The sequence below is a fragment of the Kocuria sp. CH-021 genome (assembly GCF_049716185.1).
Lineage (GTDB): Bacteria > Actinomycetota > Actinomycetes > Actinomycetales > Micrococcaceae > Kocuria > Kocuria cellulosilytica.
Genome location: NZ_JBNAFK010000009.1, coordinates 112,413 through 167,985, shown reverse-complemented (window position 1 = coordinate 167,985; position 55,573 = coordinate 112,413). Strand labels below are relative to the sequence as shown.

General features: G+C 74.2%; 50 protein-coding genes and 1 tRNA gene (2 of these 51 only partly in view). 18 read left to right on the top strand and 33 right to left on the bottom strand.

All coding sequences use genetic code 11. From position 1 onward, the window contains the following. Positions 1 to 270, top strand: partial view of a DUF3618 domain-containing protein gene (locus tag ACPYN7_RS09180; protein WP_368827857.1) — the 3' portion only. Its footprint begins 378 nt before the window's first position; the window shows 270 of its 648 coding nt (coding positions 379-648); its start codon lies beyond the left edge, outside the window; it ends in the stop codon at positions 268 to 270. Positions 271 to 356: 86 nt separating this feature from the next. Here ACPYN7_RS09180 and ACPYN7_RS09175 read toward each other — a convergent pair whose 3' ends face one another. Further along, complete coding sequence (locus tag ACPYN7_RS09175; RefSeq protein ID WP_424347439.1) at positions 357 to 1,193, bottom strand: SGNH/GDSL hydrolase family protein; 837 nt, start codon at positions 1,191 to 1,193, stop codon at positions 357 to 359. Positions 1,194 to 1,268: 75 nt separating this feature from the next. Next, positions 1,269 to 2,288: an LLM class flavin-dependent oxidoreductase gene (locus ACPYN7_RS09170; RefSeq protein WP_424347438.1), complete on the bottom strand. Its 1,020-nt coding sequence runs from the start codon at positions 2,286 to 2,288 to the stop codon at positions 1,269 to 1,271. Between the two features lie 221 nt (positions 2,289 to 2,509). On the opposite strand from ACPYN7_RS09170, the gene ACPYN7_RS09165 reads away from it, so the two are divergent. The 4 genes from ACPYN7_RS09165 (at position 2,510) to ACPYN7_RS09150 (ending at position 5,364) form a co-directional block, all read left to right on the top strand. After that, complete coding sequence (locus tag ACPYN7_RS09165; protein WP_058874055.1) at positions 2,510 to 3,205, top strand: alpha-ketoglutarate-dependent dioxygenase AlkB family protein; 696 nt, start codon at positions 2,510 to 2,512, stop codon at positions 3,203 to 3,205. A 20-nt stretch (positions 3,206 to 3,225) separates the two neighbouring features. Beyond that, positions 3,226 to 3,777: a flavin reductase family protein gene (locus ACPYN7_RS09160; protein WP_058874039.1), complete on the top strand. Its 552-nt coding sequence runs from the start codon at positions 3,226 to 3,228 to the stop codon at positions 3,775 to 3,777. Between the two features lie 178 nt (positions 3,778 to 3,955). Continuing rightward, positions 3,956 to 4,648: a flavin reductase family protein gene (locus tag ACPYN7_RS09155; RefSeq protein WP_424347437.1), complete on the top strand. Its 693-nt coding sequence runs from the start codon at positions 3,956 to 3,958 to the stop codon at positions 4,646 to 4,648. A 119-nt stretch (positions 4,649 to 4,767) separates the two neighbouring features. Then, on the top strand, positions 4,768 to 5,364 hold the full coding sequence (locus ACPYN7_RS09150; protein WP_424347436.1) for a YceI family protein: 597 nt from the start codon (positions 4,768 to 4,770) through the stop codon (positions 5,362 to 5,364). 81 nt (positions 5,365 to 5,445) lie between these two features. Here ACPYN7_RS09150 and ACPYN7_RS09145 read toward each other — a convergent pair whose 3' ends face one another. Then, positions 5,446 to 5,658 (bottom strand): hypothetical protein, encoded by a 213-nt coding sequence (locus ACPYN7_RS09145; protein ID WP_058874042.1) that lies wholly within the window; start codon positions 5,656 to 5,658, stop codon positions 5,446 to 5,448. Continuing rightward, positions 5,649 to 6,047, bottom strand: a complete 399-nt coding sequence (locus ACPYN7_RS09140; protein ID WP_424347435.1) for a cell division protein CrgA — start codon at positions 6,045 to 6,047, stop codon at positions 5,649 to 5,651. Before ACPYN7_RS09140 ends, ACPYN7_RS09145 begins: the two co-directional genes overlap by 10 nt. A gap of 141 nt (positions 6,048 to 6,188) precedes the next feature. Between ACPYN7_RS09140 and ACPYN7_RS09135 the strand changes: the two genes are divergently transcribed. Further along, the gene (locus ACPYN7_RS09135; protein WP_058874044.1) at positions 6,189 to 6,827 is read left to right on the top strand and encodes an anthranilate synthase component II; all 639 of its coding nucleotides are present in this window, start codon (positions 6,189 to 6,191) and stop codon (positions 6,825 to 6,827) included. 40 nt (positions 6,828 to 6,867) lie between these two features. Here ACPYN7_RS09135 and pknB read toward each other — a convergent pair whose 3' ends face one another. Genes pknB through ACPYN7_RS09100 form a run of 7 tightly spaced genes read right to left on the bottom strand, consistent with a single transcriptional unit; the run spans position 6,868 to position 16,698 of the window. Then, positions 6,868 to 8,904 (bottom strand): Stk1 family PASTA domain-containing Ser/Thr kinase, encoded by a 2,037-nt coding sequence (gene pknB, locus ACPYN7_RS09130; protein WP_424347434.1) that lies wholly within the window; start codon positions 8,902 to 8,904, stop codon positions 6,868 to 6,870. Between the two features lie 3 nt (positions 8,905 to 8,907). Then, positions 8,908 to 10,656, bottom strand: a complete 1,749-nt coding sequence (locus ACPYN7_RS09125; RefSeq protein WP_424347433.1) for a protein kinase domain-containing protein — start codon at positions 10,654 to 10,656, stop codon at positions 8,908 to 8,910. Further along, positions 10,653 to 12,098: a peptidoglycan D,D-transpeptidase FtsI family protein gene (locus ACPYN7_RS09120; RefSeq protein ID WP_058874047.1), complete on the bottom strand. Its 1,446-nt coding sequence runs from the start codon at positions 12,096 to 12,098 to the stop codon at positions 10,653 to 10,655. Before ACPYN7_RS09120 ends, ACPYN7_RS09125 begins: the two co-directional genes overlap by 4 nt. After that, positions 12,095 to 13,906 (bottom strand): FtsW/RodA/SpoVE family cell cycle protein, encoded by a 1,812-nt coding sequence (locus tag ACPYN7_RS09115; RefSeq protein WP_424347432.1) that lies wholly within the window; start codon positions 13,904 to 13,906, stop codon positions 12,095 to 12,097. Before ACPYN7_RS09115 ends, ACPYN7_RS09120 begins: the two co-directional genes overlap by 4 nt. Beyond that, complete coding sequence (locus tag ACPYN7_RS09110) at positions 13,903 to 15,417, bottom strand: PP2C family protein-serine/threonine phosphatase (protein WP_424347431.1); 1,515 nt, start codon at positions 15,415 to 15,417, stop codon at positions 13,903 to 13,905. Before ACPYN7_RS09110 ends, ACPYN7_RS09115 begins: the two co-directional genes overlap by 4 nt. Before the next feature lie 3 nt (positions 15,418 to 15,420). After that, complete coding sequence (locus ACPYN7_RS09105; protein WP_058874050.1) at positions 15,421 to 15,918, bottom strand: FHA domain-containing protein FhaB/FipA; 498 nt, start codon at positions 15,916 to 15,918, stop codon at positions 15,421 to 15,423. Next, positions 15,919 to 16,698, bottom strand: coding sequence for an FhaA domain-containing protein (locus tag ACPYN7_RS09100; protein ID WP_424347430.1), 780 nt, complete (start codon positions 16,696 to 16,698; stop codon positions 15,919 to 15,921). A 172-nt stretch (positions 16,699 to 16,870) separates the two neighbouring features. Here ACPYN7_RS09100 and ACPYN7_RS09095 point away from each other — a divergent pair, with 172 nt between their 5' ends. Genes ACPYN7_RS09095 through rraA form a run of 3 tightly spaced genes read left to right on the top strand, consistent with a single transcriptional unit; the run spans position 16,871 to position 19,675 of the window. After that, on the top strand, positions 16,871 to 17,587 hold the full coding sequence (locus ACPYN7_RS09095) for a PepSY domain-containing protein (protein ID WP_424347429.1): 717 nt from the start codon (positions 16,871 to 16,873) through the stop codon (positions 17,585 to 17,587). 4 nt (positions 17,588 to 17,591) lie between these two features. Then, positions 17,592 to 19,154, top strand: a complete 1,563-nt coding sequence (locus ACPYN7_RS09090; protein WP_424347428.1) for an MDR family MFS transporter — start codon at positions 17,592 to 17,594, stop codon at positions 19,152 to 19,154. 41 nt (positions 19,155 to 19,195) lie between these two features. Further along, positions 19,196 to 19,675, top strand: coding sequence for a ribonuclease E activity regulator RraA (gene rraA, locus ACPYN7_RS09085; RefSeq protein WP_058874053.1), 480 nt, complete (start codon positions 19,196 to 19,198; stop codon positions 19,673 to 19,675). Positions 19,676 to 19,712: 37 nt separating this feature from the next. Here rraA and ACPYN7_RS09080 read toward each other — a convergent pair whose 3' ends face one another. The 4 genes from ACPYN7_RS09080 to ACPYN7_RS09065 form a co-directional block, all read right to left on the bottom strand. Next, positions 19,713 to 21,341: an amidohydrolase gene (locus tag ACPYN7_RS09080; RefSeq protein ID WP_424347427.1), complete on the bottom strand. Its 1,629-nt coding sequence runs from the start codon at positions 21,339 to 21,341 to the stop codon at positions 19,713 to 19,715. A 146-nt stretch (positions 21,342 to 21,487) separates the two neighbouring features. Continuing rightward, positions 21,488 to 23,524, bottom strand: a complete 2,037-nt coding sequence (locus tag ACPYN7_RS09075) for an FAD-dependent oxidoreductase (protein WP_424347426.1) — start codon at positions 23,522 to 23,524, stop codon at positions 21,488 to 21,490. 73 nt (positions 23,525 to 23,597) lie between these two features. Then, positions 23,598 to 24,146, bottom strand: coding sequence for a hypothetical protein (locus ACPYN7_RS09070; protein ID WP_424347425.1), 549 nt, complete (start codon positions 24,144 to 24,146; stop codon positions 23,598 to 23,600). 25 nt (positions 24,147 to 24,171) lie between these two features. Then, positions 24,172 to 24,396: a hypothetical protein gene (locus ACPYN7_RS09065; protein ID WP_058875168.1), complete on the bottom strand. Its 225-nt coding sequence runs from the start codon at positions 24,394 to 24,396 to the stop codon at positions 24,172 to 24,174. Between the two features lie 245 nt (positions 24,397 to 24,641). Between ACPYN7_RS09065 and ACPYN7_RS09060 the strand changes: the two genes are divergently transcribed. Next, positions 24,642 to 25,205, top strand: coding sequence for a Dps family protein (locus tag ACPYN7_RS09060; RefSeq protein WP_424347424.1), 564 nt, complete (start codon positions 24,642 to 24,644; stop codon positions 25,203 to 25,205). 83 nt (positions 25,206 to 25,288) lie between these two features. Then, entirely contained in the window at positions 25,289 to 26,056 is a 768-nt protein-coding gene (locus ACPYN7_RS09055; RefSeq protein WP_058875170.1) for an endonuclease/exonuclease/phosphatase family protein, read from the top strand. A 27-nt stretch (positions 26,057 to 26,083) separates the two neighbouring features. Here ACPYN7_RS09055 and ACPYN7_RS09050 read toward each other — a convergent pair whose 3' ends face one another. From ACPYN7_RS09050 to ACPYN7_RS09025, 6 genes are read right to left on the bottom strand one after another with little or no spacing between them, the layout of a single operon-like run. Continuing rightward, positions 26,084 to 27,712, bottom strand: coding sequence for an SLC13 family permease (locus ACPYN7_RS09050; RefSeq protein WP_424347423.1), 1,629 nt, complete (start codon positions 27,710 to 27,712; stop codon positions 26,084 to 26,086). Positions 27,713 to 27,750: 38 nt separating this feature from the next. Beyond that, positions 27,751 to 28,863 carry an ABC transporter ATP-binding protein gene (locus ACPYN7_RS09045; RefSeq protein ID WP_058875172.1) on the bottom strand — a complete coding sequence of 371 codons (1,113 nt, stop codon included), beginning with the start codon at positions 28,861 to 28,863 and terminating at the stop codon, positions 27,751 to 27,753. Then, the gene (locus tag ACPYN7_RS09040; protein WP_424347422.1) at positions 28,860 to 29,897 is read right to left on the bottom strand and encodes an ABC transporter ATP-binding protein; all 1,038 of its coding nucleotides are present in this window, start codon (positions 29,895 to 29,897) and stop codon (positions 28,860 to 28,862) included. The genes ACPYN7_RS09045 and ACPYN7_RS09040 overlap by 4 nt, the downstream gene beginning before the upstream one ends. Beyond that, positions 29,897 to 30,865: an ABC transporter permease gene (locus ACPYN7_RS09035; protein WP_082697221.1), complete on the bottom strand. Its 969-nt coding sequence runs from the start codon at positions 30,863 to 30,865 to the stop codon at positions 29,897 to 29,899. The genes ACPYN7_RS09040 and ACPYN7_RS09035 overlap by 1 nt, the downstream gene beginning before the upstream one ends. After that, entirely contained in the window at positions 30,862 to 31,818 is a 957-nt protein-coding gene (locus tag ACPYN7_RS09030; RefSeq protein ID WP_058875174.1) for an ABC transporter permease, read from the bottom strand. Before ACPYN7_RS09030 ends, ACPYN7_RS09035 begins: the two co-directional genes overlap by 4 nt. Further along, complete coding sequence (locus ACPYN7_RS09025; protein ID WP_424347421.1) at positions 31,815 to 33,353, bottom strand: ABC transporter substrate-binding protein; 1,539 nt, start codon at positions 33,351 to 33,353, stop codon at positions 31,815 to 31,817. The genes ACPYN7_RS09030 and ACPYN7_RS09025 overlap by 4 nt, the downstream gene beginning before the upstream one ends. A gap of 241 nt (positions 33,354 to 33,594) precedes the next feature. Between ACPYN7_RS09025 and ACPYN7_RS09020 the strand changes: the two genes are divergently transcribed. After that, the gene (locus ACPYN7_RS09020; protein WP_082697242.1) at positions 33,595 to 34,320 is read left to right on the top strand and encodes a DUF1028 domain-containing protein; all 726 of its coding nucleotides are present in this window, start codon (positions 33,595 to 33,597) and stop codon (positions 34,318 to 34,320) included. Between the two features lie 46 nt (positions 34,321 to 34,366). Next, positions 34,367 to 35,632 (top strand): CapA family protein, encoded by a 1,266-nt coding sequence (locus ACPYN7_RS09015; RefSeq protein WP_424347420.1) that lies wholly within the window; start codon positions 34,367 to 34,369, stop codon positions 35,630 to 35,632. Between the two features lie 93 nt (positions 35,633 to 35,725). Here ACPYN7_RS09015 and ACPYN7_RS09010 read toward each other — a convergent pair whose 3' ends face one another. The 3 genes from ACPYN7_RS09010 to serA form a co-directional block, all read right to left on the bottom strand. Continuing rightward, the gene (locus tag ACPYN7_RS09010) at positions 35,726 to 36,613 is read right to left on the bottom strand and encodes an endonuclease/exonuclease/phosphatase family protein (RefSeq protein WP_058875179.1); all 888 of its coding nucleotides are present in this window, start codon (positions 36,611 to 36,613) and stop codon (positions 35,726 to 35,728) included. Between the two features lie 157 nt (positions 36,614 to 36,770). Then, a complete protein-coding gene (locus ACPYN7_RS09005; RefSeq protein ID WP_424347419.1) occupies positions 36,771 to 39,779 on the bottom strand; it encodes a glycosyl hydrolase family 65 protein in 3,009 nt (1,002 codons plus the stop codon). Between the two features lie 54 nt (positions 39,780 to 39,833). After that, positions 39,834 to 41,030, bottom strand: coding sequence for a phosphoglycerate dehydrogenase (serA, locus tag ACPYN7_RS09000; protein ID WP_424347418.1), 1,197 nt, complete (start codon positions 41,028 to 41,030; stop codon positions 39,834 to 39,836). A gap of 302 nt (positions 41,031 to 41,332) precedes the next feature. Between serA and ACPYN7_RS08995 the strand changes: the two genes are divergently transcribed. Beyond that, positions 41,333 to 42,523 (top strand): M14 family zinc carboxypeptidase, encoded by a 1,191-nt coding sequence (locus ACPYN7_RS08995; RefSeq protein ID WP_424347417.1) that lies wholly within the window; start codon positions 41,333 to 41,335, stop codon positions 42,521 to 42,523. A 140-nt stretch (positions 42,524 to 42,663) separates the two neighbouring features. After that, a complete protein-coding gene (locus ACPYN7_RS08990) occupies positions 42,664 to 44,481 on the top strand; it encodes a choline/carnitine O-acyltransferase (protein WP_424347416.1) in 1,818 nt (605 codons plus the stop codon). 13 nt (positions 44,482 to 44,494) lie between these two features. Here the strand turns inward: ACPYN7_RS08990 and ACPYN7_RS08985 are convergent, their stop codons facing one another. From ACPYN7_RS08985 to ACPYN7_RS08965, 5 genes are all read right to left on the bottom strand, one after another. Next, positions 44,495 to 46,219, bottom strand: a complete 1,725-nt coding sequence (locus ACPYN7_RS08985; protein WP_424347415.1) for a dipeptide ABC transporter ATP-binding protein — start codon at positions 46,217 to 46,219, stop codon at positions 44,495 to 44,497. Then, the gene (locus ACPYN7_RS08980) at positions 46,216 to 47,106 is read right to left on the bottom strand and encodes an ABC transporter permease (protein ID WP_424347414.1); all 891 of its coding nucleotides are present in this window, start codon (positions 47,104 to 47,106) and stop codon (positions 46,216 to 46,218) included. Before ACPYN7_RS08980 ends, ACPYN7_RS08985 begins: the two co-directional genes overlap by 4 nt. Beyond that, a complete protein-coding gene (locus ACPYN7_RS08975) occupies positions 47,103 to 48,059 on the bottom strand; it encodes an ABC transporter permease (RefSeq protein ID WP_424347413.1) in 957 nt (318 codons plus the stop codon). The genes ACPYN7_RS08980 and ACPYN7_RS08975 overlap by 4 nt, the downstream gene beginning before the upstream one ends. Continuing rightward, entirely contained in the window at positions 48,059 to 49,525 is a 1,467-nt protein-coding gene (locus ACPYN7_RS08970; RefSeq protein WP_424347443.1) for an ABC transporter substrate-binding protein, read from the bottom strand. Before ACPYN7_RS08970 ends, ACPYN7_RS08975 begins: the two co-directional genes overlap by 1 nt. A 334-nt stretch (positions 49,526 to 49,859) precedes the next feature. Further along, positions 49,860 to 49,946: transfer RNA gene (locus ACPYN7_RS08965), tRNA-Leu, on the bottom strand. Positions 49,947 to 50,094: 148 nt separating this feature from the next. On the opposite strand from ACPYN7_RS08965, the gene ACPYN7_RS08960 reads away from it, so the two are divergent. Then, the gene (locus ACPYN7_RS08960) at positions 50,095 to 50,952 is read left to right on the top strand and encodes a formate/nitrite transporter family protein (RefSeq protein ID WP_424347412.1); all 858 of its coding nucleotides are present in this window, start codon (positions 50,095 to 50,097) and stop codon (positions 50,950 to 50,952) included. 4 nt (positions 50,953 to 50,956) lie between these two features. Here ACPYN7_RS08960 and ACPYN7_RS08955 read toward each other — a convergent pair whose 3' ends face one another. Then, positions 50,957 to 51,739 (bottom strand): metal-dependent hydrolase, encoded by a 783-nt coding sequence (locus ACPYN7_RS08955; RefSeq protein WP_058875184.1) that lies wholly within the window; start codon positions 51,737 to 51,739, stop codon positions 50,957 to 50,959. 164 nt (positions 51,740 to 51,903) lie between these two features. Then, on the bottom strand, positions 51,904 to 52,191 hold the full coding sequence (locus ACPYN7_RS08950) for a hypothetical protein (protein WP_058875185.1): 288 nt from the start codon (positions 52,189 to 52,191) through the stop codon (positions 51,904 to 51,906). Positions 52,192 to 52,236: 45 nt separating this feature from the next. On the opposite strand from ACPYN7_RS08950, the gene ACPYN7_RS08945 reads away from it, so the two are divergent. After that, a complete protein-coding gene (locus ACPYN7_RS08945) occupies positions 52,237 to 52,488 on the top strand; it encodes a hypothetical protein (protein WP_058875186.1) in 252 nt (83 codons plus the stop codon). Positions 52,489 to 52,503: 15 nt separating this feature from the next. Here ACPYN7_RS08945 and ACPYN7_RS08940 read toward each other — a convergent pair whose 3' ends face one another. After that, positions 52,504 to 53,139 carry a YdcF family protein gene (locus ACPYN7_RS08940; RefSeq protein ID WP_424347411.1) on the bottom strand — a complete coding sequence of 212 codons (636 nt, stop codon included), beginning with the start codon at positions 53,137 to 53,139 and terminating at the stop codon, positions 52,504 to 52,506. 180 nt (positions 53,140 to 53,319) lie between these two features. Between ACPYN7_RS08940 and ACPYN7_RS08935 the strand changes: the two genes are divergently transcribed. Continuing rightward, the gene (locus tag ACPYN7_RS08935) at positions 53,320 to 53,793 is read left to right on the top strand and encodes an acyl-CoA thioesterase (protein WP_058875188.1); all 474 of its coding nucleotides are present in this window, start codon (positions 53,320 to 53,322) and stop codon (positions 53,791 to 53,793) included. Between the two features lie 27 nt (positions 53,794 to 53,820). Here the strand turns inward: ACPYN7_RS08935 and ACPYN7_RS08930 are convergent, their stop codons facing one another. After that, positions 53,821 to 55,573, bottom strand: partial view of a bifunctional sugar phosphate isomerase/epimerase/4-hydroxyphenylpyruvate dioxygenase family protein gene (locus tag ACPYN7_RS08930; RefSeq protein ID WP_424347410.1) — the 3' portion only. It continues 113 nt past the right edge of the window; only the last 1,753 of its 1,866 coding nucleotides appear in the window; its start codon lies beyond the right edge, outside the window; the stop codon is at positions 53,821 to 53,823.

Below are 55,573 nucleotides of genomic sequence, written 5' to 3'. Positions count from 1 at the left end.
TCCACGCAGAAGGAGCAGGAGCTGGTCTCCGACGCGGCGGACCGGGTTCAGCCCCACGCCCAGCACGCGGTCGAGTCCGCGAAGGGCATGGCCCAGGAGGTCGCCCAGGACCTGAAGGAGCCGGCCCAGGAGGCGGCGCAGTCCGTCAAGGAGACCGCGCAGTCCGGGGCCCAGGAGGTCAGGTCCCAGGGCCAGGGCGAGGCCCAGCAGCTGAAGTCCTCCGCCCAGGGCTCGGCGCAGTCCGTCAAGGACGAGACGAAGAACGCCTGACGCCTGGCCGGGGCGCTCAGTGGGCGCCCGGGCAAGACACGGGCCCCGGATCGACGATCCGGGGCCCGTGTCGTGCCCGGCACCGGTCAGCGCGCGCGGGCGACCTGGCTCAGGAGTCCCGGGAAGTAGCCGGAGAGGTAGCCGCGCTCAGTGGGGTGCAGGTTGTGCTCGCTCTCCGGGTCGAAGAGGATCCACGGGTCCGCCGAGCCGACGCCGTGGCCGCGGAAACGGTCGGTGACGTCCACGAAGACGGCGCACTCCTGCTCCACGGCCGCCGCGAGAGCGGCGTTGAGCTCGTCCGTCCAGTCGTTGAGCTGGGCGGCCCGCCCGGCGGAGAGCAGCGGGGTGTCCTGCCGGTCGTCGAACAGCTGCGGATAGCCCAGCACCACGACGCGCGCGTCGGACACCGCGCCGACGGCGGCCACGGTCTCGGCCGCGGAAGCCGCGGCGGACGCGATGAGCGCCGGTGCCTGCGCGAGCATGGCATCGCACTCCGCCGGCCCGCGGGCGGCCTCGAACGGGGCGCTGCACACCTGGATGAAGGTGCCCCATCCGATGTCGTTGCCGCCCATGGTCAGCGTCACCACGTCGGCGTCCGCGAGGGCGTCGGTCACGGGCTGCTCGTCGAGGAGCCCCCGTACCTCGTGCGTCTCGAAACCGGCGCAGGCCGCGTCCAGGGTCACCTCGACGCGCGGGTGCGAGGCCAGCGCGTCGACGTGGTCCCGTCCGGTCCCCTGGAAGCACCCGTCGAGGCCTGTGACCTGCTGGATCCCGCCCGTGCCGAAGGCCGCGGAGTAGGAGTCACCGAGGTTGACGACCTCGACGGTGCGCGGTGCCGCGGCGGCAGGGGCGGCGGCCGTGCCGGCGAGGGCGAGGGCCGAGGCCAGGGCGGTGACGGCGCGGCGGGCGGGGACGGAGCGCATGGAGGGGACCTTTCGGGAGCGGTGGCGCCTCCCGGGGGCGGCGCCGTGGCGGCGGACGCCGTCGACTCCCTGAATTTACAGTCGGGACGCCCGGGACGGAAGGTCCGGGGCGGCGCCGGCTGCCCAGGCTTCGGCCAGGAGGTCGAGGGAGCGCAGCACCTGGTCCTGGGTGGGGGACGCGGGGGCGATCATGAGCTCGTCGGCGTCCGCCGTGGTCGCGAAGTCCTCCAGGTAGGACCGGACCTCGGGGCCCGTGCCCGCCGTCGACCAGTGCAGCATGTGCAGGATCTGCTGCCCGGCGGGACTGTCCATCACCATGTCCAGCTCGGCCTCGCTCAGCTCGCGGCCGCGGCCCACCATGGCGCGCACCCGGTCGCGGCGGGCGGTCCTCTGCTGCTCGGCGGCGTCCTCGGCGCTGTCCGCGGCGATGACGTTGACGGCCGCGATGACGTACGGCTCCGCGAGCTGCTCGGAGGGCCGGAACCCGGCCCGGTAGGCGGCCACGGCGTCCACCAGGGCGTCGGGGGCGAAGTGGGACGCGAAGGCGTAGGGCAGCCCGTAGGCCGCGGCGAGCTGCGCGCCGAACAGGGAGGAGCCCAGGACCGTGAGGGGCACGTCCGTGCCGGCGCCCGGCACGGCGCTGACCCCCGGGACGATCGAGCGGCCGCTGAGATAGCCCTGCAGCTCGCGGACGTCCTGCGGGAACTGCTCGGCGGCGGAGGGGTCGCGGCGCATGGCCCGCACCGTCCGCAGGTCCGTGCCGGGGGCGCGGCCCAGACCCAGGTCGATGCGGCCGGGGTGCAGCTCGGCGAGCGTGCCGAACTGCTCCGCGATCACCAGGGGGGAGTGGTTGGGGAGCATGACCCCGCCCGCGCCCAGGCGGATCGTGGAGGTGTGCGCCGCGACGTGGGCGATCAGCACGGCCGGGGCGGAGGAGGCGATCGTGGGCATGTTGTGGTGCTCGGAGTACCAGACCCTCAGGTAGCCCAGCCGCTCCGCGTGCTGGGCGAGTCGGACGGAGTCGGCGAAGCTCTCGCCCACGGACGCGCCCTTGCGGACGGTGGCGAAGTCGATGACGGACAGGGGCAGCGGCACGGCGGACCTTTCCTGGGGGATCGGGAGACCCTCCACGCTACTCCTCTCGGCCGTAGGCCGCCGTGGCGGGCCCCACACCGGCGCCCCACACCGGCGCCCCGCACCGGCGCCCCGCACCGGCGCCCGACGCCGGTGCCGTGCGCCGGGCCCGTGCGCCGGGCCCGGCCGGGGCGTGCGGCACGGGGGACGCGGTGTCGGCGGTCGCGGCTACGCTCGGCAGCATGACCGAGCCCTCGATCCCGTTCCCGGCGCCCGAGCTGTTCGAGCTCCCGCGGGAGCGCGCCGAGATCGCGCCCGGCGCCGTGCACGTCCCGGCGTGGCTCGGGCCCGAGGAGCAGCGCGAGCTCGTGCTCCGCTGCCGGGAGTGGGCCGCGGGCCCGGCGCCCCTGCGCCACGCGGTGCTGCCGGGAGGCGGCCGGATGTCGGTGCGCTCCACCACGCTGGGCCGCGACTGGGTGCCCTACCGCTACCTGCGCACCGGCGAGCACCGGCGCGCACCGGACATGCCCCCGTGGCTGGCGGAGCTGGGCCGCCGTGCCGTGCTGGAGGCCTACGGGCCCGGCGGCCCGCACGTGCAGGACTACCGGCCCGACACCGCCCTGGTGAACTTCTACGACGCCGACGCCCGGATGGGCATGCACCAGGACAAGGACGAGGCGTCCGCCGCGCCGATCGTCTCCCTCTCCCTGGGGGACGCCTGTGTCTTCCGCTTCGGGAACACGCAGACCCGCTCGGCGCCGTACCGGGACGTGGAGCTGCGCAGCGGCGACCTCTTCGTCTTCGGCGGCCTCTCCCGCTACGCGTTCCACGGGGTGCCGCGGGTCCGTCCCGGCACCGGGGCGGCCGAGCTGGGCATGAAGGGCGGGCGGCTGAACCTCACCCTCCGGATGACGGGGCTGCCCGGCACGGTTCGCTGAGCCCGTGCCAGACTGGCGGCATGGAGCTCCCCGACCCCGCACCGGCCCACCTGATCGACCCGGCGGCGCCGGACGCCGAGGACGTCGGCGCCTACCGCCTGCTCGCCGCGGACATCGCCTCCGGCGTGGCGGTCGTGGCCGCCCGGCACCGGCGGCGTGACGTCGCCGCGACCGTGACCGGTTTCCTCGACGTCTCCTACGACCCGCCCACCATGCTCGTGAGCCTCTTCGAGGAGGGGCGGATCTGTGACGCCGTGGAGTCCTCCGGCGCGTGGACGCTCTCCGTGCTGCGCCGGGACCAGGAGGGGACCGCCAACTGGCTCGCGAGCCCGGGCAATCCCGTCGAGGGCCTGCTGGACGGCGTGGCCTTCCGGCGCGCGCCGCACTCGGGGGCGCCGGTGCTGGACGGGGCGCTGGCGTGGTTCGAGCTCTCCACCGTGGCCGTGCACACCGCCGCGACGCACCGGATCGTCGTGGGCGAGGTGACCGCGATGGGCCGCGGGGTCGCCGAGGCGCAGGCGGACGACCCGCTGGTGCACTACGCCCGCGGCTACCGCGGTCTGACCCGGTGACCCGGTGACCCGCGGGCACCGTACACGGGAACGGTGTCCGTGCAAGACTGTGACGTCGGGTGTCCCCAGCCCCGTCAGCGGCGGAATCGATTGTCTCCCGCACCGGTTCTGGTCTTAGCGTGGGCAGGTGGGGCCGTCCCGGCGGCATCCCCCCACGGCTCTCCACGGAAGGACTCTCATGGCGGCCCAGCAGCACGAACGCCGACCTGGCCGAGGGCACGACGACGGCGCGCCCGCCGGCGGCACGCCCGAGCAGGGGGCGGAGGAGCCCCGGCTGACCGCGGTCCCGCGGCCCGGTGCGCCGGCCGAGCACGCGGCCGCGGAGGTCGCCGACCTCGAGGTCCCGGCCGACCACCTCCAGGACCTCGAGCACGTCGGCGAGGCGTTCAAGGCGGCGTTCGCCCACCACCCGGCGGGGGTCGCGATCATCACCGCGCGCGGGCCCGAGGGGCCGGTGGGCCTGACGGCGTCCTCGGTGTCCTCGGTGTCGGTCCTCCCGCCGATCCTCGGCTTCTCGCTGCAGGCCCGCCAGGGCTCGGCCGCGCTGCTGGCCGAGGCCGACTCCTTCCTGGTGCACCTCCTCGACGCCGAGAACCTGGAGCTCGCCCGGTCCTTCGCGGTCTCCGGGGCCCCGCGCTTCGGGGCCGACATGCCCTGGGAGTACCTGGAGACGGGGGAGCCCCGGCTGCTGAGCGTCGCCCGGGTCCTGCGCGCGGTCCCGCTGGCCCGGATCAAGGCCGGACCCGCCCTCGTGTTCAACGCCGCCGTGGTCGACGTCCTCGGCCACGAGGGCACGGGCGTCCCGCTCGTCTACCACCGCCGCCGGTTCCACGAGCTCAACGACCGCTCCGCCCTGGACCCCGAGGCCTGAGCGGCAGGGCCCCGCGTCCCCCCGGAATTCCCTGAACCTTGTTGTTGACACATCACCAAGCTGCTCCTAGAGTTGTTGACGAAGCAACCAATTGTTCGTCGCTCACCAAGGAGAACACCATGTCCCAGCTCAGCGCTCTCGTCCCCGGTTCCTGGACCTTCGACCCCGCCCACTCCGAGGTCGGCTTCGCCGTCCGCCACGCCGGCATCTCCAAGGTGCGCGGCACCTTCGGCGAGGTCGACGCCCAGCTCGAGGTCACCGACCCGGTCGAGGACTCGACCCTGCGCGCCACCGTCCGGATGGCGTCCATCGACACCAAGAACGCGGACCGCGACGCCCACGTGCGCAGCGCCGACTTCTTCGCGGTCGAGGAGCACCCCACCATGACCTTCACCTCGACCGCGGTGGCGTTCGACGGCGAGGAGGGCACGATCACGGGCGAGCTGACCATCAAGGGCGTGACCCGCACCGTCGAGCTCGCCACCGAGTTCAGCGGTGTGGTCGTCGACGCCTTCGGCGTGACCCGTGCCGGGTTCTCCGCCGAGACCACGATCTCCCGCAAGGACTTCGGCATCACCTGGAACGCCGCGATGGAGGCCGGTGGGGTCCTCGTCTCCGACAAGGTGCTCATCAGCCTCGACGTCGCCTTCACCGCGCCCCAGGACGACCCCGAGCAGACCGTCGAGGGCCAGGAGGCCGTCTCGGCCGAGGCCTGATCCCGCGGGACCGCGCCGCGTCCACGACTGTGGCCCGCACCCCTTCCGGGGTGCGGGCCACAGTCGTGGACGCGGCAGCGGCTAGCGGAGCTGCTGCACCAGGAACCAGATCACGGGCCCCGCGACCAGCAGCAGCAGCGCCCACCGGCGCAGCCGCACCTCGAACGTCGCGGGGTTGAGCCGACGCCCGTCCTTGGGCCGGGAGTCGGCGATCTCGTCCTTCAGCGGCCTGGGGGAGGGCTCGTCCGGGTCCTCGGGGCCGGTGCCGGCAGGGGCCACCGAGGTCACCGCCACTTCGTGGTCATGATCAGGCCCGCCATCATGAGGGCCAGGCCGACCCCGATGTTCCACGTGCCGATCCCGGGCACGGGGTAGGCGCCCTGGAAGAGGTAGTAGAGGATGAGCCACAGCAGCCCCACCACCAGCAGGCCCAGCATGATGGCCTTGTACCAGGTGGGCGTCGGCGCATGGGTCTCCGGGGAGCCGTGCCGGGAGCGCTCGGTGAGCTCCTGCGCGACCGCGTTGGCCGCGGCCTCCGGGTCGAAGGCGGTGGATCCGCCGGGCAGTCCCTCGGCCGCCAGCCGCGCCAGCTCCGTGTCTACGGTCGGGGCGGCCGGCGCGGTCCGTCCGGATCCGCTCGGACGGCGGGCGAGCTTCTTGCGGCGGTTCTTGGACTCGGGCACTGATCCTCCTGATCACCAAGCGGGCCGTCTGCACGGCGGGGGTCCGGTGCCCCAGTCTAGCCGCCCGGTGCGGGCCTCCCCGCGGACGCGTAAGCTGGACGGGCGCACGCGCCGAGAGGCACCCCACTCCCAGGAGACCCTGTGACCGTCAAGATCCTCGTCGTGGACAACTACGACAGCTTCGTCTACACCCTCGTCGGCTACCTCGAGCAGCTCGGTGCCGAGACCACGGTCATCCGCAACGACGACCTCGACGAGGCCGCCGCGTGCGCGCTCGCCGACGAGCACCAGGGCGTCCTCCTCTCGCCCGGTCCGGGCGCCCCTGCCGACGCTGGCGTGTGCACCGCCCTGATCCGCCACGCCGAGCAGACGCAGCAGCCGCTGCTCGGCGTCTGCCTCGGCCACCAGGCCCTCGCGGAGGCGTACGGGGGGACCGTCACCCACGCCGAGGAGCTCATGCACGGGAAGACCTCCCGGGTGGAGCACAACGGCACGAGCGTGTTCGGCGCGGTGCCCAGCCCGTTCACGGCGACCCGCTACCACTCGCTCGCCGTGGTGGACCAGTCCGTGCCCGACGTCCTCGAGGTCACCGCCCGCACCCCGAACGGGGTGATCATGGGGCTGCGGCACAAGAGCGCTCCGCTGCACGGACTGCAGTTCCACCCCGAGTCCGTCCTCACGGAGGGCGGCTACCTCATGCTCGGCAACTGGCTCGAGCTCGTGGGGCTCAAGGGCGCGGCGCGGGCCGCCGCACCGCTGTCCCCGCTGATCACGGTCTGACCGGACGCCGTCCGCTCACGGCCACCGCCCGTCCCGGCCGCTACTCGTCCCGGGCCCGCCGGTCCTCGGCCCGCTCGAGCGCCTCCCGGGCGCGCGCGGCCGCACGCTCCGCGACCCCGCCCTGCTCGCCGCCGCGCGCCTCGGCGTCCGGAGAGGCGTCCGGCGACGGCTCCGGGGAGGCGGCGGGCTCGGACCCGTCCCCCTCGTCCGGTGCGGGACTCTCCTCCGGCTCCTCCTCGGGCTCCTCCGTCTCCTCGGGGGACGGGGACGGGGTGGGCGAGGGGGTCGGCTCCGGGGCCGGCTCGGGCGCGGGGGCGACCGCCACGGTGAGCGTGATCGTCGAGCCCTGCGGCACGGACCCGCCGGCGTCGACGCTCTGGTCCAGGACCTGTCCGGCCGGCACCCCGGCCCGGGGCGCGGTGACGACCTCGGCCGTCAGGCGGGCCGCGTCCGCGCCGAGGACGGCGACGGCCTCCTGCCGGCTCAGGCCCACGACCTGGGGCACGGTCACCTGCCCGGTGGACAGCACGAGCTGCACCTCGGAGCCGCTGCGGACGGTGGTCCCACCGGCCGGGTCGGTGGCGACCAGCATCCCCCGGGGCACCCACGAGCTGTTCACCGAGCGGGTGTCCTCGGCGGGCTCGAGCCCGGCGGACTCCAGCGCCTCCCGCGCGTCCTCCTCGGACCGGCCCACGAGGTCGCCGGGGACCTCCACCTCGGAAGGTCCCCTCGAGACGCCGAGGACCACGGTGGTTCCCTCCTCGACCTGGGTGTCGGCGGCAGGGTCGGTGCCGACGACGTCGCCCTCGGGCACCTCGTCGTCGAAGACCTCCTCGCGCTGCGGCACGAGGTCCGCGTTGCGGAGCACCGTCTCGGCCACCGACGCGTCCATCCCCGCGACGTAGGGGACGGCGACGAGGACGGGCCCGCTGCGCTGGTCCTGGATCCACTGGAGCGCCACGACCCCGAGGACGGCGAGGACCGCGAGGACGAGCAGGCCGAGCAGCGCCGCGCGCAGGGGCCGCCGGCGGCGCCGGGCAGGGGTCGACCCGCTGTCCGGGGGGTCCTCGGCCGCCGGCGCCGCGGCAACGGCCGTGCCCACCGCGGTGGGCGGGCCCGTCACCGCAGCGGCCGGCACCGGGACGGGCGGGAGGGTCTTCGTGTCCTCGTCCCGCCCCTGGACCGCGTGCATCGGCTGGGTGGCGTCCAGGTCCCCCGGCGCCGCGGGGCGCAGCTCGCGCAGCGCCCGGCGCATCTGCCCGGCGTCCTGGAAGCGGGCGGAGCGGTCCTTGGCGAGCGCCCGGGCCAGGAAGTCGTCCACGCGCCCGCCGAGCCGCGGATCCAGCTCGGAGGGCGCGGGGGGACGGTCCCGGACGTGCTGGGCGGCGATGTCCACCGAGGACCCGCCCACGAACGGCGCCCGCCCCGTGAGCATCTCGAAGAGCACGCAGGCGGTGGAGTAGAGGTCGGAGCGGGCGTCCACGGACTCGCCCCGGGCCTGCTCCGGGGACAGGTACTGCGCGGTGCCGAGGACGGCCTGGGCCTGGGTGAGCGCCGGTGAGGTGTCCTCGACGGCCCGGGCGATGCCGAAGTCCATGACCTTGACCTGCCGCTCCGGGGTCACGATCACGTTGGCGGGCTTGATGTCCCGGTGGACGATGCCCGCCCGGTGGCTGTACTCCAGGGCGCCGAGGATGCCGAGCGTGATGTCCACGGCCTCCCGGGGCGTGACGGCGTTGTCGTGGATGAGCTCGCGCAGGGTCCGGCCGGGCACGTACTCCATCACGATGAACGGCCGGTCCACGCCCTCGTCCGTCTCCGCGAGGATCTCGCCCGTGTCGTAGACCGAGACGATCGAGTGGTGGTTCAGGGCCGCCACGGACTGCGCCTCGCGCTTGAACCGCTCGTGGAAGGTGCCGTCCCGGGCGAGCTCCGGGCGCAGCACCTTGATGGCCACCCGCCGGCCCAGCCGCCGGTCCCGTCCGAGGTGCACGGTGGCCATCCCGCCGCGGCCGATGGTCTCCCCCACCTCGTAGCGGTCGTTGATCAGGGGAGGAACGGGGTTCCGGCCCGGCATGGCTCAGCCCTCCTGGCCGGGTCCGGTCGGTGTCGCGGGGGACGCGGGCGATCCGGTGGCGGGGGCGGGGGAGGTGTCCGGCGCCGCGGCGACCCACATCTCGATGGTGTCGCCGGGGCGCACGGTGGACCCGCCCAGGGGCTGGGTGCGCAGCACGGTCCCGGGCTCGGCGTCCTCGGTCGTCTCGTCGTAGCGGATGATGTTCACGCCCAGGAGCCTGATCTCGTCGATCAGCGGGTCGGCGGGCCGGCCGACCATCCCCGAGGGGAGCTCCACGGTGTCCGGGCCCGTCGAGTAGGCCACCGTGATGGTGGTGCTCCGCGCCACCTGCCCCACGGGGTTCAGGGACAGGACGGTGCCCTCCTCCTCGTCCGAGGTCCGGCCCTCCCGCTCCACGGGGAAGCCCAGGTCGGAGAGCTCCTGCACCACCTCGTCCACCGGACGCCCCTCGTACCGGGCGGCGAGGACCTCCACGGTGTCCGCCGCGCCGGGCGTCGCCGCGGGGGAGGACGGTTCGCCGGGCACCGGCGAGGTGGAGACGGTGCCCGTGGGGGACGGCTCCGGGCCCACGGGCGCCGGATCGCGCAGCAGGAAGAACCACAGCAGCCCCGCCAGGACGAGCAGGACCAGGAGCACCGGCAGCAGCCAGGCCCAGACCGAGCGGCGGTCCGCGCGCTCCTCGGCCGGGGCCGAGCCGCCGCCGCGGCCGTCGTCCCCGGAGCCCCGGGGGTCCTCGACGACGTCCAGCTCGGCGGTGATGGGGCGGGCGGTCCCGGCCGCGGCGGCTCCGGCCGCCGCGGGGGCGGCCGTGCCCCCGCGGTCCAGCAGCCGGGTCGGCTCGTCGGGCACCGGGTCGAACGCCTGGGTGGCGTCGTCGTCCGGCAGGTCGAGGAACGGGCGCATCCCGGGCACGGCCGCGACCGCGGCGTCCTCGTCGCCGCGGCGGATGGCGTCCACGGCGGTGCCCAGCGCGCCGGCCGTGGCCGGGCGGTCCTTGGGGTCCTTCGCCAGCATCGACATCAGCAGCGCCCGGACGGGCTCGGGCACGCTCTCGGCCAGCGGCGGCGGCGGGTCGTTGACCTGTGCCAGGGCGATCGCGATCTGCGACTCCCCGGTGAACGGGCGGCGCCCGGCGAGGCACTCGTAGCCGATGATGCCCAGCGAGTAGATGTCCGAGGACCCCGTGGCCGTCTGGCCCGTGGCCTGCTCGGGCGCGAGGTACTGGGCGGTGCCCATGACCTGCCCCGTGGCCGTGAGCGGCACCTGGTCCGCGAGGCGGGCGATCCCGAAGTCCGTGACCTTCACCCGGTTGTCCGGGGTGATGATGAGGTTGCCGGGCTTCACGTCGCGGTGCACCAGGCCCTGGGCGTGCGCGGCCGCCAGCGCCCGGGCGGTCTGCCCGATGTAGTTCAGCACCGTGTCCGGCGGGAGCGTCTTCTGCCGCTCGATGATGTTGGACAGGGGCTCGCCGGGGACCAGTTCCATCACGAGGAACGCGGAGCCCTCCTCCTCGCCGTAGTCGAAGACGTTGGCGACCCCGGGGTGGTTCAGCAGGGCGGTGTGCCGGGCCTCCGCGCGGAAGCGCTGCAGGAAGTTCGGGTCCCCGTTGTACTCCTCCTTGAGGATCTTCACGGCCACGATGCGGCCCAGGACGCGGTCCTTGGCCTTCCACACCTCTCCCATGCCGCCGATCGCGATCCGGTCGGTCAGTGCGTAGCGCCCGCCCAGGACGGTGCTCGACGATGGTCTCACTTGTTCAACACCGCCTCGAAGAGTTGCTTGGCGCTCGTGGTGGTCAGGGTGGAGCCGGTCGCCACGTCCACGTCCTCGAAGACGACGGCGACGGCGACCTGCGGGTCGTCGGCCGGGGCGAAGCCGGTGAACCAGGAGTCGTTGAGGCCCTCCTCCGAGCCGATCTCGGCGGTGCCCGTCTTGCCGGCCACCTCCACCCCGGGCACGGCCGCACCCCGGGCGATCCCGTCGTCGACGACCTCGACCATGAGCTCCGTGACGGTCTCGGCCACGTCCGCGCTCGTGGCGCGGCGCAGCTGCTCCGGGGTGAACTCGTCGATCACGGACAGGTCGGCGGAGCGCACGGTCTCCACGAGCTGGGGCTTCATCAGCACGCCGTCGTTGGCGATGGCGGCGCTCGTCATGGCCACCTGCAGGGGCGTGGTGCGCACGTCGTACTGGCCGATCGAGGACAGCGCGAGCTGGGCGTCGTTGAGCTCCTCGGGGAAGATCGACGGGGTCACCTTGAGCGGGACCGAGAGGGGCTCCCCGTAGCCGAAGGCCTGCGCCGTCTGCCGGATCCTGTCCTCCCCGAGGTCGAGGGCGATCTGGGCGAACGGCGTGTTGCAGGACTGCTCGAGCGCGAACTCGAGGTCCGCCTGGGCCCGCGCCGTGCACCCGCCGCCCACGAAGTTGGGCAGGGTCACGTCGGTGCCGGGCAAGGGCAGCTCCTGGGGGTTCGGGATCAGGGTCTCCGTGGTGTAGTCCCCGGACTCGAGGGCGGCCACGGTGTCGATGATCTTGAACGTCGAGGCGGGGGCGTAGAGGTCGCCGGCGACGGCCCGGTTGACGAGGGGCTCCTCGGGGTCCGCGTTGAGCCGCTCCGCGGCGGCGATCACGGAGCCCGAGTCGTGCGAGGCCAGCTCGTTGGGGTCGTAGCCGGGGCTCGAGACCATGGCGAGGACCGCGCCCGTCTCCGGGTCGAGCGCCACGACCGAGCCCTTCCGGCCCTCGAGCACCCGGGCGGCGGTCTGCTGCAGCTCCGCGTCGACGGTGAGCTCGACCGACGCGCCCGTGGGCTGGTTGCCGGAGAACATCGAGACCACGCGGTCGTAGAACTGCTCGTCGGAGGCGCCGGAGAGCTCCTCGCCGAGGGCCGCCTCCAGCCCGGTGGCGCCGTAGACCAGGGAGAAGTAGCCCGTCAGGTGCCCGTACGTCAGCGGGTCCGTGTAGACGCGCTGGTACTCGAAGTCGTCCTCCGAGGGCACGGAGGACGCCTTCGGGTCACCGTCCACGAGGATCGCGCCGCGGTCCGCGCCGAACTGGTCGTAGAGGCTGCGGTTGTTCCACGGGTGCGCCTCGAGGGTGCGCGCCGCGAAGAACTGCACGTAGGTCAGCGCGAGGAGCAGCACGGTGAAGATCGCCACGCCGGCCACCCAGGTGTGTCGGATCGCCCGGTTCACGATGCTCCTCCGTTCTCGGTGCTCCGGGACCCTCCGGGGTCCCTGCGGTCCTGGTCGGTGAGGCGGGACATCGCCTCGGTGGGGGTGCCGCCGTGGTGGTCCGCGCCCTCGGCGTCGCGGCGCCCGCCCGGCCCCGCGGCGGCGATCGGCTCGGTGGCGGCGGTGTCGGCGGGCACCGCAGGACGGCGGACGGTGTCGGACCGGGCACTGCCCTGCGCGGTGTCGGCGTCCTGCCCGCCGGCCCGGGCTGCGCCGGCCGGTTCCGCGTCCGCCGGCGCGCCGGTCTCCCCGGCCGCGCCGGCCTCCTCGCCGGTCCTCCCGGTCTCCTTGCGGGGGCGGCGGTCCCGGCGGCGCTCGAGGCGCTCGGCGCGCTCCTCGTCGTCCCGCCGGGCGGCCTCCCGGAGGGCGGCCTCGTAGGCGGCGACCTCCGCGAGGTCGGCCTCGGTGGCCGGACCGGTGACCACGGGACGGCGGGCCGTGTGGGAGATCGCCAGGACGATCGCCGCGATGATCCAGTTGGACAGCAGCGAGGAGCCGCCGGCGGACATGAACGGGGTGGTGAGCCCGGTCAGGGGGATCAGGCGGGTGACCCCGCCCACCACCACGAACAGCTGCAGCACGATGACCGCGGAGAGCCCCGCCGCCAGCAGCTTGCCGAACGCGTCACGGGTGCCCAGGGCCGCCCGGAACCCCCGGGTGACGAACAGGAAGAACAGCACGAGCACGGCGCTGAGGCCGATCAGCCCCAGCTCCTCGCCGAACGCCGTCATGATCATGTCCGAGTTGGCGTAGGAGACGAGGTCCGGCCGGCCCTGGCCCAGCCCCTGCCCGAAGAGCCCGCCCGAGGAGAGCCCGAACAGGCCCTGGACGATCTGGCCGGAGCCGCCCGGGGCACGGTTGTACACCTCGGGGTCGAAGGCGTTGAGCCAGGAGTCCAGGCGCGCCGCCACGTGGCCGAAGACCTGGCTCGCGAAGAACCCTCCGACGGCCACGAGCAGCAGCCCGATCACGATCCAGCTCAGCCGGCTCGTGGCGAGGTAGATCATGGCCACGAACAGGCCGAAGAACAGGATCGCGGAGCCGAGGTCCCGCTGGAACACCAGCACGCCGATCGCGATGATCCAGGCCGCGAACATCGGGGCCAGGTCCCGGAACCGCGGCAGCCGCACGGGGCCGACCTTCTTGCCGGCCAGCAGGATGAGGTCGCGATTGGTCGAGAGGTAGCCCGCGAAGAAGACGGCCAGGGTGATCTTGGCGACCTCGCCGGGCTGGAAGGTGCGCCCGCCCACGGAGATCCAGATCCGGGCGCCGTTGAGCTCCAGGCCGAGACCGGGCAGGAGGGGCAGGAGCAGCAGCAGGCCGCTGAGCAGCAGGCAGATGTAGGTGATCCGCCGCAGCACCCGGTGGTCCTTGAGGAACCAGAGCACCAGGCCCGCGGCCGTCATGGCGAAGGCCGTCCAGACCACCTGCGAGCTCGCCGCCGTCTGGTCCGTGGTGAGGTCGATCCGGTGGATCATGGCGATGCCCAGGCCGTTGAGGGCCACCACGATCGGCAGGACGTAGGGGTCCGCGTACTTGGCCCGCAGCCGCAGCACCACGTGCAGGACGAGGGCGCCGATGCCGAGGACCAGCCCGGAGAGGAGGATGTGCGGGTCCCCCGAGCCGAGCTGCTCGGGGTCCACGAGGACGTTCGCGCCCACGCCGATGCCCACGGCGACGACCAGCAGGAGCAGCTCGGTGAGCCGCCGCGGCTTCTGGCGGGGCTCCACGTCCTCCTCGCGGGGGAGGGTCCCGGCGGGGGCGCTCATCCGGCACCACCGGGGGAGGCGGCGGGCGATGCCGTGGGCGAGGCGGTCGGTGAGGCGGTCGGTGAGGCGGTGGCCCGCTGGACGGTCCCGGTCGGGCGGGGCTCGGAGCCGGTGGCCTCCTCGGGCACGGACTCGCGCAGCTCGCGCACGATCCGCTCCGCCTCCTCGAGGCTGTCCGCGGGGATGGCGTTGCGCACCCGGTCCTGGGCGAAGCCCGGGAGGTCCTCGACCCGCAGGTCCGTGGCGCGCTCGAGGTCGCTGAGGCTCACGGGCCCGAGCGACTGGGAGACGCCGTTGTAGATCGCCACGTTGCCCTGCTGCTCGCCGACGTAGTACTGGGAGCTGATCCAGCCGCTCGTGAGCCACGCCCCGGCGACCAGCATCAGCCCGGCCGTGGCCAGCGCGAGCACGACGACGGCGCGCCGGTGGCGGCGCCGGCGCGGGGACGGGACGGTGGCGTCCGCCCGGTGCAGCGCGGACTCGACGTCCTGCGGGTCGGCCAGCGTGTCGGGGGCGGAGGTCCGGAGCAGGGTCGCGCGGCGCTCGAGGACGCTGTCGCTCACGGTGGGGATGCGCCCGGTCTGGGTGGCGTTGGCGGCGGCGCCCACCAGCAGGTGGGGGCGGGCGGCGAGGTCGCGGCGCAGCGCGGCGGCCGAGGACTCGGACGGGCTCCGGTCGGCGCTCGGGCCCGCCGCGTCCGCGGTGATCTCGTCCGAGGTGCGGGCGAAGTCGGGGTCCGGGACCGCGCCGCGCACCTCCCCGGCCTGCGGCACCGGGGCGGTGTCGTCGGTCCGGAAGACCTGGACGACCACCACGGTCACGTTGTCGGGCGCCCCGCGGTCCAGCGTCAGCTCCACGAGCGTGTCCACGATCTGGTTGAGGTCGTCGGTGGAGCCCAGCACGGACTGGATGGTCTCCGGGCGGACCACGGCGTTGAGCCCGTCCGAGCACAGCAGCCACCGCTCGCCGCTCTCGGGGCGGAGGGTCTCCACGTCGATCTCGGGGGAGGCGTCGACGTCCCCGAGCACGCGCATCAGCACGTTCTTGTGCGGGTGGGACTCCGCCTCGTCCGGGCGCAGCCGGCCCTCGTCGATGAGCCGCTGGACGAAGGTGTGGTCCTTGGTGACCTGCCGGAACTCGTCGCCCCGGAGCCGGTACGCGCGGGAGTCGCCGATGTGGGCCACGACGAGCTCGTCCCGGTCCGCCAGCAGCGCCGTGACGGTGGTGCCCATGCCGCCCAGGCGGGCGTTGCCCAGGACCAGCCTGGCGAGGTTCTGGTTGGCGTTCTGGATCTCGTCCGTGAGCACGGTGGCGCCGTCGCCGTGGTGGTCGGGCCGGTCGAGGCTCGTGAGGTCCATGACCGCGGAGGCCGACGCGACGTCACCGCCCACGTGCCCGCCCATGCCGTCGGCGACCACGGCGAGGTGCCGGCCCGCGTAGGCGGAGTCGTCGTTCTTGGAACGGACCCGGCCCACGTCCGAGCGCGCGGCGTAGCGGAAGGCGATCGCCATGCGTCAGGACCTCAGTTCCAGGACGGTCTTGCCCACCCGGAACGGGGTGCCGGGGTCGAGCGGCACGGCCCGGGAGAGGCGCTGCTGCCCGACGAAGGTGCCGTTGGTGGAGCCGAGGTCCTCGAGGAACCAGCGGGAGCCCTGCGGGAACAGCCGGGCGTGGCGCCCCGAGGCGTAGTCGTCGCCGAGCGGCACGGTGGCCTCGGGGGAGCGGCCCAGCAGCACGGGGGCGTTGCCCAGGGGGTAGCTGCGGCCGCGGAGGGGGCCGTCGACGACGACGAGGGTCTGGGGGCGGGAGCGCTGCCCGCCGGCGGGGCCCGCGGCGGGCGGGGCCGGCTCCGCGGCGGTCTCCCGGCGGCCCCCGCGGGAGCGCGTGAGCACCGCGGGGAGCTTCCCCCCGACCGCCAGGTCACGCCCCTGGCTGGCGACGATGCTGAAGATGAAGATCCAGAGGAGGGCCAGGAACCCGAAGCGGAGCAGGGTGACGGTCAGTTCGGACATTCAGCGGTTCCCCTTCGGGGTCAGGAGGCGGAACGTGATCCTGGTGCGACCCATGGTGATCACGGAACCGTTGACCAGCTCGGTGCGGCCGATCACCCGCTCCCCGTCCACGTAGGAACCGTTGGTCGAGCCGAGGTCCACGGCCACGAAGTGCTCGCCCTGCCGGCGGATCTCGAGGTGCTTGCGCGACACCCCGGTGTCCTCCACGGTGATGTCCGCCTCGGCGGAGCGGCCCAGCACGATCGAGTCCGCGTTGATGGAGAACCGCGCGCCCTCGACGTCGAGCACCGGGATCCAGTGCTGCACGGGCACGGCCCGCGTCGGCTGGTCCTCCTCCTGCTCCTCCTGCCGGTGGCCGCGGGCGATCCGCTGCCCGCTCGGGGTGGAGGGGGTGTTGGGCGACTCCGCGGTGCGCTGCGCCGAGGAGTGGACGCGGAACTCGCCCGCCTCCACCTCGGGGTTGCGCGTGAAGGAGACCTTCACCGCCCCCTGGAGGGTGTAGGCCTGGCTGCGGGCGTGCTTGATGACCACGTCGCACAGCTCCTCCGCGAGCGGCGTGCCCCAGTCCTGGGCGCGGGGGAAGTCCTCGTCGGAGAACTCCACGACGAAGACGTTGGGGGCCATGGTGCGGCCGGCGGAGATCGTGAACGCCTCGTGGTCGAGCTCCCGCCGCAGGGCGCTGGCGATCTCGACCGCCTCCACCCGCTTCCGGGAGCCGGTGGAGAAGGCGGTGCGGACGGCCTTCTCGATGTTCTTCTCGAGGCTCTCGAGGAATCCCATGCCGCCTCCTTCCTGGCGTCGATCGCGGTGCGCATGCCCCCGGTCCCGGGTCAGGCGTTCTCCAGGATAGTAGACGTGACGCCTGTGAGCCCGGTGGGGGGTGCGCGCCGGGCGGGTCCGTGCCCCGGTCACGTCCTTGCCAGCGGGCCCGCCGGGGAGAACAATCCAGGGCATGAAGCACACTGACAGAAGGCCCCTGTCCCTGGCCGCGCTCGCCCTCGCCGCCCTGCTCCTCGCGGGCTGCGGCGGCGACGGGGGCGGCGGTGACGCCGGGGAGGGCGGCACCACCGCCCCGGCGCAGGGCACCGCCACCCCGGACGGCACCGGCACCCCGGACGACAGCGCGAGCCCGGACGACACCGCCACCCCGGACGACAGTGCGAGCCCCGGGGAGGACGCCACCGGCGGCAGCGCCTCGCCGTCCGGCAGCGCCTCGCCCTCGGGCAGCCCCGGCGCGGACTCCACGGCCGGCGGCGAGGCGGCCGTGGTGTCCTCGGCCGTGGCCGCCGCGGAGGACGCGGTGGGCGGGGACGCCCAGGCGTTCGAGATCGGGCGGGAGGACAGCCCGGCCAGCTGGCAGGTCGCCGTCGCCGCCGGCGACCGCGAGCACGAGCTCTACGTCTCGCAGGACGGCGAGGACGTGATCAGCCAGGAGGAGGAGGGGAGCCTCGACAGCGACGACCGCGAGAAGCTCGCCCGGGTCCAGGTGCCCCTCGAGGACGGGCTGAGCACGGCGCTGGACACGGTCAACGGCACGCTCGACGAGGCGCAGCTCGAGACGGAGGACGGCACGACCGTGTGGGAGGTCGAGCTCGACGAGCCGGACGGCAACTCGGTGGACGTGTTCGTCGACGTCGCGAACGGCTCCGTGCTGAAGATCGACCGCTGACCCGGTGGCCGCCGATCCCGGCCGCACGGAGCGCCGGCGGCTGCTGCTGACCTTCCTGGGCCTGCTCATGGCGGTGCTGCTGGCCGCCCTCGACCAGACGATCGTGGCCACCGCGCTGCCCTCGATCGTCGGGGACCTCAACGGGCTCGACCGGATCTCCTGGGTGGTCACCGCGTACGTGCTCGCCGCCACGGTGGGCCTGCCGGTCTACGGGAAGCTGGGCGACCTCTACGGGCGCAAGCGGATCTTCCTGGTGGCCGTCGTCGTGTTCCTGCTGGGCTCGGTGCTCTCCGGTGCCGCCCAGGACATGACGCAGCTCATCGCCTTCCGCGCCCTGCAGGGCCTCGGCGGCGGCGGCCTGCTGATCGGGGCGCAGGCGATCATCGCGGACCTCGTCTCCCCCCGCGAGCGCGGCAAGTACATGGGCGTGATCGGGGCGGCCTTCGGTCTGGCCTCGGTGAGCGGACCGCTGATCGGCGGGTTCCTCACGGACCTGGTCAGCTGGCGGTGGGTGTTCTACATCAACCTGCCGCTGGGGCTGGTGACGCTGCTGTTCATCCCGCGCTTCCTGCACCTGCCGCACGTCCCCCGGGGGCGGGTGCGGCTCGACCTGCTCGGCACGGCGCTGCTCGCGCTGGGCAGCACGGCCCTCGTGCTCCTCACCACGTGGGCCGGCACGGCCTACGCGTGGTCGAGCCCGCGGATCCTCGGCCTCGCCGGAGCGTCCCTGGTGCTCGGCGTGCTGTTCGTGCTCGTCGAGCGCCGCGCCCCGGAGCCGATCATCCCCCTGCACCTGTTCCGCGTGCGCAACTTCGTGGTCCCCACCGCGGCGGCCGTCGGCATGGGCGTGATCATGTTCGCGACCATCACGTACCTGCCCACCTACCTGCAGATGGTCGACGGCGCGTCGGCCACCCGGGCGGGCCTGATGATGATCCCCGTGACGGCCGGGATGCTCGTCGGCACGATCGGCACCGGGCGCCGCATCGCGCGGACGGGGCGCTACAAGCACTGGCCCGTGCTGGGCTCCGTCGTGATGGCCGCCGGGCTCGTGCTGCTCTCGCTGGTCGACGAGACCACCCCGTACTCCCTGACCGCCGCGGGAATGGCCGTCACCGGCCTGGGCATCGGCTGCCTCATGCAGAACCTCGTGCTGATCGTGCAGAACGCGGTGCCGCCCGCGGAGGTGGGGGCCGCGACGTCGTCGTCGAACTTCTTCCGCCAGATCGGCGCGTCCTTCGGGATCGCCGTGTTCGGCTCGGTCTTCGTGGCCCGGCTCGACGGCGCGCTCGCGGGCCGCGGCCTGCCCTCCCTCGACGTCAACGCGCTGAGCCCGCAGGTGCTGGCGTCCCTGCCCGCCCCGGTGCAGGAGGCCGTCGCGCAGTCCTTCGCCCAGTCGCTGCCCCCGATCTTCCTGTGGGGCCTGCCCGTCGCGGCGGGGTGCCTCGTGCTGTCCCTGCTCATCGACGAGATCCCGCTGGGCACGACCGTCGGCGACCCGCGGGCGGAGACCCCGGGTCCGCCCGCGGAGCACGCCGGGACCGAGCGGGGCGGCGCCGGTCGCTAGGCTGGTGCCGGAACCGCCCCCGGATGCCTCAGGAGCAGCTCATGACCGATCCGCGCCCGTTCACCACCGCCGACCTCTACGACGAGCGCGGGGAGCAGCTGATGTCCTGCCCGCGCCAGTTCCTCGACCTGGGCGGGAGGGCCGCGTTCAGCGGGCCGGTGCGCACGGTCCGCTGCTTCCAGGACAACGGCCTGGTGAAGGCCGTGCTCAACTCCCCGGGCGAGGGCGCGGTCCTCGTGGTGGACGGCCACGGCTCCATGGGGACCGCGCTCATGGGGGACATGATCGCGGAGTCCGCGGTGCGCAACGGGTGGGCCGGGGTCATCATCAACGGCCCCGTCCGGGACCGGGTGGCCCTGGCCGGGCTGCCCCTCGGGGTCAAGGCCCTGGGCTCCAACCCGCGCAAGTCCGCCAAGGACGGCGTCGGGGAGCAGGACGTGCCGGTCGTCATCGAGGGCGTCACGTTCCGCCCGGGCCGGACGGTGTGGGCCGACGAGGACGGGATCCTCGTCGAGGGCTGAGCGGCGGCCGGGGCGGGCCCGCCCCGGCCGGGACCGTTCAGGCCGGGCCGTGCGTGCGCAGGCCGCCGCGGTAGGTCGCGCGCACCCCGATGTGCTCCACCGACCCGCCCCGCCGGTGCACCTCGAGGGGGTTCTCCTCCAGCACCACCAGGTCCGCGAGCTTGCCGGGGGCGAGCGAGCCGATCCGGTCGAACATCCCGAGGGCCTTCGCCGCCTCGGACGTGTAGGCGGCGAGGGCCTCCAGCACGTCGAGCCGCTCCCCGGCGGGGCCGAACCGCCGTCCGTCGCCGTCGAGGCGGTCCGTCCAGGCCTGGACCGAGCGCAGCACGTCGCCGTCGGCGACCGGGCGGTCGGAGCTGCCGGCGATCCGCACCCCGGCGTCCAGGAAGCTGCGGCCCCGGTAGGTCCAGTCCGTGCGCTCGGCGCCCAGCAGCCGGCGGAACTGGGTGGCCATGGGGCGCAGGAAGCCGATCTGCGGGGTCACCACGATCCCCGCGGCCGCGAGCCGCGGCAGCTGGTCGGGCCGCGTGATGCTCGCGTGCTCGATCCGGTTGGGCACCGGGCGGCGCCCGTGCTCGTCCTGGCACCGGGTGATCACGTCGATCGCGAAGTCGATCGCCCGGTCCCCGATCGCGTGGGCGGCCACCGACCAGCCCGCGCGGTACGCGGCGTGGATCGCCTCGGCCATCTGCTCCGGGTTCTCCTGGAAGTAGCCGGTGGAGTGGCCGCCGCAGAAGGCCTCGGTCACCGCGGCGGTCTCCCCGAGCAGCGAGCCGTCCACGAACACCTTGACCGGTCCGAGCCGCAGCTCGTCGTCGCCGAAGCCGGTGCGCAGGCCGAGGTCGAGCCCGCGCACGGAGCCGTCCCCGAGCCCGCCGATGTCGTGCAGGACGTCCAGCACCGGCATCACCTGGGCCCGCGCGTGCAGGGCCCCGGCGTCCCTGGCCTGCTGGTAGGCCAGCAGCTCGGAGGGATTGTGCCCGATCCACCCGGCGCCGACCCCGGCCTCCGCGAACGTGGTGATCCCCTCGGCGGCGTAGCGGGCGGTGGCGCGGTCGAGCGCCGCCACGATCCGGTCCACCGGATGGGGGCGGAACAGCTCCTGCACCACCGCCTGGGCGGTCTCCTCGACCAGGCCCGTGGCGCGTCCGGTGCCGTCCCGCACCACCCGCCCGCCCACCGGGTCCGGGGTGCCCGGGGTGAGGATCCCCGCCCGGCGCAGCGCCTCGGAGTTCACCACCGCCGCGTGGCCGGACGTGTGCCGCACGAACAGCGGGGTGCGGCCGGTGATGCGGTCCAGGACGTCGATGTCGGGCAGCGACCCGCCCACGGTGGCCGGGTAGAAGCCGGTGGCCATGAGCCACTCCTCGTCCCGCGGCTTCGCGGCCATGCCGCGCTCCAGGGCCCCGTAGAGCTCGTGCAGGGACGTGCAGGCGGAGAGGTCCACCTCGGCCAGGCCGAGCCCGAACCACGTGGTGTGGCAGTGCGCGTCCACGAACCCGGGCAGCACGGTGGCCCCGCCGAGGTCCACGGTCTCGGCCGCCGGCACGTCCGGGTCGTCGAGGACCACGATCCGCCCGCCGTGCACGCCGAGGCTCGACGCCCTCGGGCGGCCCGGCTCCATGGTCAGGACCGTGGCGTTGACGAGCTGGAGGTCGAGCTGCATGGGAATCCTTTCCTCGGGACTGCCCCCATCGTGGCACCCGGCCCGGTCCGGCGCCGAACGCACCGGTTCCGCCCGGGCCGCCGGGAGAAGTGCGCAGGTCTCGGGCGGAACCGGTGCGTTCGGCGGCCGAGAGGGCGCGGGGCGGGTCAGCCCAGGGCGGCGACGAGCTCCGTGGCCTGCCGGATCGCCCGCTTGGCGTCCAGCTCGGCGGCCACGTCGGCCCCGCCGATGAGGTGCACCGGGACGGCGCCGGTGTCGTGCCCGGCGTCGAGCAGCGCGTCGTGCAGCACCCGCAGCGGCTCCTGGCCCGTGCACAGCACCACGGTATCGACCGGCAGGACCCGCTCGGCCGGCTCCGTGCCGTCGGCTCCCGGCACGGTGAGGTGCAGCCCGTCGTCGTCGATCCGCCGGTACGCCACCCCGCTCAGGGTGCGGACGCCCCCGGCCCGGAGCGAGGCCCGGTGGATCCAGCCGGTCGTGCGGCCCAGCCCGGCCCCGAGCTTGCCGGGGGAGCGCTGCAGCAGCGTCACCTCGCGCGCGGGCCGGTCGGGGCACGGCGCGGCCAGGCCGCCCCGGGCGGACAGCGTCGTGTCGACCCCCCACGCGCGGTAGAAGTCCGCGCCCGGGGAGTGCAGGAGGAACTCGGCGACGTCGAAGCCGATGCCCCCGGCCCCGAGGACGGCCACCCGGCGGCCCACGGGCGCCCCGTGGTGCAGGACGTCCCGGTAGCCCACGACCGACGGGTGGTCGACCCCCTCGATCGCGGGCACGCGGGGCTCCACGCCCGTGGCGAGCACGAGCCGGTCGAAGCCGCCCAGGTGCCCGGGCCCGGCCGGCGTCCCGAGCCGCACGTCCACGCCCAGCTCGGCGAGCCGCACGCCGTAGTAGCGCAGCGTCTCCGCGTACTCCTCCTTGCCGGGGATGCGCAGGGCCATGAGGAACTGCCCGCCGATCCGGTCCTCCGCCTCGAAGAGGGTCACGGCGTGCCCGGCCTCCGCGGCGTTGACGGCGAAGGCCAGCCCGGCGGGGCCCGCGCCGACCACGCCGATCCGCTCGGCGCGGCGGGTGGGGCCCAGGCGCAGCAGGGTCTCGTGCCCGGCCCGGGGGTTGACCAGGCAGGACGCGGTCCGGCCCGCGAAGGTGTGGTCCAGGCACGCCTGGTTGCACGCGATGCACGTGTTGATCGTGTCCGGCCGGCCGCCCGCGGCCTTGGCCACGAAGTCCGGGTCCGCGAGCAGGGGCCGGGCCAGGGAGACCATGTCCGCGTCCCCGTCCGCCAGGATCCGCTCCGCGGTCTCCGGGGTGCTGATCCGGTTGACGGCGACCAGGGGGATCGAGACCTCGCCCTTGAGCCGGCGCGTCACCCACGAGAAGCCGCCGCGGGGGACCACCGTGGCGATGGTGGGGATGCGCGCCTCGTGCCAGCCGATGCCGGTGTTGAGCAGGGTGGCGCCGGCGGCCTCGACCGCCCGGGCCAGCGTCACGACCTCCTCGAGCGTGGAGCCGCCCGGGACCAGGTCCAGCATGGAGAGGCGGTAGACCAGGATGAACTCCGGGCCGGTGCGCTCCCGCACGCGGCGGACGATCTCCACGGGCAGGCGCATCCGGTTCTCGAAGGACCCGCCCCACCGGTCGGTGCGGTGGTTGGTCTCGGCGGCGACGAACTCGTTGATGAGGTAGCCCTCGGAGCCCATCACCTCCACGCCGTCGTAGCCGGCCTCCCGGGCGAGCGCGGCGGTGCGGGCGAAGTCCTCGACGGTCCGCTCGATCTCCTCCGGGCTCAGCTCGTGCGGGACCACGGGGCTGATGGGGGCGCGCAGCGGGCTCGGCGCCACGGCGTCGGGCGTCCTCGCGTAGCGGCCGGCGTGCAGGATCTGCAGGGCGATCCTCCCGCCCTCGGCGTGCACGGCATCCGTGACCGTGCGGTGCCGGGCCACCTCCTCGGGCGTGCTCAGCACGGCCCCGCCGGCGTGCGTGGCGCCCTCGGGGTTCGGTCCGATGCCGCCGGTGACGATGAGCCCCACTCCGCCGCGCACCCGCTCCGCGTAGAACTCCGCGAGGCGCTCGAACCCTCCGGGCAGCTCCTCGAGGCCGGTGTGCATCGACCCCATGAGCACCCGGTTGGGCAGGGTGGTGAAGCCCAGGTCCAGGGGCGCGAGCAGGCGCGGATAGGGCACGGTCATGTGATACTCCTCGTCTCAGGTACTTGGGTCACCGTAGGCGAGGAGTGAGCCGCCTCACAAGCGCGGCGCGGCCTCAGAGGCGGGCCAGCAGGTCCTTCCAGGTCGTGCGCCACCGCGCGACGTCGTCGGCGGAGGCCAGCCCCTGGTGCGTGAGGGCCACCGTGGCGCGGCCGTCCCCCCTGGCGCCGATGGTCGCGGCGACCCGGGTCCCGTCGGCGAGCCGCACGCGCCAGTAGCGCCACCTCTCGGTCGCGGCGGTGGTGGGCGGCTGCCGGAACGGGACGCCGCGGACCTCCGTGCGCTCGGCCATGAGCTCGGCCCACCGGGCGAGCGCCTCGTCCGGGGTGCCGGCCACCGTGCGGCTCGCGCTCAGCCCGAAGCTGCCGTCCGCGGCCTGGCCGGGGCGGCGGGCTCCCGTGTGCTGCTCCCAGGCCACCGCGACGGACTGGCCCCACCACTCGTGGTTCTCGACGACGCCGTCCAGCTGCTCCGCCACGCGGCGGGCGACCTCGGCGTGGCTCATCGCCCGGGCGCCGAGCTCCTCGAGCCGCGCCGTCCAGGTCTCCCACGGGACGCCGGTGGCCCGGGCGATCCCCTCCGTGCTGATGCCGCGGGTGCTCACGGGGCCGTGGCGCCGCCGCGCCGGGTCAGTCCCCGGCCGTGGGGCCGGGGCCGCCCGCCCCGGCGCCGAAGTCCGGGTCGGCGGGGTCGGCGGCGTCGCCCGCGCTCGGGACGCGCTGGCCGGCGTTGGTCTGGCCCAGCGGGTCCTGCGCCGTGTCGAGATCGCGGGCCGGGGTGTCCGGCACGCCGACGTCGTCGGCCAGGTGCGGGTCGTCGGGGAGCTGGTCGCCGGATCCGGGAGTCGTGTCCATGGCCCCAGCCAACCAGCGGCTCCCGGTCCTGGCAAGGGCCGCCGCGGCGGTGCCGGCACCGGTGCGGCCCCGGCCGGCGACGCCGGCGGGCCGGGACGCGGATATCGCGCTCAGCGAATCAACAGGGTGCTGACAGTCTGGGGGTGTCGTGCCATAGTGGGACGCAGAGGCCCGCTCCGGCGGGGCATTCATCGTTGTCGATCAAGGCCGCCGCCCGGCGGCGGCCGGAAGCAGGAGACGAACCCATGGCCACCCCGAACCAGCGCACCGCCCCCTACACCGTGCCCGGTCTGTCCACCGAGAACGGTCACGAGGTCGCCCAGACGCTGCAGCAGCGCCTGCACGCCCTCAACGACCTCCAGCTCACGCTCAAGCACGCCCACTGGAACGTGGTGGGCCCCAACTTCATCTCCGTCCACGAGATGCTGGACCCGCAGATCGAGCTCGTGCGCGGCTTCGTGGACGAGCTCGCCGAGCGCATGGCGACCATGGGCGTGGGCCCCAGCGGCCTGCCCGGCGACCTCGTCCAGGCCCGCACCTGGGATGACTACTCGGTCCACCGCGCCACCGGCGTGGAGCACCTCGCCGCCCTCGACCTCGTCTACAACGGCGTGATCGAGGACCACCGCGACGCGATCCAGAAGGTCGGCGAGCTCGACCCGATCACCGAGGACATGCTCATCGGCCAGGTCCGGGAGCTCGAGCTCTTCCAGTGGTTCATGCGCGCGCACCTCGAGAACAGCGGTGGCGACCTCCAGCACGGCGGCGCCCGCACGGAGCGGGGCGCGGCGGAGTCCGCCGCGCAGTAGCCCGCCCCGCGATCGTGGCAGCCCCCGCCCGTCCCGGCCCCGTGGACCCCCGTGGTCCGCGGGGCCGGGGCGCGTTCACGGCCATGACCTTCAACGTCCGCCGTCCCCTGGAGAGGTACCGGCGGGTGGCGCCGGACGCGTGGTTCACCCGGGCGCCCGCGGTGCGCGCGGTGCTCCGGACCCACCGGCCGGAGCTGGCCGCCCTCCAGGAGGTCCACCCGCAGCAGCTGCACCACCTGCAGCAGGCCCTGGGGGCGGACCACGTCCTGCTGGGGGGAGGGCGGGACGCCGACGGCCGCGGTGAGCGGTGCCTGCTGGCCGTGGACACGGCGCGCTTCGGCATCGAGCACTGGGAGCAGCGGTGGCTGTCCCCGCAGCCGGAGCTCCCCGGGTCGAAGTGGCCGGGCGACCTCTTCCCCCGCACCCTGGTGCTGGCCGAGCTCACGGACCGGCGCACGGGGGTGGCCTGGCGGGCGGTCGCGACCCACCTCGACCCGTGGCCGGAGCACAGCCGGCTGCGCCAGCTCGCCGCGCTGCAGCGCCGGCTCGTCGGCGGGGACGGGCCCCTGCTGGTCCTCGGGGACATGAACGCGGCCGCCGGCCGGTCCCGCACCTGGGACGCCGCGCTCGCCGGCGGGCTGCGGGACACCCTGCCGGCCGACGCCGCGGGGACCTTCCACCGCTACCGGCGGCCCCGTGCCCGGACCCCGCGCCTGGACTGGATCCTGTACGGCGGCCGGGTCCGCGTCCTCGACTCCCGTGTCCTGGCCGAGCGCCCGCGCGGGGTCTGGGCCTCGGACCACTTCCCGGTGCTGGCCGAGCTCGAGCACGACGACGGCCCCGCCGGCTGAGGACGGGGCCGCCGGTGCGCGGGCCGGTCAGTACACGATGCCGAACACCCACAGGCCGAGGGTCATCGTCACGAGGGTGATCAGGACGACGCCCACGACGTTCAGCCACAGCCCGCCCCGGATCATCTGGCCGATCGTCACGTAGCCGGAGCCGAAGGCGATGGCGTTGGGCGGGGTGGCCACCGGCAGCATGAACGCGCACGTCGCCGCCAGGGCCACCGGGATGGCCAGCAGCATCGGGTCCATGTCCAGGCCGAGGGCCACGCCCCCGGCCACCGGCAGGAACGTGGCCGCCGTGGCCGTGTTGCTGGTGAGCTCCGTCAGGAAGATCACGCCGGCGGCCACGACCAGGACCAGCACCAGGACGGGCACGGCGCCCAGTGCCTCGACCTGGGCGCCGATCCACTCGGTGAGCCCGGAGCCCGAGAACTGGGAGGACAGCGCCAGCCCGCCGCCGAACAGGAGCAGCACGCCCCAGGGCAGCTTGACCGCGGACTCCCAGTCCAGCAGCCGGACGCCGCGCTCGGCGCCGGCGGGCAGCAGGAACAGCAGCAGCCCCACGACCATGGCGATCCCGGCGTCGCTGATCGGCGGGGAGTCGAAGATCACGGGCACGAACACCCAGCTGAAGGCCGCCAGCGCGAAGATCGCCAGCACGAGCTTCTCGCCGGTCGACATGGGTCCGAGCTTGTGCAGCTCGTTGTCGATCAGCTTCCGGCCGCCGGGGATCTCGTCGATCTCCGGCTTGAACAGCACCTTGGTGAGCAGGAACCAGGCGATCGCGAGCATGACCACGGACAGCGGCACGCCCACGAGCATCCACTGGCCGAAGCCCACGGTGATGTCGTGGGCCTCCTGGAGGTAGCCGACCATCAGGGTGTTCGGCGGGGTGCCGATGATCGTGCCGAGGGAGCCGATGGACGCGGCGTAGGCGATGCCGAGCATCAGGGCGGTGCCGAAGTTCGAGGCGATGACGGCCTCCTTCACCTCCGCGCTCTGCGGGTCGGCGCCCGTCAGGTCGGTGTCGGCGGCGCCGGCCTCGGCGGCGGCGTCGGCCATCAGGTTGGGCAGCAGCAGCAGGACGGACACGCCGATGGGGATCATCATGACGGCCGTGGCGGTGTTGGAGACCCACATGCTGAGGAAGCCGGTCGCGATCATGAAGCCGGCCACCATCTGGGCCGGCTTGGTGCCCATGACCCGCACGGTGCGCAGGGCGATCCGCCGGTGCAGGTTCCAGCGCTGCATCGCCAGGGCCAGGAGGAACCCGCCCATGAAGAGGAAGATGATGTTGCTCCCGTAGGAGGCGCCGACGTCGTCCACGGCCACGTCCGGCGCGAGCACGGGGAAGATGATCAGCGGCAGCAGGGCGGTGGCCGGGATCGGGATGGCCTCCGTCATCCACCACACGCCCATGAGCCCGGCGGTGGCGGCCGTGAGCCGGGCGTGCTGGGCCAGGTCCGCGGGCAGGAGCACGTAGATCAGCAGCGCCAGGACCAGGCCTGCGACGAGCCCGCTCCACTTGATCCGGTGGGTCTTGTGGTGCTCCGCGGGGGCCCGTTCTCCCGGCGACCGGTGGTCGCTCTCCTGCGCGTGACCGGGTCCCGGGGCGTCGTCCTCCAGGCGGGGTCCGCCGGCCGATGGCGTGCTGCCCATGTCTCCTCCAGGTGTGCTCGTGGTGGGTGCGCGGTGCGTCATGTTCCGGACGTCCCGCCGGCCCACGGCGCGGTGCGCCGGGAGCCCGTGCGGCTGCCGGCCGCGGCTGGGGTCTCTCCGCTGGTGGCCTGCACCACCGGCAGCCGGATGCAGGCGGCGAGGTGCTCCCGCGAGGTCTGCCGCCCCGCCGGGGGGCTGCTGCCGGTGCCCGGTGGCGGTACGGGCGGCGGGACGGTCTCCGCGCACTCGTCGGCCGCCCACGGGCACCGCGTGCGGAACACGCACCCGGACGGCGGGTCGAGGGGGGAGGGCACCTCGCCCTCGAGCGGGGCGGTCCGGCGGCGGCGCTCCGCCACGGGGTCGGCGGACGGGGCGGAGGCCATCAACGCCTTGGTGTAGGGGTGGGCGGGGGCGTCGAAGAGGTCCCGGACGTCCCCGTCCTCCATGAGCCGGCCGAGGTACATCACGAGGACGTGGTCGCTCATGTGCTCCACGACGGCCAGGTCGTGGGCGATGAACAGGTACGTGAGCCCCAGCTCGTCCTGCAGCCGGTTGAGCAGGTTCATGATCTGCGCCTGGACGGAGACGTCCAGGGAGGCGGTCGCCTCGTCGAGGATGACGAGGTCCGGTTCCCCCGCGAGCGCCCGGGCGATGGACACGCGCTGGCGCTGCCCGCCCGAGAGCTCGTGCGGGTACCGGTCCAGGAAGCGCCGGGAGAGGCCCACGAGCTCGAACAGCTCCGCGACCCGGCGGCGGCGCCCCTCCCTGTCCCCGCCGAGGCCGTGCACCTCGAGGGGCTCCGACACGGCCCGGGAGACGTGCTGGCGGGGGTCCAGGGACGCGAACGGGTCCTGGAAGACCATGGCGATCCGCCGCCGCAGGGCCTTGAGCTCCCGGCCCCGCACGGAGGTGATGTCCTGGCCGTCGAGCAGCACGGTCCCCGCGCTGGGCTCCACCAGGTGCATCAGCGCGTTGGCCACGGTGGACTTGCCGGAGCCGGACTCGCCCACCAGGGACACCGTCTGCCCCCGGTGGACGTCGAAGTCGATCCCGGCCACCGCCTGCACCACGCCCTTGCCGCGGTCGGTGGTGACGGGGAAGCGGACCTGCAGGTCCCGCACGCTGAGCAGCGGCCCGTGGTCGTCGGTCATCGGGGGCCTCCTCGCCGGTCGGTGCCGTCCGCGCTCCCGCCGTAGAAGGTGCGGACCACGTGCTCCGGGCCCACCGGGGTCTCCGGCGGGCGCTCCGTCTCGCAGCGGGGGTTCCCGCGCACGGGGCAGCGGTCCCAGAACAGGCAGCCCTGGGGCAGGTGCTTCGGGTCCGGCGGGCTGCCGGGGATCACGGCGAGCTCGCCCTTGCTGCCGGCCGTCTGCGGCCGGGAGGCCATGAGGCCCCGGGTGTAGGGGTGGCGGGGGTCGGTGAAGAGCTCCTCGAGGGGCGCGGACTCCACGATCTGCCCGCCGTAGAGCACGGCCACCCGGTCCGCGATGCCCGAGACCACCCCGAGGTCGTGGCTGATCCAGATCACGCTCATGCCGCGGGACTCCTGCAGCTCCTTGACCCGCTCGAGGATCTGGGCCTGCGTCGTGACGTCGAGCGCGGTCGTGGGCTCGTCCGCCACGAGCAGCTCGGGGCCGCAGGCCAGGGCCACGGCGATCATCACGCGCTGCTTCATCCCGCCCGAGAGCTGGTGGGGGTAGGAGGAGAGGCGGGTCGGGGGGTCGGGGATGCCGACGGCCTCGAGCAGCTCGAGCGCCCGCCGCCGTGCGTCGCGGCGGGTGAGGCCCAGGTGGAAGCGCGGGGCCTCCGTGAGCTGCTGCTCCACGGTCAGCACCGGGTTCAGGGACGTGGAGGGGTCCTGGAAGATGAAGCCCACCCGCCTGCCGTGGACGCCGCGCAGCTGCCGGGGAGCCATCGTCACGATGTCCTGTCCGTCCAGCAGGGACCGTCCGCCCACCCGGGCGGGCGGGGAGTCGATCAGGCCGGTGGCCGCGAGCACCGTCATGGACTTGCCGGACCCGGACTCGCCCACGATGCCCAGGGTCCCGCCCCGGGGCACGGTGAAGGACACGCCGTTGACGATCTCCGCGGGGCCGATCCGGACGGTGAGGTCCTGGACGTCGAGCAGCACGTCCGGGTCGGCGGCGGCCGGGTCGGTGGGGCGGCGGTGCTCGGTCGTGCGCATCAGGCGCTCCTGCGGATCTCGTCGGCGGTCCGCTGGCGCGGGTCGAGGACGTCGCGCATGCCGTCGCCCACCAGGTTGAACGCCAGCACGGTGAGGAAGATGGCCAGGCCCGGGAACACGCTCATCCACCAGGCGTCGTAGATGAAGGCCTGGGCGTCGTAGAGCATCCGCCCCCACGAGGGCTCGGGCGGCTGGACGCCCAGGCCCAGGAAGGACAGCGCGGCCTCGGAGAGGATCGCGAAGGCCAGCGAGAGGGAGGTCTGGACGGTGATGGGCCCCATGATGTTCGGCAGCACGTGCCGGCGCAGGATGAGACCGTCGGACGCCCCGACGGCCTGGGAGGCCTTGACGTAGAGCTCCTCGCGCACGGCGAGCGTGGAGGCCCGGGTGATGCGGGCGAAGATGGGCGTGTAGACCACGCCGATCGCGATCATCGCCGTGGTCAGCCCGGGGCCCAGGACGGCCACGATGGCCATGGCCAGCAGCAGGATGGGGAACGCGAAGAGCACGTCCGCGCTGCGCATGATCACCGTGTCCGTCCAGCCGCCGAAGAAGCCGGCCACGAGGCCCAGGGCCACCCCGACCACCAGGGCGATGCCCACGGCCACGAGCCCCACGGTCAGGGAGATCCTGGCGGAGAGCACCACGCGGGAGAACACGTCCCGGCCCAGCTCGTCGGTGCCGAACAGGTGCGCGCCCGAGGGCGGCTGCAGGGCGTTGACCACGTCGATGTCGTTCGCCCCGTACGGGGCGATCCAGCGCCCGAGCACGGCGAGCAGGACCACGAGCACCAGGATGGCCAGGCCGGCGGCCGTGACCTTGTTCGAGACCAGCATCCGCAGGGTGCCGGTGCGGCTGACCTCCTCCGGGGTCTCCGCCGGCTCGGCGGGCCGCGGGACGGGCCCGGTCCGGCCGTTGCCGGCGCCGGGGGCGCGGGGGTCGGGCGAGGGCGTCTCAGGGCTGCTCATGACACACGGATCCTCGGGTCGACGACGGCGTACAGGATGTCCACCAGCAGGTTGATCAGCAGGAAGATCAGGGCGATCAGCAGCACGGTGCCCTGGACCACCGGGTAGTCGCGGGCCGCGACGGCGTCGAACACCAGCCGGCCCAGACCCGGCCACGCGAAGACCACCTCGATGACGATGAGCCCGCCGAGCATCGTGGCGGCCTGGACCCCGGCCACCGTGAGGATCGGCACGAGCGCGTTGCGCAGCACGTGCCGGCCGACCACCGTGCGGCGGGGCAGGCCCTTGGACCGGGCGGTGCGCACGTAGTTGGAGCCGACGACGTCGAGCACCGCGGAGCGCACGTACCGGGTCATGATGGATCCGGAGACCACGCCCACGGCGAGCCCCGGCAGGACCACCCGCTGGAGCCAGCCCCACGGGTCCTCCGTGAAGGGCACGTACCCGGACGGCGGCAGCAGCCCCAGCATCGTGGAGAACACGATGATCAGGAGCAGGCCGAGCCAGAAGTCGGGGACCGAGACGCCGAACTGGCTCACGGCCCGGATCCCGCCGTCGGCCGCGGAGCCGCGGCGCAGGGCCGCCCAGGTGCCGAGCGGGAACGCGATGAGCAGCGCGATCGTGATGCCGGCGAGGCCGAGGGACACCGTGGCGGGCAGCCGGTCCAGCAGGATGAGGGTGACCGGCTCGCCGCTGCGGAAGCTCACCCCGAGGTTCCCGGTCAGGGCGTTGCCGATGTAGGCGAAGAACTGCACGAGCAAAGGCCGGTCGAGTCCGGACGCCTCCCGCAGCGCGTCGTAGGACTCCTGGGTGAAGCGGGTGCCGAGGGCCACCCGGACGGGGTCCCCGGGGACGAGCTGGAGGAGGGCGAAGACCACGACCAGCACGCCGAGGAGCACCACCGCGGTGTGCAGCAGGCGCTTGACGAGGAATCTCAGGAACGGACTGGTCATTCCGGGTCCTCCTCGAGCCGGACGTCGTTGAACCGGACGGCCCGGTCCGGCCGGGGCTCGTACCCCTCCAGCTCGGGGACCCACGCCTGGACCACGTCGGGGTTGTAGAGGTAGACGTAGCTGGCGTCGTCCACGATCTGCTCCGCCGCCCGGTCGTAGAGCTCCTTGCGGGCGTCCTCGTCGGTCTCGGTGCGCCCCGCGTCCAGGAGCCGGTCGACCTCGGGGCTGCTGTAGCCCTGGGCGTTGTTCGAGCCCTCGGAGTGGTGCTGGTTGTAGTAGTAGTCGTTGACGTCCACGTTGCCGAGCCAGCCCAGGAGCAGCATGTCGAAGCTCCCGCGGGCCTGCTCGTCGAGCCAGGTCGCGAAGTCGAGGGTGCGGATGTCCGTGGCGACCCCGATCTCGGAGAGGTTGGCGGCGATCACCTGGGCCGCCGTGACCGTCTCCGGGAACTCGTTGGTGACCATGAGGTCGACGGTCTCCCCGGTCAGGCCCGAGCTCTCGGCGAGCTCGCGGGCCCGGTCCAGGTCCTGCTCGAACGGCGCGTACTCGTGGTGCCAGACGGACGTCTCGGGAACCGCGGTCTGGTTCACGGTGGCGTTGCCGTACCAGGTGACCTGGGCGATGGCCTCCCGGTCGATGGCGTGGGCGACGGCCAGGCGCGCGTCGAGGGAGTCGAAGGGCGGGCGCTGCTGGTTCATGGTCACGTACCAGTAGTCCGTCGAGGGGACGCTCGCGACCTCGACGTCGGGGTTCTGCCGCAGCGAGTTCACCCGCTGCGGCGGGATGGAGTCGGTCCAGTGCACCTCCCCGGCGGTGAGGTCCGCGAGCGCCGTGGTGCCCTCCGAGATGAACCGGTAGACGACCCCGGGGACGTGGGGGCCCTCGCCCCAGTAGTCCTCGTTGGCCCGCAGGGTCACGGCTGTGCTCGCGGAGTTGCCCACCACCTCGAACGGTCCCGTGCCGACCGGGTCGAGCTGGACGTCCCCGCTCTCCACGTTCTGCCGCTCGACGATGGCCATGCCCTTGTACCCGCCGATCGCGGCGAGCAGCGCGGGGGTCGGCTGGGACACGTCGATGCGCACCGTGTGCTCGTCCACCGCGACGACGTCCTCGACGGCGGAGAGGCGGTAGGCGTTGGCCAGCTGCTCGTCGATGATCCGGTCGTAGGAGTACACGACGTCCTCGGCCGTGAACGCGGAGCCGTCGTGGAACGTGACGCCCTCCCGGAGGTGGAACGTCCAGGAGAGCTCGTCCTCGCTGACCTCCCAGGACTCGGCGAGGGCGGGCTGCATCTCGAGGTTCTCGTCGGGCTGCACCAGGGTGTCGTAGACGTTCTCGAGGATCTGGAAGGAGAAGTAGGCGCTCGTGTTGTGCGGGTCGAGCTGGTCGGGCTCCCCGGCGATGGCCACCCTGAGGTAGTCGTCGGTGTCGACCTCGCCGGCCCCGGCCAGGTCCACGCCCTCGCCCGCGGAGCAGGCGCCCAGGGCGAGGCACACGGCACCTCCCAGCGCGACGATCCGTGCTCCGCGTGCCATCCGCCGCCTCCGGTGGTAGGAATGAGCCGTCCGCCCGGGAGGACCCGGCGGGTGCCCCGTTCGGCCGCCCTGCCGGTGCGCACCCGGTCGTGGGTGTCGTCCCACCCTATGCATCCGGGACTGCCCACCACCACACCCGCGGCACCGGCGTGCCGGGACGGGCGGCGTCCGCCCCGGTCAGCGCGGGGACAGCCATCGACAAGGAACCGGTCGTCACGGACGTGACGGCCAGGAGGTGATCGTGACCTACACCGTGATCGCCCGGAGCGCGGACTCCCGTCTGCTCGGGGCCGCCACGGCGAGCTGCTCGCTCGCCGTGGGCAACGCCGTGCCGGCCCTCGTGCCCACCGCCGGGGTGGTGGCCTCCCAGGCGTGGACCAACCGGCGGCTGCGCTTCGAGATGCTCCGCACCCTGCACCACGGGGGCACGGCCGAGGAGGCGATCGCGGCTCTCACCGACGCCGACCCCGACCTGGCGCTGCGCCAGGTGGCGGTCCTGCCCGTGGCGGGGCCCGGGGCGCACCTCACCGGCAGCCTGTGCACGCCGTGGGCCGGGGGCGTGGCCGGGGCGGACTTCGTGGTGATCGGCAACTACCTGACCGGCCCGGAGGTCGTCGAGGCGATGCGCGCCGCGATGGACGAGGCGCTCGCGGTGCCGGGGCCCACCAGCACCCAGATGGGGCGGGCGCTGCTGGCCTGCCTGCGCGCGGGCCAGGACGCGGGCGGCGACAGCCGGGGGCAGCAGAGCGCCGCGGTGCTCGTGGCCGACACGCTCGCCGGCTTCCAGTACCCCGTGCTGCTCGACGTCGACCTGCGCGCCGACAACTCGCCCACCCCGCTGGACGACCTCGAGGAGATGCTCGCCCTGAAGGGCCGGGCCCACCCGGCGCCCGCCGAGGTGGTGCCCAGCACCGAGGTCCCGCACCGGCCCGAGGACGAGGGGCTCTGGTCCACGGTCCTGTCCTGACCGGCCCGGGGTGGGCGGCCCCCGCCGGGTGGCCTACCCTCGGTCCATGACCACTCGAGCTCCGCTCCCGCCGGTGCGCCGCGGCCCCGCAGCGGGGCTGGCCGCGCTCCTCCTCACGGGAGCCACGGTCCTCGCCGGCTGCTCCCCGCAGCCGGCGGGGACCGCCCCGGACGGCGCCGGGGCGTCGTCCCCGTCCTCGACGCCGTCCCCGTCCACCACGGCGGCCGCGTCCTCGACGCCGGGCCCGGCGGCGGCTCCGGACCGGGTGGAGGTCGTGGTCACGGGCGACGTCCTGCTCCACCCGGGGCTGTGGGCGCAGGCCGAGGCCGACGGGGGCGGGGAGCTGGACTTCGGCCCGCTGGTGGAGGGCCTGCGCCCGTTCACGGAGGGCGCCGACCTCGCGGTCTGCGACATGGAGACCCCGCTCGCCGCGCCCGGGGGGCCCTTCTCCGGCTACCCCTCGTTCGAGGTGCCGCCGCAGATCGTCCCGGCACTGGCGGAGATCGGCTACGACGCGTGCACCACGGCCACGAACCACGCCCTGGACGCCGGCCCGGAGGGCCTCGAACGGACCCTCGACGTCCTGGCGGAGGCCGGCATCGCCACGACCGGCACGTACCGCTCGGCGCAGGACGCGCAGGAGCCGCTGGTGCTGGACGCCGGCGGCGTGCGGGTCGGGCTCGTGACGGGGACCTACGGGCTCAACGGCAACGTGCCGGACGCCGCGTGGCGCGTGGACCTGCTGGACGTGCCCGAGATGGTCGGCAAGGCGCGCCGGGCCCGGCAGGCGGGGGCGGAGATCGTGCTGGCCGCGGTGCACGCCGGGCAGGAGTACTCCTCGGCACCCGACCGGCAGCAGCTCGAGGTCACGCACGCGCTCGCCGACAGCGGGGAGTTCGACTTCGTCTACGGCCACCACACGCACTCGGTGCTGCCGATCGAGAAGCACGGCGACACCTGGATCGTGCACGGGCTGGGCAACAGCCTCTCGGAGCACGCCACCCGGGTGCCGGTGAACAACGAGGGCCTGACGGTCAGCATGTCCTTCACCCGTGAGGACGGGCAGTGGGTCGCGGGCGACCCGGTGTGGACCCCGCACATCCTCACCCTCGACCCGATCCGGTGGTGCGCGCTGCCGGCCGAGGACGTCTGCCGCTCGCGGGAGGAGGACGCGGCGTCCCTGGCCCGCACCGCGCGCACCGTGGGGGCGATGGGCGCCGAGGCCGACGGCGCCCGCCCGTGGCGCCCGCTCACGCTCTCTCCCGCGGGACCGCAGGACCCCGCAGGAGCGCAGCGTCCCGCGGGGCCATAGCGTCCTGCAGGACCGCGGCACCCCGCGGAACCACGGCGCCCCGCGGGGCCGCGGCACCCCGCGGAACCGCAGCGCCCCGCGGGGCCGCGGCGCTCAGTCCTCGCCGAGGGCGACGAGCGCCTGCACCGGGGCGTGGTCGCTGGGATGGCCCCCGGCGAAGCGGGCCGGGTTGATCGCGCTGCGGCTCACCCGGACGTCGGGGCTGGCCAGCACCCAGTCGATGCGCTCCTCGCCCAGCACCGCCTCGCGGTAGTCCGGGAAGGTGCCCCACTCGGGGGTGAGCCGCTCCTCGGCGGCAGCCCAGGTGTCCTCGAGCACCCCGGAGCCCACGAGCGTGGTGTAGGCCCCGGAGTCCTCCGCCACCGCGTTGAAGTCCCCGGTGACCACGGTGGGGGTGTGCGGGCGGAAGCTGTGCACGAGATCGACCAGGGCCTCCGCGCTGCGGTCCCGGGCGTTCTCGGAGTCGTGGTCGAAGTGGGTGTTGACGAGCACGAGCTCGGCGCCGGTGCCGCGGTCCAGGAAGCGGCCCCAGGTGACGATCCGGGGGATGTCGTTGCCCCACGTGGTCGAGCCGATGAGCTCCGGGGTGTCGGAGAGCCAGAACTGGTCCCACTCCAGCAGCTCCAGGCGCCGTGCGTCGTAGAAGATCGCGGAGTACTCGCCCTTGCTGCCCCCGGCGCGGCCGTAGCCGACCATCCGGTAGCCGGCGGGCAGCGCCTGCTCCACCGCCGGCAGCTGGTGGTGCAGGGCCTCCTGCACCCCGAGGAGCGTGGGCTGCTCGAGCTGCAGCAGCCGCGCCAGCCGGGGCGCGCGGTCGGGCCAGTGGTCCGGCTCCCCGGTGCGCGTGCCGCTGTGGTGGAAGCGGATGTTGTAGCTCATCACGTGCAGGGCGCGGCCCGTGGCGGGCCCGATGAGCGGCGCCGCGGGATCGGCGACGCCGGGAGTCGTGCAACGGTCGAGAAGGACGGTGTCTGGTGACATCACTGCTCCAGGGTGGGGGAGTGCGGGGGCGTCGTGGTCCCATGGTGGACCGGGCGGTCCGACCGCGGTGCCACCGCGGGGGAACCCCCGGTGGCCGTCGGATGAATTCGCGGCGTCCGCCACGGGGGACGCGGCCCCGTGGCTGCCGGTGCACGGCTCAGGCATCGGAGGCCGCCACGGGGAACTGCCGGATCTGCCCGGCCGCGAGCTCGTGGACCCGGCCGTCCACGCACACGCGCACGGGCTCCGCGGGGCCCGGGCCGAGGTAGAGCCGCAGCGCGGAACGGGTGACCTCGACCTGGATGGGCTGGTTCCGGTAGCTGATCGAGAAGGACACCCTGGGCAGCTCGGGCGGGATCGCCGGGTGCAGCCACAGCATGTCGTCCCGCACCTCCAGGCCCGTGTAGCAGCGGGTGAGGATGTCCACGGAGCCGGCCATGGCGCCCAGGTGCACGCCCTCGCGGACGGTGTCCCCCTGGGCGTCGACGAGGTCGCTGTTGAGCGCCCGCGTCAGGAAGGACCAGGAGCTGCGCCGGTCCCGGCGGGCCTCGACCCAGGAGTGCACCACGTCGGAGAGCGTGGACCCGTGCGAGGACCGGTCGCAGTAGAAGGCCACGGTGGCCCGGACCGCCTCCGCCGGGAAGTCGTAGCCCATCTGCCCCAGCAGCTCCCGCAGCTCCTCCGCGGAGAACAGGTACAGGAGCATCAGGACGTCGGCCTGCTTGGCCAGCCGGTAGTCGTTCGTGGACAGCCCCTCGGCGTCCAGGATGAGGTCGAGGCGGCCGATGTACCCGTAGCGGGCCCGGTAGTCCTCCCACGCGAACTCCGGCAGCTCCTCGTAGCCCTCGAACTGGGCGAGGACGCCGTCGGCCAGGAACGGGACGCGCAGGCGCGTGCGGATCTGCTCCCAGCGGGCCAGCTCGTCCTCCCGCAGGCCGAGGCGCCGCCACAGGGGACCGCCGTAGTCCTGGCCGAGGCGCTCGACCATCTCGGCCGCCCGCGCGAGCAGCCAGGCCGTCATGACGTTCGTGTAGGCGTTGTTGCGCAGCCCCGACCCCGGTGCGCCGGGGTAGCCGTCGTGGAACTCGTCCGGGCCCATCACCCCGGTGATCACCCACCGGTCGTCCTCGGGGTCGTGCACGGCCAGGCTCGCGAAGAACCGGGCGATCTCCACCACGAGCTCGGCGCCCTCCTCGATCAGGAAGCGGGTGTCGCCGGTGGCCTGGTAGTAGTGCCACACGCTGTGCGCCACCGCCAGCCCCACGTGGCGCTGCAGCCGCGAGTGGTCGGGGATCCACCGGCCGGTGCGAGGGTTGAACAGCGCCCGCGGGGTCTCCTCCCGGCCGTCGCTGCCGCTCTGCCACGGGAACATGGCGCCCTCGTGGCCGGCCGCGCGGGCGGCCGCCCGCGCCTCGGGCAGGCGCCGGTACCGGTAGGCGAGCAGCGCCCGGGTCCACTCGGGGCGCCGGAGGGTGAGCATGGGGTAGACGAACATCTCGTCCCAGAACACGTGGCCGCGGTAGCCCTCGCCGTGCAGCCCGCGGGGCGGGACGCCGGCGTCCAGGTCCGGGTGTGCGGCCGCCACCGACTGCAGCACGTGGAAGGTGTTGAGGTTCACGGCCAGGCCCTGCTGACCGCCGGCGTCGGTGGCCACGGCGAACGCCGACCACAGGGCCTGCCACGCCACCACGTGCGCGGAGAGCAGCTCGTCGAAGCCGCCCGCCCGCTCCAGCAGCGTGGTCGCGGCGAGCGCGGGCGTGGAGATCGCCCGGTCCTGCGAGGTCACCAGGGCCACGACCTTCTCGACCCGCACGGCCCGTCCGGGGTCCATCCGCAGCCGCAGCTCGTGGCCCACCACGCCGGGGGCCGGCCGGGCCGGGACCCGGGAGAGCAGCCGGTCCCGGGAGCCGCTGCGGAGCACGCGGGTGCGGGCGGCCACGGCGATCCGGACGCCGGACTGGGACGTGGTGGCCTGGACCCGCACGGTGCCGTGGCCCAGGTCCTCGAGGAGGGCGTCGTCGAGGTGGCGGCCGGACAGGGCGGCGTCGTCCGCGACGTTGCGGTTGTGGACGTCGGCGTCCACGAGGCTGCGCACGGTCAGGGTCCCGCTCCAGTCCTCGGCCTCGAAGACCGTCTCCTGGCCGGCCAGGTGCCGCTGGTCCTGGGAGACGAACCGGCGGGTGGTCACCCGGGTGGTGCGCCCGGCCTCGTCCCGGAAGCGCAGGGCGCGGGTCAGCACCCCGGTGCGCAGGTCGAGGTCCTGGTGGTGCTCCAGCACGTTCTCCGGGGCGGGCTGGAACCAGTAGCCGTCCTGGACGCGGTACTGCACCAGCAGCCAGTTGGGGGCGTTGACGAGGTCCTCGTGCTCCAGGACGAGGCCGGTGACCTCGGAGCGCAGCCGGTTGTAGACGCCCGCGAGGTAGGTGCCGGGGTAGTGGCTCCCGCCGGCCCGGGACTCGCACGCGGCGCCGCGCACCGCCATGTACCCGTTGCCGAGGGTGCACAGCGACTCCCGCATCCCCTCGCGCGGCGGGTCGAGGCACGAGTAGGTCAGGTTCCACGGGCTGTCCCCGCCGGAGCCGCCGCCCCACTCCGAGTCCTGGGGGGCCGTGGCCAGCGGGATGTCGAGGTCCGTCAGGCTGTCCACCACGAGGTGGGCGCCGGCGGCGAGCAGCCGGCCCCGCCGGCCCGCGCCGTCGAGCCCCACGACGAGCCCGAAGCCGTGGGCCACGGCGGCCCGGAGCAGGCGGTCGCTGTCGCTGATCACCACGATGTGCTCGGGCTCCACCGCGAGCCGGCGGGAGGCGAGCAGCAGGGACGCGGCCGGCGGGTGCCGGTCCGGCCCGCCCGGGCGCGAGGCCCCCTCCCGTGCGGGCTCGGCCGCGACCACGATGTCCGCCGGCGGCCCCTCGGGCAGCTCCGGGTGGGTGGTGATCAGTGCGGTGAGCATGCCCTCGGTGTGCAGGCGGGCGAAGAGCTCGGCGGCGTCGGCCCCGTGGCGCGGGCGCCGGCCGCCGACCGGGGCTATCGGGACGGGAGCGGGGTCCTCGCCCGCGCGGGCGGCGTCGTCGGGGCCGGGCGCCGTCCCCGACGGCGCGAGGGCGAGCACCACTGCTCCGTAGGTGCTCCTGCCGTGGACGGCAGGCTGCTCCAGGACGCCGCTCATGCGGTCATTGTGCCACCTGCCTCCGTCAGGTGCCGGAGGCGGGCCGCGCGGGGGTCAGTTGATCGTGCTCAGGCGGATGGTCTCGGGCAGTCCCAGGATCTGCTCGATGACCTCCCGGGTCACGCCGTTGCCGGCGTCCGTGACGAGGTAGCCGGTGTCCCCGCGGGTGGACAGCTGCTGGCGGTCGATGTTGATGCCGTGGCCGCCCAGGACGCTGTTGACGGTCGCCAGCACGCCGGGGACGTTGCGGTGCAGGTGCAGGATGCGGGTGCCGCTGACGGCGGTGTCCAGCTGGACCTGCGGCATGTTCACCGACAGGGTCGTGGAGCCCGAGGTGACGAAGGACGAGAGCTTCCCGGCCACGAACCGCCCGATGTCCACCTGCGCCTCCTGCGTGGAGCCGCCGATGTGCGGGGTGAGGATCACGTTGGGCAGGCCCTGCAGCACCGAGCTGAACGGGTCCCCGGCCACCTTGGGCTCGTTGGGGAAGACGTCCACGGAGGCGCCGGCAATGTGCCCGCTGACCAGGGCGTCCCGCAGCGCGTTGTAGTCGACCACCATGCCCCGGCACAGGTTGAGGAACAGGGACCGGGGGCGCATCCGCTCGAACTGCTCCCGGCCGAAGAGGTTGTTGTTGCTCGAGCGGCCGTCCACGTGCAGGGAGACGGTCTCGACCCGCTCCAGCAGCTCCTCCAGCGTGTCGCAGCGCTGGGCGTTGCCCAGCGGCAGGCGGTCCACGACGTCGTAGTAGTAGACGCGCATGCCGAGGGTCTCGGCGAGCACGGACAGCTGGGAGCCGATGTTGCCGTAGCCCACGATCCCGAGGGTGCGGCCGCGGACCTCGTGGGCGCCCTTGGCGGACTTGTCCCACACGCCCTCGTGCATGGCCTTGTTCTTGTCGGTGAGGTGCCGGGCCATCGAGATGATCTCGGCGATCGCGAGCTCCACCACGGACCGGGTGTTGGAGTAGGGCGCGTTGAAGCACGTCACGGCGTGCTCGGTGGCGGCCGCGAGGTCGATCTGGTTCGTGCCGATGCAGAAGGCGCCCACGGACAGCAGCTGCGGGTGGGCCTCGAACACCTCCCGGGTCACGTGGGTCTTCGACCGGATCCCGAGCAGCTCGACGCCCTCGAGGGCCTCGACGAGCTCTCCGGTGTCGAGGGCGCCCTTGCGGGTCTCGACCTCGATGCCCTTCTCGGACAGGATGCGTTCGGCCTCGGGGTGGACGTTCTCCAGGAGCAGTGCTTTCACAGTGACCCAGTCTATGGCTCCGGCGCGGGCGCCGACGACGCCGGGCGTCACCCCGGGGGCGGATGTGGTGCGCGTCACCCCGCCCTCGCGGAGCCCGAGGGGCGCGCGGACGCCGGCCGGCCGGTGCGGAGCCCGTGGACGATCCGCTCCGGGCCGGCACGCTACCGAGCAGTACTTCCACTGTTGTCCGCCGGCCGGTGATGGACGTGTGCGATCGTGATTAGCATCACCACCACCCCCCCCCCGCTCCGGCGCGGCCCGTGCCGCGCCGGAACCAGCCTCATCCCCAGGAGGACCAGCACGTGATCCCTCAGCACCTCGACCCCGCCACCGCACGCGCCACGGACCGCCCGCGCCGCCGGCGCCGGACCGCGGCGGCGCTCGCGCTCGCCGCAGCCCTTCCCCTCGGCGCGGCGGCCCCCGCCGCCGCGGACGCGAACTTCCCCTCCACGGAGGGGCGGACCAGCACCTCCAGCATCCTGACCCCCGACGACGTGGTGCAGGAGCTGCAGAAGCTCGAGCGGACCAGCCGCTACGGCGTGGACGCCTTCACCCTGGCGGAGGCCGGGACGGCGGTGGGCACCTCCGAGCAGGGCCGGGACCTGTGGGTCGCGACCGTCGGCTCCGGGCCGGAGCACGTGTGGCTGCAGGGCCGCATCCACGGCAACGAGCCCTACGGGACCGACTCCCTGCTGGGCCTGCTCAAGGACCTCGGCACCAACGGCTCGGCCGAGTACGAGCTGCTGCGCTCGACGTTCACCTTCCACGTCATCCCCATGTACAACCCGGACGGCGCCGAGGCCAACATCCGGCACACCGTCCTGTGGGACCAGGTCTCCGGCGCGCCGGAGGGCGGGACGCCGCAGCGCATCGACCTCAACCGCGACTGGACGGCCGAGGGCTTCGCGGCCGACGAGTCCCGCGCGTTCTACGAGTACTGGACGACCGTCGACCCGGCGTGGGGCGTGGACATCCACCACCAGGGGCTCAAGAAGGAGTACGGGACCGGCGACGACGTCACCCTGTCCCTGGGCATCTCCCTCGCCCCCGGCGGTCCGACCCTGCCCGGGCTCGAGGGCGGGGCCTACGACCGGCTCACCCGGCAGATGAACGTGCACGTCTACGACGAGCTCTCGAAGTACGGCTTCGTCAACATCGACCGCTACCAGGTCGGCGGCAGCTACGAGATCGACATCAAGGGCGGCGTCGTCTCGGCGATGATGCTCGGCCTGGACCACGGCGGGCTCAACCCCGAGGGGCACTCCCACCCCGTGGTGTTCTTCGAGACCTCGGGCAACTCCTCGGACGGCAGCCTCGGCCAGAAGGCCCGCGGCAAGAGCGTGCGGCAGAACGTGCTGGCCCTCGAGGAGCTGCTGCTCGGCCTGGCCACCGGCGAGGTCCAGCAGGAGGACCCGGAGCGCTGGGACGAGATCCCGCACGCCCCGGTCACGGGCTACCAGACCGACTACGCGGGCCTCCTCCCGGTCGGCTGAGCCCGGTCGCCGACGGCCCGCGGGGGCACCTCGTTAGACTGGGCCCCGGCAGGCACTGGTGCCCTCTCGGGGGCTCCCGCGCCCCCGCGGTCCGTTCCGCGGGACCCGGGGCGCTGCGGGACGGACCGGAGGGGGACGGCGTGGAAGAGCTCTCGGAACGGACCTTCGGCAACGAGGAGCAGCTGCCCCGGCTGCCCCTGCCCCGCCTGGAGGACAGCGCCGAGCGGTTCCTTGCCTGGTGCGCGCCGCTGCTGAGCGCTGCGGAGCTCGCGCGGACGGAGTCCGCCGTCTCCTCCTTCCTGGCGCCCGACAGCCCCGCCCGGGACCTGCAGCGCGAGCTCGAGGAGCGCGCGGCGGGGGACGCCGTGCCCAGCTGGCTCGACCGGTTCTGGACCCACCGGTACCTCAGCGTCCGCGGCCGGATCGCCCCCGACGAGAACTTCGTGGTGCTCTTCGAGGACTCCGGGCAGGGGCAGGTGGAGCGGGCCTCGAGCATCGTCCGCGCGGCCGTGGACTACAAGCTCCGGCTCGACCGCGAAGAGATCCTCCCGGCGCTGCTCCGCGGCCGGCCGCTGTCGATGGAGCAGCAGAAGTACCTGTTCGCCACGACCCGGGTGCCCGGTCTCGAGGTGGACACGATCCGCGCGCCCTACACCCCGCAGCAGCCCGGGCCGTCCAGCTCCCGGCACGTCGCGGTCCTGTGCCGGGGGCAGGCGTTCCGGCTGGACGTGCTGGACGAGCAGGGGCACCCGTACGCCCCCGGTGCGGTGGAGGCCGGGCTGCGGGAGGTCCTGGCCGCCGCCTCCGACCCGGCGGCCAGGAGCACGTCCGTGGGTCCTTTCACGACGCTGCCCCGCACGCAGTGGGCGGAGCACCGGCGAGCGCTCCTGGACCGGTCGGCGGACAACGCCGCCTCCCTCGAGGCCGTCGAGAGCGCCCTGCTGTGCGTGGTCCTGGACGAGGCGGCGCCCGCCGACGAGCGGGAGGCGGGCGACCTCCTGCTGCACGGCAACAGCGCCGACCGGTGGTTCGACCGGTCCCTGACCGTGGTCGTCTTCGCGGACGGGCGTGCCGGGGCCAGCGTCGAGCACTCCTGCCTGGACGGGACCACAGTGCTCGCGTTCGTCGACGCCGTGCTGGAGGAAGCGGGCGAGCCCGCCGGCCCGGGGCAGCCGTCCGCGGCCGTGCCCGCTGCCGAGCCCCTCGCCTTCGACCTCGACGACCGGCTGCAGGACGCGGTGCGGGAGGCCGCGGCGTCGTTCGCGGCCCAGGGCGCCGCGATCGCCACGGCCGTGGCGTCCGTCGACGAGCTCGGGGCGCGGCGGATCAAGGAGCTGGGGGTCTCGCCGGACGCGTTCGTGCAGCTCGCGTTCCAGCTCGCGCACCAGCGCGTGCGGGGCCACCTCGGCTCGACCTACGAGCCGATCGCGACCCGCCAGTACCGGTTGGGCCGGACCGAGACCATGCGCGTGGTCACGCCCGAGGCGGCGCGGCTCGTGGCGGCGATGGACGACCCCGGGGCCGATCCCACTGCCCGCCAGGCGGCGTTCCGGGCGGCTGCGGCTGCCCACACGGCGCGGGCGCGGGGCTGCCAGGCCGGAAGCGGCCCCGAACGCCACCTGTGGACCCTCCAGCAGCTGCAGCGGGAACGGGGGGAGGACGGGGGCGAGTGGCTCGCGCTGTACCGGAGCCCGGGGTGGCACGTGCTGCGGGACGACTGCCTCAGCACCAGCTCGACGCCGGCGCAGCACATCCGGTTCTGCGCCTTCGCCCCCACCGGACCCCGCTGCATCGGCATCGCGTACATGGTGCTGCCGGAGCGCCTGGGCCTGCACCTCAGCGCTCCGCGGGCGAGGGCCGGTGAGCTGGCGGAGTTCGTGGACCGGCTGCGGGACGCGGTCGTGGAGCTCCGGGACCTGCTCGCCGCCGAGTCCGGGGGCGACCGGCAGGGCTCCTGAACGGGAGCACCGCTCACAGGGTGGGGACGTTCGCGAGCAGCTCGCGGGTGTACTCGTGCTGCGGGTTCTCCAGGACCTCGTCCGTGGGGCCCGCGTCGACGATCCTGCCCGCGTGCAGCACCGCCAGGCGCTGGGACACGTGCCGGGCGAGCGCGATGTTGTGGGTGACGAACAGCATGGCCATGCCGTTCTCGACCTGCAGCGTACGCAGCAGGTCGACGATCGACGCCTGCACCGACACGTCCAGGGCGGAGGTCACCTCGTCGCACACCAGCACCGCGGGCGCGTTCACCAGGGCGCGGGCGATGGCGGCCCGCTGCCGCTCCCCGCCGCTGAGCTCGCCCGGTCGCCGGTCCGCGAAGCCGGCGCCGAGCCGCACCCGGTCGAGGGCCTCCAGCACCTGGGCCCGGCGCTGCCGCCGGTCCAGGGATCCGTTGATCCGCAGCGGCACCTCGATCGACTCGGCGATCGTGCGCCGTGGGTTGAGCGAGGAGAAGGGGGACTGGAACACGTACTGGATGCGGCGGCGTTCCTCCCGGCTGCGCCGGCGGGTGCCGGGCGCCAGCTCCCGGCCGTCCAGGACCACGGAACCGGTGTAGTTCTCGGCGAGGCCGGCCAGGCACCGGGCGAGGGTGGTCTTGCCGGAGCCGGACTCGCCCAAGAGCATCATCGACTCTCCCTCGGCGATCCGGAGGTCGATGCCGTTGAGCACCAGGAGCGGGCCGTGCGCGAGCCGCAGGTCGCGGACTGCCAGCAGGACGCCGTCCTCGTGCTCCGCGGGTCGGGCGGCCGGCGTGCCCGCGGCGGACGGGTCGGGTGGCCGGGCACTCGGGCCGGAGGCCGACGGTGCGTCCGGCGGCGTCGGGCGCCGCGCGGAAAGCGCCTCGACGCGGCCGATGGCGTGGCGCCCCGCCAGGTCGGGCACGGCCGCCATGAGCCGGCGCGTGTACGGGTGCCGGGGCCGGTGGAGCACCTCCCGGCTGGGGCCGTGCTCCACCACCTCCCCCGCGAGCATGACGGCGACGTCGTCGGCCACCTCGGCCACCACGGCCAGGTCGTGGGTGATGTACAGTCCTGCGGTCCCGTGCCGGTGCGCGAGACCGTCCACGGTCCGCAGCACCAGCGCCTGGGTGGTGACGTCGAGCCCGGTGGTGGGCTCGTCGAGCACGATCACCGCCGGACGGCAGGCGAAGGCCATCGCGATGCCCACCCGCTGCTGCTGTCCCCCCGAGAGCTGGTGGGGGTAGCGGCGCTGCTGGGCGGTGTCGCCGGGCAGGCCGACCTCGGCGAGCACCTCGGCGACCCGGGCGCTCCGGGCCCGGTCGGACTCGCCGTGGCCGTGGACGCGCAGCACCTCGAGGATCTGCTCGCCGATCCGCATGGCCGGGTTCAGGGACAGCGCGGGGTCCTGCGGCACGTAGGACACGGTGCCGCCGCGCAGCCGCCGGCGCCCGGCCTCGGGCAGGCCCAGCACGTCGAGGGCGTCGGGGCCGTCCCCGAGCCGGACGGTCCCACCGGTGTGCTGCAGACCCGTCCGGAAGTGCCCCAGGCAGGCCAGGCCGGCGGTGGTCTTGCCCGATCCGGACTCGCCCACCAGGGCCAGGATCCGGCCGGGACGGAGCTCGAAGCCCACCCCGCGCAGGATCTCGTGGCCGGCGGCCGTGGCCACCCGCAGGTCGCTCGCCCGCAGGGCCACGGCCTGCGTCGTCGCCGGGCGCTCGCCCGAGGGGGCGCTCACGGCGCGCCCTCCGCGCCGCCGCGGGCGGAGGCACGGGCGAGGGAGTCGGTGATCAGGTTGGTGCCGACGGTCAGCACCGCGATGGCCAGCACGGGCAGCAGGACGCCCCACGGCTGGAGCACCAGGGCGATGCGGTTCTCGTTGATCATCAGCCCCCAGTCCGCCGTGGGCGGCTGCAGTCCCAGCCCGAGGAAGGACAGGGAGGCCACGGCGCCGATCGAGTAGGTCGTGCGCAGCCCCAGCTCGACCATGAGCGGGCCGGTGATGTTGGGCAGCACGTCCTGGGTGAGGATCCGCCACCGGGGCACCGCGTACATCTCCGCGGCGCGGACGTAGTCCTCGGTGATCACGGCGGAGGCGGCCGCCCGGGTGACGCGCGCGATGCGCGGGGCGTGGGTGATCCCGATGACGGTGACCAGCACCCAGCCCTGCGGGCCGAGCACGGTGATGGCCAGCAGGGCGACGACCAGCTGCGGCAGGGCCAGCAGCACGTCGTTGCCGCGCATCACCAGGGTGTCCAGCCACCCGCCCTGGTAGGCGGCGACCATGCCGGCGACCACGCCCAGCACCATGCCCAGCAGGGTGGCCAGGCCGGCGTAGACCAGCAGGCGCAGCCCGCCGGCGAGGAACCGGCTGAGCACGTCGCGGCCGAGGTTGTCGGTGCCCAGGACCCCGTCGGGCTGGTAGGGCCGGCCCGCGAAGCCCGTGCTGGTGTAGCCCGTGGCCCAGGGCAGCAGCAGCGGGCCCAGGAGGGCCAGCAGGACCACGGCACCGGTCAGGACCAGCCCCACCCGGGCCTGGCGCTGCCGCAGCAGACGGCCGAGGAGGCCGGCGGTCGTCCCGCGCCCGGAGGCGGGGGGCTCGGGGGCCGGATCGGTGTTGCTCATCGGGATCCCTCCGTGCGCAGCTTGGGGTTGGTCACGATGCCGACGACGTCGGCCAGCAGGTTGACCAGCACGTAGACGACGGCCACCAGCATGGTCAGGGCCTGCACCACCTGCACGTCCCGGTTCGCGACGGCGTCGACGAGGGCCTGGCCCACGCCCGGGTAGCGGAAGAGGAACTCCACGACCACGATGCCGCCGGCCAGCCAGGCCAGCTGGATGGCGACCACCTGGGCCACGGGCGCCAGCGCCTGCGGCACCGCGTGCCGCCGGACGACCTGCCTCTCGGGGACGCCCTTGAGCCGCGCCATCTCCACGTGCCCGGAGTCCAGCACCTCGCTCATCGTGGCCCGCATCATGCGGACGATGTACGGGGTGACCACCAGGACCAGGGTGAGGACGGGCAGGACCAGCTGGGCGGGGTAGAACCAGACCGGCTCTCCGGGCGGCGCCATGGTCACCGAGGGCAGCACCGTGAGGACCGTGGTGGAGAACAGCGCGATCAGCCCGATCCCGACGACGAACTCCGGCAGTGCCGCCAGCACCAGGCTGACGCCGGTGACCACATGGTCCCCGGCGCGGCCACGGCGCAGCGCGCTCCAGGTGCCCACCAGGATCCCCACCGGAACGCTGACGACCGAGGCCAGGAGCATCAGGAGCAGGGACGCCCCGGCCCGCTCGCCCACCAGCTCGCTCACCGGTCCGCCGGTGGCCGCCGAGACGCCGAGGTCCCCGACCAGCAGACCGCCCAGCCAGCTCAGATAGCGCTGCCAGACCGGCTCGTCGAGGTGCATCTGCTCGCGCAGCGCGGCCAGCCGCTCGGGCGTGGCCTGCTGCCCGAGGACGGCCTGGGCGGGGTCCCCGGGCAGCAGCAGGACAGCCACGAAGACCAGCAGGGACACGGCCAGGAGGATGAGCAGGCTGACCAGCAGTCGCCGGACGATCATGCGCAGCATCAGCTGTCCCCTCCCAGCCACACCCGGCGGAACTCGAAGCCGGACAGGGCCAGGCCGGTGCGGTTGGGCACGAGCCCGCCCACGTAGCGCTGGTAGGCGTCGGCCTGGTTGGGGTAGCCCCAGATGATGTAGCCGCCCTCGTGGTACTCCAGGGCCTGCGCCCGGGCGATCAGGGCGTTGCGGGCGTCCTCGTCCACGGTGGCGCGCGCCTCCTCCACGAGCGCGATGAACTCCGGGTGGGCCCAGTGCGTCTCGTTGTACGGGGAGGAGGGCATCGAGCCGTTGTCGGCCTGCGGCAGGAAGTTGCGCGTGTACCAGAAGTCCTGGGCGAAGTCCCACTGCAGGTAGCCGTCCCCGAAGAACGTGGTGGTGTCGACCCGCCGGATGCCGACCCGGATCCCCGCGGGCTCTGCCTGCTGGGCGAAGACCTGCGCGGCCTCCACGGCCCCGGCCTGGATCGGGGCGGTCACCAGCTCGACGTCGAGCCCGTCGGGGTGGCCGGCCTCGGCCAGCAGCCGCCGGGCGCGCGCGATGTCCTGGGTGCGCTGCGGCAGGCCGGCGGCGAATCCCGGGTCGTACGGGGCGTAGAGGTCGTTGGCGACGCGGCCGTTGCCGCTGAGCACCTGCTCGATCATCTCCTCCCGGTCCACGACCAGCCGGAACGCCTCGCGCACCCGGTTGTCGTCGAACGGCGGCCGGTCCACGCGCATGGTGAACGGCAGCCACATGCCGGTCTCGGAGTTGAGCACGTCGATCCGGGGGTCCGCGTCGATGACCTCGATGAGCGTCAGCGGGATCTGCCCGACCGCGTCGACCTGGGTGGAGAGCAGCGCGTTGATCAGCGCGTCGGTGTCGTCGAAGTCGAGGATCTCCACCCGGTCCAGGTACGGGCGGTCCGGCTGCCAGTAGCGGTCGTTGCGCACGAAGACGCTGCGCTGGCCCGCGGAGAAGAAGTCGTGCTTGAAGGGCCCGGTGCCGACCGGGGCGGCGGGGTCGTAGTCGGCCGGGACGATGCCGAGATTGTACTGCCCCAGCGTGTCGTCGAAGACGGCCGAGGGGGAGGCGAGCCGGAACTCGACCGTGAGCTCGTCGAGCACGGCCACCTCGTCCAGCAGCCCCAGGCTCGAGGCCCCGCTCTTGGGGTCGTCGGGGTCGGTGATCCGGCGGAACGTCGCGGCCACGTCGGCGCCGGTGAGCGGCCGGCCGTCGTGGAACCGCACGCCCTCGCGCAGCCGGACCGTCCAGGTCCTGGCGTCCGCGGACGGCGTGGCGGACAGGGCCAGCAGCGGCACGAGCCGGTAGTCCTCGTCGCGGTACAGCAACGCCTCGTAGAGGTTGACGACCCGGGCGATGTCCGTGGTGCTGACCGGGGTGTGGGCGTCCAGGGTGTCGGAGGCGCCGCCGCCCGCGAGCCCCACGCGCAGGCTCCCGCCGTGCCGGGGCGAGCCGGCTGGGTCGGCCAGCATCGGCGGCTCGGCGGCTCCGCAGCCTGTCAGGACGGTGCCCAGGCCCAGGATCCCGCCGGCGCCGAGGAGCTGGCGCCGGGTCCAGGGGGGACGTGGTGCAGGAGGCACGGTACCATCCCCTCTCGTGGGGCCGAGGACCGAGAGCCCCGGGCAGGGGACGGCAGCTCCAGCATATGCGGCGGCACCGGTCCGGTCACCGGCGGCGGCACCGTTCCGGTCGCCGACCGTACGGGCACCCGCCGGGGCCGGGGCGGCCGTCCCGGGCGCCACGGCGGCTCGCAGCACGAAAAAAGGCCGGGCGGGACATCCTCTCGGATGTCCCGCCCCGCCTGCGTGGTGCGCGAGGGGGGAGTTGAACCCCCACGCCCTCTCGGGCACACGGACCTGAACCGTGCGCGTCTGCCTATTCCGCCACTCGCGCTCGTCGACCACCGCGGCGGACCGCTGTGGGCAACGACGACAAGCCTACCCGGACTCGTCCCCGATGGCCAATCGGCGACCGTCGGGCGTCCGTCAGTAAGCTTGCCGCATCCCGGGCAGGGACCGACGACGGCACACAGGGAGCGCGGATGGAACCGGACAGCAGCAATCTCGAGGAGAAGCGCAAGGAGCTGGGGCGGACCGACGAGCCGCTCGAGGACGAACTGGTCGAGGAGTTCGACAACACCGTCACCGAGGGCGCGGAGCGCCTGACCCGCACGTGGCGGGCGCTGGTCATCACCGGGCTGTTCGGCGGCATCGACGTGGGCGTGGGCATCCTCGCCTACCTGGCGGTCAAGGAGGCCACGGGCTCCGACCTGCTGGCCGGGGCGGCGTTCGGCTTCGGCCTGCTCGCCCTGCAGCTCGCCCACTCGGAGCTGTTCACGGAGAACTTCCTGGTGCCCATCTACGCGGTCGTCTCCCGGCACAGCACCTGGCTGCAGCTGGGACGCTTCTGGACGGTGACCCTGCTGACCAACCTCCTGGGCGGATGGCTGTTCACGTGGTTCGTGGTGGCGGGGTTCCCGCAGTTCCACGACACCCTGGAGAAGTCGGCGAGGCAGTACCTGGAGGGCGGGCTGACCCTGGAGTCGGCCGCCCTGGCGCTGCTGGCCGGCAGCACCATCACGCTGGGCACGCGGATGGCCCAGGGCTCGGGCAGCGAGGTGGTGCACACCTTCATCGCGCTCATCGACGGCCTGCTGGTCGTCGGCCTGGGCATGCTGCACGGAGCACTGAACTCGGCCATCATCTTCGGGGCGATGCACGCGGGCGCGGACATCTCCTACACGGACTGGCTGCTGTGGATGCTGTGGGTCATCCCGCTGAACATGGTGGGCGGGCTCGTCGTCATCACCCTGCCGCGGCTCGTCCGCACGCTCGAGCTGATCAAGAATGAGCGCGCGGAGCAGAACCGCCGGCACGCCGAGGACGGACGGGTGGTCTGAGGGCTCAGCCGACCACGAGCCCGGTGGTCAGGGCGAACGCCCCCCACAGGCCCGTCAGGGCGAAGAGGGTGATCGGGGCGAGCAGCGCGATCTCCGCGGCCGAGCCGGCGTTGCCGATCAGCGGCACCGTGAGGAAGGAGCGGTTCTTGTACACCGACCGGGGCAGGGGCAGGGGCATGCGCAGGGGATAGAGCAGGTGGATCCCGCGCGTGGTCACCAGGTCCCCGGCGAGGTGGGCGACCACCCCGGTGGCCACGGCCGCCGGGAACCACCACTCGTGCGCGGGCGGGTGCAGCCCCACGACGACGCCCAGCCCGATCCCCACGACCCAGTTGAGCTTCGCGACCCGGTCCGGCACGAAGGCGAGCACCTGCACCGCGAAGGCGATGAGCAGCACGGACATCACCGCGGCGAGCGGCCACACCCAGCCCAGGCCCTCCACCGGGATCCCGATCTTCTGCGCCGCGGCCGCCAGCGCGGTGAACACCGCCACCCCCAGCAGGGAGTGGGTGCCCCGCCGGTGGCCGCCGGCGAGCCGGCAGATCCCGCGGGCCAGCCACGTGGACAGCGGGCGGAGGGACCGGGCCACGGTCCCGTCCGGGTGGTCGAGGTCCGGGAGCAGCGCCGCCCCGGCGGTGACGAGCGCGCCGGTGAGCACACCGGTGTCGCCGACGTCCAGGACCCCCCAGCCGATCGGGACGGTGAGCTCCTGCAGGCGCAGCTGGTAGTCGGCGGTCAGCGCCACCCACGCGGCCGCCCCGCAGGCCGCATGGCTCGGTCCCATCATGAGATCGACGTCCTCCTCGGACTCCCGGTTCCGGCGGGCCGGTCGGCACCACCAGCGGAAACCCTAGGGCCCGGCCCGGACAGCGCAGCGGGACCGCCCGGGCGGGCGGTCCCGCTGCCGTCGTCGTCCCCCCGCCGCGGCCGCCGCGGCCCGCGTGCTCCGCGTCAGGGGGCGGGCACGGCCCGCCACCCCGCGGAGTCCACCTCGACGACGACGGGCGCCCGCCCGCCCATGCCCCGCCGCCGCAGCGCCTCCGCGATGTCACCGGCGGGGGCCGCGACCACGAAGGTCTCCCCGCGGAACAGGTCGGCCGAGTCCTCGACGAGCGACGTCAGCTCCCCGGCGCCGCGGGCCGTGAACCGCTCGGCCACGCGCAGCCGGGCCGTCCACGGCGGGGGAGGGGCGGCGTCGTCGAGGAGCACGGCGGTGGCCGGGCACTGCAGGTCGGTCATGGCCCCAGTCTTCCCCCGGGGGCGCGGCGGGGGAAGACTGGGGCCATGACCGACCCCGTGGACCCGATCACCGTCGCGGCCGCCCGGGCCCGCCTGGCCGCGGACGCCCACCGCGGCGTGGAGTCCGACGCGTGGGTCGCGGGCCTGGCCGCCTCCGGCGGCCCCCACCGGCCGGGCACGCCGCGGCCCTCCCCGGGGGACGTCCTCTCCGGGCGCGACGACGCCCACAGGGCCTCCTCCGAGGGCGACCGCCGGTCCGCCGAGTGGGTCCGCGACCTCGCCGACCGGGGCGGCTGACGCGGTCCCGGCCGGTCAGTCCGCGGACTTCGGCTGCCCCGGCAGCTGCTGCGCGCAGCCGGGGGTGAGCCAGGCCTTCACGTAGCCGCCGGACTGGTAGGCGAACTCCCGCAGCGGGCCCCGCGGCACGTCCGGGTAGTCGAAGGAGAGCACGTCCAGCCGCCCCGCGAAACAGCGCTCCAGCAGCAGGCGGGAGCGGGCCACGTGCTGGCGGTAGGTGAGCACGCTGACGTGGTCCCACCCCCGCTGCTCGCTGAGCGCGCGCAGCTCCATGGCCTCGCCCTGGGTGGTCGAGGGATCGGGCCGGAAGCAGATCACCTCGTAGGCCCGGCCGCCGTCCTCCGCGCAGGTCTGCGCGGCCCGGGCGTAGTACACCCGTCCCGAGGCGTCGCCGAGGTCGCGGGTGCCGGGATTCGCCACGACCAGCACCGGCGCCAACCCGGCGTCCATGAGCCGCAGCGCCTCCGCCATGCGCGTCCGGTCCGGAGGGCCCAGGACGAGGAGGGCGTCCGAGCGCGACGGGGCGTCGGTCCGGGGGTGCTGGAACACGACCCAGCCGGCGATCAGCCAGGCCAGCCCCAGGGCGAGCACCGTGACCAGGGCGCGGGTGACCCACGCGGAGCGCGGGGTGGTGCGGGCACTGCGGGGCATCGCGCCGCTCCTCGCCGGTCGTCGGGGCAGGGTCCGGATCAGCCGACATTGTCGCACCCGCCGCTGGGCGCGGGCGCCGTGTGACGGGCCGGGGCCGCCCGGGCGGGGCGGCCCCGGCCTACGATGTAGGACGCCGGTGCCGCGTGCACCGGGGCCCGACGACCGAGGAGGACGGACCGCATGACGGTGGAGGATGAGTCCGGCGTGCTGTGCCGGGTGCCCATGCGCTGGGGCGACATGGACCCGTACGGGCACGTGAACAACGTGGAGGTCGTGCGGCTGCTCGAGGAGGCGCGGATCGCGGCCCTGGGCGTGCCCGTGGGCACCGGCGACCAGGTGGAGCCCCCGCTGATCCCCTTCTTCTCCGCGCTGCCGGAGGGCACCCAGGCGCTGATCACCGAGAACCGGATCAAGTACCTCCGTCCCCTCGAGTACCGCAACACCCCGGTGGAGGTCCGGGTGTGGGTCGTCTCGGCCCGCGGCGGGGCCCTGACGCTGGGCTTCGAGATCACCGACGTGGTCTCCCGCCGGGCGTGCGTGCGGGCCGAGACGCGGCTCGCGTTCTTCGTGCCCGCCACCGGCACGGTGCTGCGCATCTCGGCGGAGCAGCAGGAGCTCCTGGCCCCCCACGGGGGCCCGCTCGTCTTCCGCTGACCCGCGCGGGGGCCCGCCGGAAGCCGGTCAGGCCTCCGTGCGGGCCCGGTGGACCGCCTGTGAGCGCCGGTACTGCGCCGCGAGGCGGACGGGGGCGTTGGGCGCGCCGAAGCCGGAGTAGCCGCGGCGGCGCTCGACCACCTCGAAGAACACCGTGCCCAGGGTCTCCGTGTAGAAGTGCAGGAACTCGCCCTCCGCGTCCCGGTCGTAGAGCAGGTGCAGCTCCTGCAGGGAGGCCACGAACCCGGGGTCGAGGTCGAAGCGGGCGTCGAGGTCCTCGTAGTAGTTCTGCGGCACGGGCAGGAACCGCAGCCCGCGCCGGCGGGCCCGCCGGGCCACGGCGACGACGTCCGTGCAGGACAGCGCCACGTGCTCGGGATAGGCCGCGCCCACGAAGGAGCCCTGCTCGGCGGCGGTCGGGGCCACGTTGAGCGGCATCCGCACCGCGCCGTTGGCCGAGCGCATGACCTGGCTGCGCACCAGTCCCGAGGGGCCAGGGACGTCCTGGGAGGACTGCGCCTCGAGGGCGAGCACCGAGGTGTAGAACAGCACGGCCTCGTCGTAGTGCTGCCACGGCTGGGCCATGTTGAGGTGGTCCACCCCGGTGACCAGGGCCCCGGGCTCGAGCTCGTCGTCCGCGCCGAACTCGCCCAGCCACGCCGGGACCCCGTCCGCCGTGCGCTCGCAGAAGAAGATCTCCGTGCCGTCCGGGGCGAACACCCCGCGCAGCACCTGCTCGCCGGGACCCTGGGCGCGCGGCACGGGCAGGGCCTTGAGCCGGGCGGCCCGCTCCACGGCGGCGTCCGGGTCCGCGACGTCGAAGCCGAGCGCGGCGACCTCGGTGGGGGACCCGTCCGGGACCGCGTCGTTGACGACGACCCGCACCGGTCCCTGCACCCACACCTGCACGTTCTCCTTGGACTGGTGGTGACCGCCCAGGGCGAAGCCGAGCTGGTGCAGGAGCCGGGTGGTCTCGCCGAGCCGCCCGGTGCGGATCTCCACGAAGTCGTAGCCGGCCGGTTCCTCGACCGCGGGCAGCGGCTGGAGCCCGAGCGTGTCCCGGGTCCGCTCGCCGGCCAGGGCCCGCCGGGTCTGGTCCTCGAGCCAGCGCAGGGAGCGCAGCCCGTCCACCGCCGTGCGGTTGACGTCGGCCTGGCGGAAGGCGTCGTTGAAGATCTCCAGGGACACCGGCCCGTCGTAGCCCGCGCGGACCAGGTGGGACATGAACCCGACCATGTCGAAGTCGCCCTCCCCGGGGAACACCCGGTGGTGGCGGGACCAGGACAGCACGTCCAGGCTCAGCAGCGGGGCGTCGGCCAGCTGCACGAAGAAGATCTTCTCCGCCGCGATGCCCTCGATGGGCGCCGGGTCCCAGGCGCGGGAGAGGATGTGGAAGCTGTCGAGGCAGGTCCCCACGGCCGGGTGGTCGGCCAGGTCCACGATCCGCTGGGCGTGCTCGAAGTCGTCGACGAACCTCCCCCAGGCCAGCGCCTCGTAGGCCAGCCGCACCCCGTACCGGGCGGCGAGCTCGCCGAGCCGGCGCAGCTGCCCGGCCACGACCTCGTCGTCGTCGATCACCGCGGTGGCCACGTTGGAGCACACGAGCACCGTCTGCACGCCGAGCCGGTCCATCAGCCGGAACTTGGCCTCGGCGCGCCGCAGGTTCGCGGCGAGCTGCTCGGGGCCCACGGCCTCGAAGTCCCGGAAGGGCTGATAGAGGTCCAGGCCCAGCCCCAGCTGTGCCGCGAGCTCCCGGATCTGCTCGGGGGAGGAGGGGGAG

What these genes read in the sequence shown, in the direction of transcription:
- ACPYN7_RS09175 (WP_424347439.1), bottom strand. Translation starts at nt 1,193, where the DNA reads ATGCGCTCCGTCCCCGCCCGCCGCGCCGTCACCGCCCTGGCCTCGGCC.
- ACPYN7_RS09165 (WP_058874055.1), top strand. Translation starts at nt 2,510, where the DNA reads ATGACCGAGCCCTCGATCCCGTTCCCGGCGCCCGAGCTGTTCGAGCTC.
- ACPYN7_RS09160 (WP_058874039.1), top strand. Translation starts at nt 3,226, where the DNA reads ATGGAGCTCCCCGACCCCGCACCGGCCCACCTGATCGACCCGGCGGCG.
- ACPYN7_RS09155 (WP_424347437.1), top strand. Translation starts at nt 3,956, where the DNA reads ATGGCGGCCCAGCAGCACGAACGCCGACCTGGCCGAGGGCACGACGAC.
- ACPYN7_RS09150 (WP_424347436.1), top strand. Translation starts at nt 4,768, where the DNA reads ATGTCCCAGCTCAGCGCTCTCGTCCCCGGTTCCTGGACCTTCGACCCC.
- pknB (WP_424347434.1), bottom strand. Translation starts at nt 8,904, where the DNA reads ATGCCGGGCCGGAACCCCGTTCCTCCCCTGATCAACGACCGCTACGAG.
- ACPYN7_RS09115 (WP_424347432.1), bottom strand. Translation starts at nt 13,906, where the DNA reads ATGAGCGCCCCCGCCGGGACCCTCCCCCGCGAGGAGGACGTGGAGCCC.
- ACPYN7_RS09110 (WP_424347431.1), bottom strand. Translation starts at nt 15,417, where the DNA reads ATGGCGATCGCCTTCCGCTACGCCGCGCGCTCGGACGTGGGCCGGGTC.
- ACPYN7_RS09105 (WP_058874050.1), bottom strand. Translation starts at nt 15,918, where the DNA reads ATGTCCGAACTGACCGTCACCCTGCTCCGCTTCGGGTTCCTGGCCCTC.
- ACPYN7_RS09100 (WP_424347430.1), bottom strand. Translation starts at nt 16,698, where the DNA reads ATGGGATTCCTCGAGAGCCTCGAGAAGAACATCGAGAAGGCCGTCCGC.
- ACPYN7_RS09095 (WP_424347429.1), top strand. Translation starts at nt 16,871, where the DNA reads ATGAAGCACACTGACAGAAGGCCCCTGTCCCTGGCCGCGCTCGCCCTC.
- rraA (WP_058874053.1), top strand. Translation starts at nt 19,196, where the DNA reads ATGACCGATCCGCGCCCGTTCACCACCGCCGACCTCTACGACGAGCGC.
- ACPYN7_RS09080 (WP_424347427.1), bottom strand. Translation starts at nt 21,341, where the DNA reads ATGCAGCTCGACCTCCAGCTCGTCAACGCCACGGTCCTGACCATGGAG.
- ACPYN7_RS09075 (WP_424347426.1), bottom strand. Translation starts at nt 23,524, where the DNA reads ATGACCGTGCCCTATCCGCGCCTGCTCGCGCCCCTGGACCTGGGCTTC.
- ACPYN7_RS09065 (WP_058875168.1), bottom strand. Translation starts at nt 24,396, where the DNA reads ATGGACACGACTCCCGGATCCGGCGACCAGCTCCCCGACGACCCGCAC.
- ACPYN7_RS09060 (WP_424347424.1), top strand. Translation starts at nt 24,642, where the DNA reads ATGGCCACCCCGAACCAGCGCACCGCCCCCTACACCGTGCCCGGTCTG.
- ACPYN7_RS09055 (WP_058875170.1), top strand. Translation starts at nt 25,289, where the DNA reads ATGACCTTCAACGTCCGCCGTCCCCTGGAGAGGTACCGGCGGGTGGCG.
- ACPYN7_RS09050 (WP_424347423.1), bottom strand. Translation starts at nt 27,712, where the DNA reads ATGGGCAGCACGCCATCGGCCGGCGGACCCCGCCTGGAGGACGACGCC.
- ACPYN7_RS09045 (WP_058875172.1), bottom strand. Translation starts at nt 28,863, where the DNA reads ATGACCGACGACCACGGGCCGCTGCTCAGCGTGCGGGACCTGCAGGTC.
- ACPYN7_RS09040 (WP_424347422.1), bottom strand. Translation starts at nt 29,897, where the DNA reads ATGCGCACGACCGAGCACCGCCGCCCCACCGACCCGGCCGCCGCCGAC.
- ACPYN7_RS09035 (WP_082697221.1), bottom strand. Translation starts at nt 30,865, where the DNA reads ATGAGCAGCCCTGAGACGCCCTCGCCCGACCCCCGCGCCCCCGGCGCC.
- ACPYN7_RS09030 (WP_058875174.1), bottom strand. Translation starts at nt 31,818, where the DNA reads ATGACCAGTCCGTTCCTGAGATTCCTCGTCAAGCGCCTGCTGCACACC.
- ACPYN7_RS09025 (WP_424347421.1), bottom strand. Translation starts at nt 33,353, where the DNA reads ATGGCACGCGGAGCACGGATCGTCGCGCTGGGAGGTGCCGTGTGCCTC.
- ACPYN7_RS09015 (WP_424347420.1), top strand. Translation starts at nt 34,367, where the DNA reads ATGACCACTCGAGCTCCGCTCCCGCCGGTGCGCCGCGGCCCCGCAGCG.
- ACPYN7_RS09010 (WP_058875179.1), bottom strand. Translation starts at nt 36,613, where the DNA reads ATGTCACCAGACACCGTCCTTCTCGACCGTTGCACGACTCCCGGCGTC.
- ACPYN7_RS09005 (WP_424347419.1), bottom strand. Translation starts at nt 39,779, where the DNA reads ATGAGCGGCGTCCTGGAGCAGCCTGCCGTCCACGGCAGGAGCACCTAC.
- ACPYN7_RS08980 (WP_424347414.1), bottom strand. Translation starts at nt 47,106, where the DNA reads ATGAGCAACACCGATCCGGCCCCCGAGCCCCCCGCCTCCGGGCGCGGG.
- ACPYN7_RS08975 (WP_424347413.1), bottom strand. Translation starts at nt 48,059, where the DNA reads ATGCTGCGCATGATCGTCCGGCGACTGCTGGTCAGCCTGCTCATCCTC.
- ACPYN7_RS08970 (WP_424347443.1), bottom strand. Translation starts at nt 49,525, where the DNA reads ATGCTGGCCGACCCAGCCGGCTCGCCCCGGCACGGCGGGAGCCTGCGC.
- ACPYN7_RS08960 (WP_424347412.1), top strand. Translation starts at nt 50,095, where the DNA reads ATGGAACCGGACAGCAGCAATCTCGAGGAGAAGCGCAAGGAGCTGGGG.
- ACPYN7_RS08955 (WP_058875184.1), bottom strand. Translation starts at nt 51,739, where the DNA reads ATGATGGGACCGAGCCATGCGGCCTGCGGGGCGGCCGCGTGGGTGGCG.
- ACPYN7_RS08950 (WP_058875185.1), bottom strand. Translation starts at nt 52,191, where the DNA reads ATGACCGACCTGCAGTGCCCGGCCACCGCCGTGCTCCTCGACGACGCC.
- ACPYN7_RS08945 (WP_058875186.1), top strand. Translation starts at nt 52,237, where the DNA reads ATGACCGACCCCGTGGACCCGATCACCGTCGCGGCCGCCCGGGCCCGC.
- ACPYN7_RS08940 (WP_424347411.1), bottom strand. Translation starts at nt 53,139, where the DNA reads ATGCCCCGCAGTGCCCGCACCACCCCGCGCTCCGCGTGGGTCACCCGC.
- ACPYN7_RS08935 (WP_058875188.1), top strand. Translation starts at nt 53,320, where the DNA reads ATGACGGTGGAGGATGAGTCCGGCGTGCTGTGCCGGGTGCCCATGCGC.